At 67.7% G+C, this 56,055-nt stretch carries 54 protein-coding genes and 1 tRNA gene (1 of these 55 only partly in view); 31 read left to right on the top strand and 24 right to left on the bottom strand.

Annotated elements, in window-relative coordinates; genetic code table 11:
• From J2X21_RS22980 to J2X21_RS22955, 6 genes are all read right to left on the bottom strand, one after another.
• A protein-coding gene (locus J2X21_RS22980) for a winged helix-turn-helix domain-containing protein (protein WP_310332455.1) crosses the window boundary here: on the bottom strand, positions 1–397 show its 5' portion. It extends 869 nt beyond the left edge of the window; only the first 397 of its 1,266 coding nucleotides appear in the window; its start codon is at positions 395–397; the stop codon falls past the left edge of the window.
• A 95-nt stretch (positions 398–492) separates the two neighbouring features.
• Entirely contained in the window at positions 493–993 is a 501-nt protein-coding gene (locus J2X21_RS22975) for a chemotaxis protein CheW (RefSeq protein ID WP_310332454.1), read from the bottom strand.
• A gap of 7 nt (positions 994–1,000) precedes the next feature.
• On the bottom strand, positions 1,001–2,560 hold the full coding sequence (locus J2X21_RS22970) for a methyl-accepting chemotaxis protein (protein ID WP_310332453.1): 1,560 nt from the start codon (positions 2,558–2,560) through the stop codon (positions 1,001–1,003).
• A 144-nt stretch (positions 2,561–2,704) separates the two neighbouring features.
• Complete coding sequence (locus tag J2X21_RS22965; protein ID WP_310332452.1) at positions 2,705–3,526, bottom strand: substrate-binding periplasmic protein; 822 nt, start codon at positions 3,524–3,526, stop codon at positions 2,705–2,707.
• A 28-nt stretch (positions 3,527–3,554) separates the two neighbouring features.
• On the bottom strand, positions 3,555–4,568 hold the full coding sequence (locus J2X21_RS22960; protein ID WP_310332451.1) for an aldo/keto reductase: 1,014 nt from the start codon (positions 4,566–4,568) through the stop codon (positions 3,555–3,557).
• Between the two features lie 21 nt (positions 4,569–4,589).
• Positions 4,590–5,669, bottom strand: a complete 1,080-nt coding sequence (locus J2X21_RS22955; RefSeq protein WP_310332450.1) for an alkene reductase — start codon at positions 5,667–5,669, stop codon at positions 4,590–4,592.
• 110 nt (positions 5,670–5,779) lie between these two features.
• On the opposite strand from J2X21_RS22955, the gene J2X21_RS22950 reads away from it, so the two are divergent.
• Positions 5,780–6,682, top strand: coding sequence for a LysR family transcriptional regulator (locus J2X21_RS22950; protein ID WP_310332449.1), 903 nt, complete (start codon positions 5,780–5,782; stop codon positions 6,680–6,682).
• On the opposite strand, the gene J2X21_RS22945 is transcribed toward J2X21_RS22950, so the two are convergent.
• Together J2X21_RS22945 and J2X21_RS22940 are read right to left on the bottom strand one after the other, a co-directional pair.
• Positions 6,679–6,918: a DUF1653 domain-containing protein gene (locus J2X21_RS22945; protein ID WP_310332448.1), complete on the bottom strand. Its 240-nt coding sequence runs from the start codon at positions 6,916–6,918 to the stop codon at positions 6,679–6,681. The genes J2X21_RS22950 and J2X21_RS22945 overlap by 4 nt on opposite strands.
• Before the next feature lie 33 nt (positions 6,919–6,951).
• Positions 6,952–7,785: a hypothetical protein gene (locus J2X21_RS22940; protein ID WP_310332447.1), complete on the bottom strand. Its 834-nt coding sequence runs from the start codon at positions 7,783–7,785 to the stop codon at positions 6,952–6,954.
• A 49-nt stretch (positions 7,786–7,834) separates the two neighbouring features.
• Between J2X21_RS22940 and J2X21_RS22935 the strand changes: the two genes are divergently transcribed.
• Complete coding sequence (locus J2X21_RS22935) at positions 7,835–8,875, top strand: S66 peptidase family protein (RefSeq protein ID WP_310332446.1); 1,041 nt, start codon at positions 7,835–7,837, stop codon at positions 8,873–8,875.
• Here the strand turns inward: J2X21_RS22935 and J2X21_RS22930 are convergent.
• Genes J2X21_RS22930 through J2X21_RS22915 form a run of 4 tightly spaced genes read right to left on the bottom strand, consistent with a single transcriptional unit; the run spans position 8,868 to position 12,005 of the window.
• A complete protein-coding gene (locus J2X21_RS22930; RefSeq protein ID WP_310332445.1) occupies positions 8,868–9,068 on the bottom strand; it encodes a hypothetical protein in 201 nt (66 codons plus the stop codon). The two genes, J2X21_RS22935 and J2X21_RS22930, sit on opposite strands and share 8 nt — an antisense overlap.
• A 48-nt stretch (positions 9,069–9,116) precedes the next feature.
• Positions 9,117–9,629, bottom strand: coding sequence for a substrate-binding periplasmic protein (locus tag J2X21_RS22925; RefSeq protein ID WP_310332444.1), 513 nt, complete (start codon positions 9,627–9,629; stop codon positions 9,117–9,119).
• Positions 9,630–9,657: 28 nt separating this feature from the next.
• Positions 9,658–11,073 (bottom strand): D-alanyl-D-alanine carboxypeptidase/D-alanyl-D-alanine endopeptidase, encoded by a 1,416-nt coding sequence (gene dacB, locus J2X21_RS22920; RefSeq protein ID WP_310332443.1) that lies wholly within the window; start codon positions 11,071–11,073, stop codon positions 9,658–9,660.
• Positions 11,073–12,005, bottom strand: coding sequence for an ornithine cyclodeaminase family protein (locus tag J2X21_RS22915; protein ID WP_310332442.1), 933 nt, complete (start codon positions 12,003–12,005; stop codon positions 11,073–11,075). Before J2X21_RS22915 ends, dacB begins: the two co-directional genes overlap by 1 nt.
• Before the next feature lie 209 nt (positions 12,006–12,214).
• Here J2X21_RS22915 and J2X21_RS22910 point away from each other — a divergent pair, with 209 nt between their 5' ends.
• Entirely contained in the window at positions 12,215–15,133 is a 2,919-nt protein-coding gene (locus tag J2X21_RS22910) for a TonB-dependent receptor domain-containing protein (RefSeq protein WP_310332441.1), read from the top strand.
• A 212-nt stretch (positions 15,134–15,345) separates the two neighbouring features.
• Here J2X21_RS22910 and J2X21_RS22905 read toward each other — a convergent pair whose 3' ends face one another.
• The 6 genes from J2X21_RS22905 to J2X21_RS22880 form a co-directional block, all read right to left on the bottom strand.
• Positions 15,346–16,248: a S66 peptidase family protein gene (locus tag J2X21_RS22905; protein ID WP_310332440.1), complete on the bottom strand. Its 903-nt coding sequence runs from the start codon at positions 16,246–16,248 to the stop codon at positions 15,346–15,348.
• Positions 16,227–17,318 (bottom strand): serine hydrolase, encoded by a 1,092-nt coding sequence (locus J2X21_RS22900; RefSeq protein ID WP_310332439.1) that lies wholly within the window; start codon positions 17,316–17,318, stop codon positions 16,227–16,229. The genes J2X21_RS22905 and J2X21_RS22900 overlap by 22 nt, the downstream gene beginning before the upstream one ends.
• Positions 17,315–18,559 carry a D-amino acid dehydrogenase gene (locus tag J2X21_RS22895; protein ID WP_310332438.1) on the bottom strand — a complete coding sequence of 415 codons (1,245 nt, stop codon included), beginning with the start codon at positions 18,557–18,559 and terminating at the stop codon, positions 17,315–17,317. The genes J2X21_RS22900 and J2X21_RS22895 overlap by 4 nt, the downstream gene beginning before the upstream one ends.
• A gap of 96 nt (positions 18,560–18,655) precedes the next feature.
• The gene (locus tag J2X21_RS22890) at positions 18,656–19,528 is read right to left on the bottom strand and encodes a hypothetical protein (RefSeq protein WP_310332437.1); all 873 of its coding nucleotides are present in this window, start codon (positions 19,526–19,528) and stop codon (positions 18,656–18,658) included.
• A complete protein-coding gene (locus J2X21_RS22885; RefSeq protein WP_310332436.1) occupies positions 19,525–20,721 on the bottom strand; it encodes an amino acid aminotransferase in 1,197 nt (398 codons plus the stop codon). The genes J2X21_RS22890 and J2X21_RS22885 overlap by 4 nt, the downstream gene beginning before the upstream one ends.
• Before the next feature lie 25 nt (positions 20,722–20,746).
• Positions 20,747–21,829, bottom strand: coding sequence for a DUF2332 family protein (locus tag J2X21_RS22880; RefSeq protein ID WP_310332435.1), 1,083 nt, complete (start codon positions 21,827–21,829; stop codon positions 20,747–20,749).
• Positions 21,830–21,885: 56 nt separating this feature from the next.
• Between J2X21_RS22880 and J2X21_RS22875 the strand changes: the two genes are divergently transcribed.
• Entirely contained in the window at positions 21,886–22,530 is a 645-nt protein-coding gene (locus J2X21_RS22875; RefSeq protein WP_310332434.1) for a Crp/Fnr family transcriptional regulator, read from the top strand.
• A gap of 33 nt (positions 22,531–22,563) precedes the next feature.
• Here J2X21_RS22875 and J2X21_RS22870 read toward each other — a convergent pair whose 3' ends face one another.
• Positions 22,564–23,055, bottom strand: a complete 492-nt coding sequence (locus J2X21_RS22870) for a glutathione peroxidase (RefSeq protein ID WP_310332433.1) — start codon at positions 23,053–23,055, stop codon at positions 22,564–22,566.
• Between the two features lie 153 nt (positions 23,056–23,208).
• Between J2X21_RS22870 and J2X21_RS22865 the strand changes: the two genes are divergently transcribed.
• Positions 23,209–24,162, top strand: a complete 954-nt coding sequence (locus tag J2X21_RS22865; RefSeq protein WP_310332432.1) for a hypothetical protein — start codon at positions 23,209–23,211, stop codon at positions 24,160–24,162.
• A 34-nt stretch (positions 24,163–24,196) separates the two neighbouring features.
• On the opposite strand, the gene lplT is transcribed toward J2X21_RS22865, so the two are convergent.
• The gene (gene lplT / locus J2X21_RS22860) at positions 24,197–25,489 is read right to left on the bottom strand and encodes a lysophospholipid transporter LplT (RefSeq protein WP_310332431.1); all 1,293 of its coding nucleotides are present in this window, start codon (positions 25,487–25,489) and stop codon (positions 24,197–24,199) included.
• Positions 25,490–25,615: 126 nt separating this feature from the next.
• Here lplT and alr point away from each other — a divergent pair, with 126 nt between their 5' ends.
• Both alr and arfB read left to right on the top strand, forming a co-directional pair.
• Positions 25,616–26,716, top strand: coding sequence for an alanine racemase (gene alr / locus J2X21_RS22855; protein WP_310332430.1), 1,101 nt, complete (start codon positions 25,616–25,618; stop codon positions 26,714–26,716).
• On the top strand, positions 26,709–27,116 hold the full coding sequence (gene arfB, locus J2X21_RS22850) for an alternative ribosome rescue aminoacyl-tRNA hydrolase ArfB (protein WP_310332429.1): 408 nt from the start codon (positions 26,709–26,711) through the stop codon (positions 27,114–27,116). The genes alr and arfB overlap by 8 nt, the downstream gene beginning before the upstream one ends.
• Positions 27,117–27,119: 3 nt before the next feature.
• Here arfB and J2X21_RS22845 read toward each other — a convergent pair whose 3' ends face one another.
• The 3 genes from J2X21_RS22845 to J2X21_RS22835 all read right to left on the bottom strand — a co-directional run bounded on the left by J2X21_RS22845 (position 27,120) and on the right by J2X21_RS22835 (position 29,797).
• On the bottom strand, positions 27,120–28,160 hold the full coding sequence (locus tag J2X21_RS22845; RefSeq protein WP_310332428.1) for a hypothetical protein: 1,041 nt from the start codon (positions 28,158–28,160) through the stop codon (positions 27,120–27,122).
• A 105-nt stretch (positions 28,161–28,265) separates the two neighbouring features.
• The gene (locus J2X21_RS22840) at positions 28,266–29,168 is read right to left on the bottom strand and encodes a DMT family transporter (RefSeq protein ID WP_310332427.1); all 903 of its coding nucleotides are present in this window, start codon (positions 29,166–29,168) and stop codon (positions 28,266–28,268) included.
• Positions 29,168–29,797, bottom strand: coding sequence for a LysE family transporter (locus J2X21_RS22835; RefSeq protein ID WP_310332426.1), 630 nt, complete (start codon positions 29,795–29,797; stop codon positions 29,168–29,170). Before J2X21_RS22835 ends, J2X21_RS22840 begins: the two co-directional genes overlap by 1 nt.
• 129 nt (positions 29,798–29,926) lie before the next feature.
• On the opposite strand from J2X21_RS22835, the gene radA reads away from it, so the two are divergent.
• Genes radA through J2X21_RS22790 form a run of 9 tightly spaced genes read left to right on the top strand, consistent with a single transcriptional unit; the run spans position 29,927 to position 35,727 of the window.
• Entirely contained in the window at positions 29,927–31,291 is a 1,365-nt protein-coding gene (radA, locus tag J2X21_RS22830; RefSeq protein ID WP_310332425.1) for a DNA repair protein RadA, read from the top strand.
• Between the two features lie 55 nt (positions 31,292–31,346).
• A complete protein-coding gene (locus tag J2X21_RS22825) occupies positions 31,347–31,778 on the top strand; it encodes a hypothetical protein (protein WP_310332424.1) in 432 nt (143 codons plus the stop codon).
• A 58-nt stretch (positions 31,779–31,836) separates the two neighbouring features.
• Complete coding sequence (locus tag J2X21_RS22820) at positions 31,837–32,187, top strand: antibiotic biosynthesis monooxygenase family protein (RefSeq protein WP_310332423.1); 351 nt, start codon at positions 31,837–31,839, stop codon at positions 32,185–32,187.
• Positions 32,184–32,570: a hypothetical protein gene (locus J2X21_RS22815; protein WP_310332422.1), complete on the top strand. Its 387-nt coding sequence runs from the start codon at positions 32,184–32,186 to the stop codon at positions 32,568–32,570. The genes J2X21_RS22820 and J2X21_RS22815 overlap by 4 nt, the downstream gene beginning before the upstream one ends.
• A 36-nt stretch (positions 32,571–32,606) precedes the next feature.
• Positions 32,607–33,539, top strand: coding sequence for a branched-chain amino acid transaminase (locus J2X21_RS22810; RefSeq protein ID WP_310332421.1), 933 nt, complete (start codon positions 32,607–32,609; stop codon positions 33,537–33,539).
• 10 nt (positions 33,540–33,549) lie between these two features.
• Positions 33,550–33,765 carry a zinc-finger domain-containing protein gene (locus J2X21_RS22805; RefSeq protein WP_310332420.1) on the top strand — a complete coding sequence of 72 codons (216 nt, stop codon included), beginning with the start codon at positions 33,550–33,552 and terminating at the stop codon, positions 33,763–33,765.
• A 1-nt stretch (position 33,766) separates the two neighbouring features.
• A complete protein-coding gene (locus J2X21_RS22800; RefSeq protein WP_310332419.1) occupies positions 33,767–34,222 on the top strand; it encodes a YybH family protein in 456 nt (151 codons plus the stop codon).
• An 11-nt stretch (positions 34,223–34,233) separates the two neighbouring features.
• Positions 34,234–35,199, top strand: a complete 966-nt coding sequence (locus tag J2X21_RS22795) for a YheT family hydrolase (RefSeq protein ID WP_310332418.1) — start codon at positions 34,234–34,236, stop codon at positions 35,197–35,199.
• A gap of 12 nt (positions 35,200–35,211) precedes the next feature.
• Positions 35,212–35,727, top strand: a complete 516-nt coding sequence (locus tag J2X21_RS22790) for a DUF2946 family protein (protein WP_310332417.1) — start codon at positions 35,212–35,214, stop codon at positions 35,725–35,727.
• Positions 35,728–35,788: 61 nt separating this feature from the next.
• Here J2X21_RS22790 and J2X21_RS22785 read toward each other — a convergent pair whose 3' ends face one another.
• A complete protein-coding gene (locus J2X21_RS22785; protein WP_310332416.1) occupies positions 35,789–36,328 on the bottom strand; it encodes a c-type cytochrome in 540 nt (179 codons plus the stop codon).
• A 143-nt stretch (positions 36,329–36,471) separates the two neighbouring features.
• Here J2X21_RS22785 and J2X21_RS22780 point away from each other — a divergent pair.
• The 15 genes from J2X21_RS22780 to J2X21_RS22710 all read left to right on the top strand — a co-directional run bounded on the left by J2X21_RS22780 (position 36,472) and on the right by J2X21_RS22710 (position 55,929).
• Positions 36,472–36,547: transfer RNA gene (locus J2X21_RS22780), tRNA-Arg, on the top strand.
• A gap of 409 nt (positions 36,548–36,956) precedes the next feature.
• The gene (locus J2X21_RS22775) at positions 36,957–37,253 is read left to right on the top strand and encodes a hypothetical protein (RefSeq protein ID WP_310332415.1); all 297 of its coding nucleotides are present in this window, start codon (positions 36,957–36,959) and stop codon (positions 37,251–37,253) included.
• A gap of 6 nt (positions 37,254–37,259) precedes the next feature.
• Positions 37,260–37,502 carry a hypothetical protein gene (locus J2X21_RS22770; protein WP_310332414.1) on the top strand — a complete coding sequence of 81 codons (243 nt, stop codon included), beginning with the start codon at positions 37,260–37,262 and terminating at the stop codon, positions 37,500–37,502.
• A gap of 194 nt (positions 37,503–37,696) precedes the next feature.
• Entirely contained in the window at positions 37,697–41,128 is a 3,432-nt protein-coding gene (locus tag J2X21_RS22765) for a SpvB/TcaC N-terminal domain-containing protein (protein WP_310332413.1), read from the top strand.
• Positions 41,129–41,579: 451 nt separating this feature from the next.
• A complete protein-coding gene (locus tag J2X21_RS22760) occupies positions 41,580–44,693 on the top strand; it encodes an FG-GAP-like repeat-containing protein (protein ID WP_310332412.1) in 3,114 nt (1,037 codons plus the stop codon).
• Between the two features lie 83 nt (positions 44,694–44,776).
• Positions 44,777–48,874 (top strand): RHS repeat-associated core domain-containing protein, encoded by a 4,098-nt coding sequence (locus J2X21_RS22755; protein ID WP_310332411.1) that lies wholly within the window; start codon positions 44,777–44,779, stop codon positions 48,872–48,874.
• The gene (locus J2X21_RS22750; RefSeq protein WP_310332410.1) at positions 48,871–49,299 is read left to right on the top strand and encodes an SMI1/KNR4 family protein; all 429 of its coding nucleotides are present in this window, start codon (positions 48,871–48,873) and stop codon (positions 49,297–49,299) included. Before J2X21_RS22755 ends, J2X21_RS22750 begins: the two co-directional genes overlap by 4 nt.
• Before the next feature lie 94 nt (positions 49,300–49,393).
• Positions 49,394–49,966, top strand: coding sequence for a hypothetical protein (locus J2X21_RS22745; RefSeq protein ID WP_310332409.1), 573 nt, complete (start codon positions 49,394–49,396; stop codon positions 49,964–49,966).
• A gap of 338 nt (positions 49,967–50,304) precedes the next feature.
• Entirely contained in the window at positions 50,305–50,565 is a 261-nt protein-coding gene (locus J2X21_RS22740) for a hypothetical protein (RefSeq protein ID WP_310332408.1), read from the top strand.
• Positions 50,566–50,700: 135 nt separating this feature from the next.
• Positions 50,701–52,923, top strand: coding sequence for a cohesin domain-containing protein (locus J2X21_RS22735; RefSeq protein WP_310332407.1), 2,223 nt, complete (start codon positions 50,701–50,703; stop codon positions 52,921–52,923).
• Positions 52,920–53,408 carry a type II secretion system protein gene (locus J2X21_RS22730; RefSeq protein WP_310332406.1) on the top strand — a complete coding sequence of 163 codons (489 nt, stop codon included), beginning with the start codon at positions 52,920–52,922 and terminating at the stop codon, positions 53,406–53,408. Before J2X21_RS22735 ends, J2X21_RS22730 begins: the two co-directional genes overlap by 4 nt.
• Before the next feature lie 2 nt (positions 53,409–53,410).
• A complete protein-coding gene (locus tag J2X21_RS22725) occupies positions 53,411–53,797 on the top strand; it encodes a type II secretion system protein (protein WP_310332405.1) in 387 nt (128 codons plus the stop codon).
• A gap of 19 nt (positions 53,798–53,816) precedes the next feature.
• Complete coding sequence (locus J2X21_RS22720; protein WP_310332404.1) at positions 53,817–54,260, top strand: type II secretion system protein; 444 nt, start codon at positions 53,817–53,819, stop codon at positions 54,258–54,260.
• 5 nt (positions 54,261–54,265) lie between these two features.
• Positions 54,266–54,697: a type II secretion system major pseudopilin GspG gene (gene gspG / locus J2X21_RS22715; protein WP_310332403.1), complete on the top strand. Its 432-nt coding sequence runs from the start codon at positions 54,266–54,268 to the stop codon at positions 54,695–54,697.
• 8 nt (positions 54,698–54,705) lie between these two features.
• A complete protein-coding gene (locus tag J2X21_RS22710) occupies positions 54,706–55,929 on the top strand; it encodes a type II secretion system F family protein (protein ID WP_310332402.1) in 1,224 nt (407 codons plus the stop codon).
• The last annotated feature ends 126 nt before the right edge of the window (positions 55,930–56,055 follow it).

Genomic DNA, 56,055 nt, shown 5'->3' with positions numbered 1-56,055 from the left:
GCAGCACGGTCAGCGCCCGGCCCATGCCGCGCGGCGTGCCGTGCTGGGCCAGCTCCCACGCATGCAGGTAGGCCTCGACGACGTCGGGCGGCGCCTTCACGACGGCCTGCATGCGGCTGTGCACCGCGGGCTCGGGCTGCACCAACCGGTAGCCGAAGCCGTAGACGGCCTCGATCTTCACGTCGGGCAGCGCCCGGCGCAGCTGGCTGATGCAACGGCTCAGGCTGTCGTCGGACACGGCCGAGCCGCCCCAGGCGTGTTCGATGATGTCGGCCTTGCTGACCGCCTGCGGCTGCGCGCGGATCATCAGCGCCAGCACCGCGCTTTCCTTGGGGGGCAGGAACAGCGGCGAGTCCTGCCAGGTGGGCTGCCCGTCCAGCGTCAGATCCAGGGCCATGCGCGTCGATATCCCGAGTGTCGAGAGCTCCTCTCCAGCGGGAGCCTGGCCGGACTCTATCGGGACTGCCCCGCCGCGCGGCGAGCGGCCACGACTCAGGCCGCGGCGTGCAAGGCGCCGGACAGGCCCAGCGCGGGGTTGTCGAGCAGGCGCGCGATGTCCATCAGGATCAGCATGCGCTGCTCCACGGTGGCGATGCCGGTCACGAAGCTGGTGTCGAAGCCGGGGCTGCTCAGGCGCGGCGCCGGGCGGATGTGTTGCTCGCCCAGTTCCAGCACGTCGGACACGGCGTCCACGACGACGCCCACCAGGCGCTCGCCCAGGTTCAGCACGATGACGCCGGTCTGCGGCGTGCACGGCGCCGCCTGGCCGAAGGCCAGCCGCAGGTCCACGATGGGGGTGATGACGCCGCGCAGGTCCAGCATGCCGCGCAGCACCTCGGGCGCGTTGGGAATGCCCACCGGCACCTCGTAGGAGCGGATCTCCTGCACCTGGCGGATGCCGATGCCGTACTCCTCGTCGCCGAGGCGGAAGCTCAGGTACTCGGCCGATGCGGCGGGGGCAAGAGGCGTGGGCGCCGTGGTCAGTGCATGCATGTCGACCTCAGGCCAATGCGTGGTTGATGCGGAATACGGAGACGGCCTGCGTCAGCAACTGGGCCTGCTGGTTGAGGCTGTCGGCCGCGGCGGCGCTTTCCTCCACGAGGGCTGCGTTCTGCTGCGTGACCTGGTCCAGTTGCTGGACGGCATCGCCCACCTGGCCGATGCCCTGCGACTGCTCGTGGCTGGCCGCGCCGATCTCGCCCATCAGGTCGCTGACGCGGCGCACCTGGTCCTGGATCTCGGCCATCGTGCGGCCGGCGGCGTCCACCAGGCTGCTGCCCTCCTCCACGGTGTCGACGCTCTGGCCGATCAGCACCTTGATCTCCTTGGCCGCGTCGGCCGAGCGGCTGGCCAGCGCGCGCACCTCGGACGCCACCACCGCGAAGCCGCGGCCCTGCTCGCCGGCCCGCGCGGCTTCCACCGCCGCGTTCAGCGCCAGGATGTTGGTCTGGAAGGCGATGCCGTCGATGACGCCGATGATGTCGCCGATCTTCTTGGAGCTGGCCGACACGCGGCCCATCACCTCGACGACCTGGCCCACCACCTCGCCGCCGCGCGACGCGACGGCCGACGCCGTGGCCGACAGCTGCGTGGCCTGGCGCGCCGTGTCGGCGTTCTGCTGCACGGTGACGGTCAGCTGCTCCATCGAGGCCGCGGTCTGCTGCAGGTTGGACGCCTGCTCCTCGGTGCGCTGCGACAGGTCGGCGTTGCCGGTGGCGATCTGCGACGAGCCGGTGGCGATGGAGTCGGAGCTGGTGCGCACGCGGTCGATCAGCCGCGTCAGGCTGCCCGTCATGTCGCCCAGGGTCTGCATCAGCTGGCCGGTTTCGTCCTGGCTGCGCACCACGATGCGGTGCGTCAGGTCGCCGTCCGCCACGCTGCGGGCCACGGCCACCGCCTCCTGAAGCGAGCGCGAGATCAGGCGGGCCACGCCCAGCGCCAGCAGCATGCCCAGCGCGATGCACACCACCAGCAGGCCGATGACCCAGCCGCGTGCCGTGGCGTACAGCTCGTCGCCCAGGCGGTTGGCCTCGTCGGCGCCCGCCTCGTTGACCTGGATGATCTCCTCGATGCGCGCTTCCATGGCCCGGAAGCTGTCCTTGCCGACGCCGCGCATCAGCGCAAGGGCGTCGTCGTTCTTGTGCTCGCGGGACAAGGCCAGCAGCTGCTGGTGCGCGCCCAGATACGTGACCAGCAGCTCGGAGAACTCGGCATAGGCCTTCTTCTCTTCCGGCTCCGACAGCAACGCCTCGTAGGCCTTGCGGTCCTTGTCCAGTTTGCCGAGCAGGCCGGTCATGGTCTCTTCGTAGCCCTTCTTCAGGTCCGCGGTGTCGGCCAGCACATGCTGCTGCGAGAACGAGCGCAGGCGGGCCAGGCTGTAGCGGATGTCGCCGGCGGCCTTGACGGCCGGCATCCAGTTCTCCGCAAGGTCGGTGGCGGTCCGGTTCACGCGGGCCAGCTCGACGATGGCGAACACGCCCAGGCCGGCGGTCAGCACCAGCACGGCAACGAAGGACACCACCAGCTTGGTGGCGATCTTCAGGTCTTGGAACCACTTCATGAATCAGGTCTCCGATGTTGGTTTGGCCCGCCAAAACCCCCGCATTCAGGGGGTGCCGGCAATGGGAAACATCGTAGAAACCCTAATTCGTCAAATCCTGATGAAAGTCCGATGACAGCTCACTGTCAGCCAGCCCGTCGTGACTTATTGCCGGCGAGCCGGTGCAAGCAGCTGTCGCGCGTGCGACGCGGCCGCTGCCGGGCAGGCTGCGGCGGGCAACCCATGGGGGCGGAAGATCTCGGCCGCCACGCCGCTCGCGCAAAGCGCCTGCAGCGTCCGGGCAAAGACCAGTGCCTGAGCCGCATCGACCCGGGACGGCACGAGGGCATAGGCATAGGCCACGTCCTTGACCACCGCCACCGGCGTGGCGCCACCCAGGTCGGTGCTCAAGCGTTGGCGCTCGGCCACCGCCTCGTTGACCAGCGCCAGGCCGTCTTCGCCATAGCGGCCGGCACCCAGCTTGCGCAGCACCGTCGCATGGTCAGGCTCGATCTCGGTGCGCACCTGTGACACGCCGGCCACCAGTTGCTGCAGCGTCGCCGCTGCATCCGACGGGCCGTAGGCGGCCAACGTGCGGCCCGCCAGCGTGGGGTGGCCGGTGCCAAGCGCCACGGCCGGGCCGGAGCGCCCCAGCAGCACATAGCGCGCCGCGACGACCGGCGCGCTGACATGGAAGCTGGCGCGGCGACCGGGCGAGTCGACGACGGGGAACAGGCCATCCACCTCGCCGCGCTCGGCCTGGCCCAGCGCGCGCCGCCAGGGCAGTTGCTCGACGACGCAATGCCAGGCCAGCCGCGCGCAGGCGGCCTGCAGCAGTTCCACCAGCGGCCCGGCGGGCCGGCCATCGGGCCCGGCCTGCGTGTAGGGCGCGAAGGGCTTGGTGACGAACTTCAGCGTCGTCGGCGCGGCGGCGCAGTCGGCGCCGACCAGCAACGCCAGCAGCCATCGCCAGGAGAAGGCAGCCATGGGGTCTCCTCGCCTGGCCGTCCAGGGCTCAACGGTCGATGGGCAGCGGCGCAGCCGGGTTTACCAGGCCGCCCTCGCGCAGCTCGCGCCAGAAGCCGGCCGGCACGCGTTCGGCCAGCGCGGCACCGTCCTCGGCGATGCGCTCGGGCCGGCTCGCGCCCGGGATGACCGCAGCGACGGCCGGGTGGGCCAGCGCGAACTGCAGGCCGGCGGCCTTCATGCTGATGCCGTGGCGGTCGGCGACGGCCTTGATGCGGGCGATGCGGTCGCGCATCTCGGGCTTGAGCGGCGCGTACTCGAAGTTCGGGCCGCCCACCAGCGCGCCCGAGCTGTAGGGCCCGCCCACGACGATGCCCAGCCCGCGCGCAGCCACCTGGGGCATCACGCGCTGCAGCGCCTGGTCGTGGTCCAGCAGCGTGTAGCGGCCGGCCAGCAGGAAGCCGTCGGGCCGCGGGCCGTCCAGGTCCAGCAGCAGCTCGATGGGCTGCACACGGTTGACGCCCAGGCCCCAGGCCTTGATGACGCCTTCGTCGCGCAGCCGGTCCAGCATCTTGAATGCGCCTTGGCGCGCGCTTTCGAAGACGGACAGCCACTCGTCGCCATAGAAGTCCTGCGCGACGTCGTGCACCCAGACGATGTCCAGGCGGTCGGTCCTCAGGCGCTTCAGGCTGTCCTCTATGGAACGCAGCGTCGCGTCGGCCGAGTAGTCGTTGACGATGCGGTTGGGCCGGCCGTGCTTGAACACGTCGCCCTTCTCGCCCAGGTCGCGGGCGCTGACGTCTTCCACCTCGTCCAGCACCAGGCGGCCCACCTTGGTGCTGATGACGTAGTCGCCGCGCGCCTTGCCGGCCAGCGCGTCGCCCATGCGCAGTTCGGCCAGGCCGGCACCGTAGAAGGGAGCGTTGTCGAAGTAGCGGATGCCATCGTTCCAGGCCGCGTCCACCGTCGCGCGGGCCTCGGCCTCGGGGATGTCGCGGAACATGTTGCCCAGCGGCGCGGTGCCAAAGCCCAGCTTGCCGGGGAGGATGTCTTTCAATGCCATGGCGTGCTCCTTGAGAAGGGTTCAGGCCGCTTGGGCGAACTGCGTGTAGCCCTCGGCGCCACCACCAAAGTAGGCGGCCGCGGGCGCGTCGAACAGCGGCGTGTTGTCGCGCAGACGGGTGACGAGGTCGGGGTTGCCGATGAAGGCCCGACCGAAGGCGACCATGTCGGCATGGCCCGAGGCGGTGGCCTCCAGCGCGCGCTGGCGGTCGTAGCCGTTGTTGGCGATATAGGTGCCGCCGAAGGCCTGCTTCAGCACGGCAGTGTCCACGGCCGGCTGGCCGGTGTCGCCGTGCATCTGGCCCTCGACCAGGTGCAGCCAGGCCAGGCCGCGTGCGCTGAGCTGGCTCACCAGATAGGTGTGGGTGGGCATGGGCGTGCTGTCCAGCGGCGTGTCGCCGATGGCGGTGGACAGTGGCGACAGCCGCACGCCCACGCGGTCGGCGCCCCAGACGCCGGCGACGGCGTCCACCACCTCCAGCGCCAGCCGGGTGCGGTTCTCGATGGAGCCGCCATAGTGGTCGGTGCGCTGGTTGGTGCTGTCGCGCAGGAACTGCTCCAGCAGATATCCGTTGGCGGCGTGCACCTCCACGCCGTCGAAGCCGGCGGCCTGGGCGCGCAGCGCGGCCTGGCGGTAGTCCTCGACGATGGCGGCAATCTCGTCCAGCGTCAGCGCCCGCGGCGCGGATGGCGGCTGGTGGCCCGCCTCGGTGTAGACCTGGCCCCCGGCCTGCAGCGCCGATGGCGCGACCGGCGCGGCGCCGCCTTCCTGCAGGCTGGTGTGCGACATGCGGCCCACATGCCACAGCTGCACGACGATCTTGCCGCCCTCGGCATGCACCGCGTCGGTGACGCGCTTCCAGGCCCGGACCTGCTCGTCCGTGTACAGGCCCGGCGTGTACGCATAGCCACGGCCCTGGCGCGAGATGTTGGTGGCCTCGGCAATCAGCAGGCCGGCCGTGGCGCGCTGGCGGTAGTACTCGACGGCCAGCGGCGACGGCACGCCGTCCATGCCGGCGCGGGAGCGGGTCAGCGGGGCCATCGCGATGCGGTTGGTCACGTCGATGGCGCCGATGCGGGTGGGGGTGAAAAGGGTGTCCATGCAGATCTCCAGGGGGTTGGCGGCTTGCGGTGAAGCAATGATGGGCACCCGCACTACATTCATCCAATTTATCTGTTGAATTCCAGACATTCACAAATCAACATATCTGCATGCGCTACGACCTGAACCTGTTGCCCGTGTTCCTGGCTCTGGTGGAGGAACGCAGCGTCACGCGGGCGGCCGAGCGGCTGGGCATCACGCAGCCGGCGCTGTCCAACGCGCTGACCCGGCTGCGCACCCTGATGCAGGACCCGCTGTTCATCCGCGAGCGCTACGGCATGCAGCCCACGCCCAAGGCGCAGGAGCTGGCGCCCGTCATCGCCGCGGCGCTGGCCGGGCTGGACGAGGTCATCCACGGCCAGCAGGAATTCGACCCCGCCCAGGCCCGCCAGCTCGTCACGCTGGCGCCCAACAGCTATGTGGAGTTCGTGCTGATGCCGGCCATCGTCGCGCGGCTGCGCGAGCGCGCGCCGGGGCTGCGGCTGCGGCTGACGCCCTACGGCACCGATCTGGCTGAGACCGGTGTCATCTCAGGCTCCACCGCGCTGGCGCTAGGCCGCATCACCGACCCGCCGGACAACGTCGTCGTGCAGCCGCTGATGGACGACGGCCTCGCCTGCGTCGTACGGGCCGACCATCCGACGGTGGGCGACCGTCTGACGAAGAAGCAGTACGAGCAGCTGCGCCACGTCAACATGCTGCCGCCGGGGCGGCTGCGCGTGGGCCTGTTCCAGGCGCTGGAGCGCCAGGGGCTCAAGCGCGACGTGGCCGTGTCGGTCACGCATTTCCTGGCCATCCCCGACATGATCGCCGTGACCGACTACTGCGCCACGCTGCCGCGGCTGATCTGCGAGCGGCTGCGCAGCGACCCACGCCTCAAGGTGTTGCCGGCGCCGGTGGACCTGGGCCGCTTCCCCGTCGAGATGGCCTGGCATGTGCGCTACCGCGCCGATCCCGCCCACCGATGGCTGCGCGGGCTGATCGCGGAGGTGGCGCAGGAGATCGCGGCCTAGCCCGCGATGCGCTCGAAGCGCGCGCGCACGACGCCGTCCACGGCCAGCGTGCCGGTGAACATCTCGTAAGGCCGCACCCACCAGCCGCTGTCGTTGTAAAGCGGCCGGTAGACCACCACCGCCTCCAGCGTCTCGCTGTGGCGGGCGGTGGCCAGCACCTCGTACTCACCGCCCTTGTAGTGGCGATAGCGGCCAGGGGTGATGGGGGGCAGGGGCGGAAGGTCGGCGTCGCTCATGGGCGCATTGGAACCCAGCGCCGCGGTGCGCCTTCAGGGCGGGATCACGCAGGCGCCCGGGACCTGGCGGCCGCTGGCCGCGGATTCGCGGCACAGCTCGCGCCACAGCGCCTCCGCGAAAGCCGGCTCGCGCTGCGCCAGCGCGGGCAGCACGCCCACCTGCAGCCGCAGCGTCTCGATGACCGGGCCGAAGCGCTCGATCTCGCGGGCCAGTTGCGGGTCGCGGCGCAGCCGCTCGTCCAGCAAATGGCTGTGCGTCAGCAGCAGCGGCGTGCGTCCGGCGCGCAGCTTCTGCAGCGAACTTTCGTGGCTGGGTGCCGGGTCCACCGGCCAACCGCGCTCGCGCGCCAGCGCCTCGGCACGGCCGCCCGCCATCGCGCCGATGCGCGCGCCATCGGGCAGCACCGGCAGCGCGGTGGCATTGCCGCTGTCATTGGTCAGCAGGCCGCGGCGCGCATAAAGCACGTAGTCGACGCGCCCCAGGCTGAGATCGAACTCGCCACGCGCGCCGGTCACCGGCGGCAATGCCAGCAACGCCGCCACCGGCCCGCCGCGCGCAACACCCGCCACCAGATCGAGATCTCCGGTTTCGACGAGCGCCTTCACCCGTCGCGACGGCAGCCGCACGAACTCGGCGCGTTCCAGGCAGCCCAGCCGCTTCAGCGCGGCGCGCGTCCACGTCACCAGAAGGCCGGGTGACGCAGCGAATCCGGCGCCCTGCCCGCGCAGAAAGGGCTCAGCCGGCGACTCGCTGAAGGCCACGCGCAACCGCGCCGGACAGCTGCCGGTTTGCGCCAGGCCCGCGGCCGGCAGCAGGCACGCCGCGAGGGCGCACACAATGCCGCGCTTGAAACTGCTCAGGTCCACGCGACCGAGTATGCGGTTGCCCCCTCATTTCTGACCGAGCGACACCGACATGAACCCGTCCCGCCGTCAACTACTGCACTTCAGCGCCGCCGCATCCAGCCTGCTGGCCGGCAGCGCCCAGGCCGCGACCGCCACCACCGGCCCGCTGCGCCCCGCGCGTCTGCGCGCCGGCGACACGCTGGGCCTGATCAGCCCCGCCAACGCGACCTACGAGCGCGAACCGCTGAAGATCGCCATCGAGTCGCTGCAGGCGCTGGGCTTCAAGGTCAAGCTGGGCGAACACGTCGCCGCGCGCCGCGGCCCCTTTGCCGGCACCGACGCGCAGCGCGCCGCGGACGTCAACGCGATGTTCGCGGACGACGGCGTGGCCGGCATCCTCGCGATGACCGGCGGCTCGGGCTGCAACCGCATCGTCGACAAGCTGGACTACGAGCTGATCCGCCGCAAGCCGAAGTTCTTCGGCGGCTTCAGCGACCTGACCAGCCTGGTCAACGCGCTGCACCGCCAGACCGGCCTGGTCGCCTTCCACAGCCCGGTGGCCGTGTCGGAGTGGAACGACTACTCGGTGCAGAGCTTCAAGGCCGTCGCGATGAACGCCGAGGCCGCGCTGCTGCGCAACCCGGTCGTCAAGCCGGCCGATGACCTGCTCGCCCGCGAGGAGCGCATCACCACCGTGCGCGCCGGCAAGGCGCAGGGCCGGCTGGTGGGCGGCAACCTGACGGTGCTCGCGTCGCTCGCAGGCACCCCCTACTTCCCCGACTGCCGCGGCGCCATCCTGTTCCTGGAAGACATCAACGAGTACATCTACCGCATCGACCGCTGCCTCTCCACGCTGCGTCTGACCGGCGCCTTGGGCCAGCTGGCCGGTGTGGTGCTGGGCCGCTTCACCAAGTGCGAGCCGGGCGACGGCTACGGCAGCCTGACGCTGGAGGAGGTGTTCGACGACTACTTCCTGCCGCTGAACATCCCCGTCTACCGAGGCGCGGCCATCGGCCACATCAAACGCAAGCTGACGGTGCCGGTGGGGGCGGTGGCGGAGATGGATGCGGATGCAGGGACGATCCGGTTGCTGGGGCCGGCCGTCATCTGACGCACGCCGACGCCGGCAGCCCGTACGGCTTCAGCAGTTCTGCGACGCGGCCGCTGCGGCACAGCGCGGTCAGCGCGCTCGCGAAGTCGGCCGCGCTGGCCGCGTCCGTGCGCTCGCGGTTCAGCCCGAAGGCATAGCCGAAGCGCTTGACCTCGCCGGCCACGCGCAGGCCGGCCAGCGATTCATCGCGCATCAGCTGCTCCGCCACCGCCTCGTTGGCCAGCGCCAGGCCGCCGTTGCCCTAGCGTCCGGCGGCCAGCTTGCGCAGCACGGTGCGGTTGTCGGTCTCGACCTCGACCTGCGCATCGGCCACGCCGGCCAGCAGCGCGCGCAGTGCATCCTCGGCGGCCGACGGGCCGTAGACGCCCAGGCGGCGCCCGGCCAGCGGCCGCGTGTCGCCGTCGAACTGCAGGCTCTCGCCGGCGCGGGCGTACAACAGGTAGCGCGCGTCGATGACCGGTGGCGACACATGGAAGCGCGGCCGCGTGGTTGGCGGCGAGACGATGGCGAACAAGCCCTCCACCTCGCCTGCCTGCGCGATGCGCAGCGCGCGCCGCCACGGCAGGACCTGCACCGTGCAGCGCCAGTTCAGGCGCGCGCAGGTGGCCTGCAGCACGTCCACCATGGGGCCGGTGGCGCGGCCGTCGACCTGCTGGCTATAGGGCGGCAGTGCCTCGGTGACGAAGCGCAGCTCGCGTGGCGCGGCCTGCGCCACGCCCGCCGCCGCCAACATCACCGCCACTGCCCACCGCATGCCGCAACCTCCTGCGGCCGAGGATAGATCAGCGCTGCGTCGCCACCCAGTTCACCAGCGCATCCAGCACCGGCCGGCCCTTGGCCGCCGCCTGCGGATCGTTCAGCAGCGCGACGAAGACCCAGGGCTTGCCGTTCGCGTCCGGCACGAAGCCGGCCAGGCCCACGGCGTCGCGCAGCGTGCCAGTCTTGAGGCGCGCGGCACCGGTGGCCGGGCCGTCCTTCAGCCGGCGCGACAAGGTGCCGTCCAGTCCCGCGATGGGCAGCGTGGCCAGCAGCTCGGGCGCCTGCGCGCCGCGCTGGCCCGCGCGCAGCAGGCCGGCCAGCTGCGCGGGGCTGATGCGCTCGCTGCGCGACAGGCCCGAGCCGTTGTCCAGCACCAGGCCGCGGTCGTCCAGGCCTTGTGCCTGGAACCAGCCGCGCACGACGCGCTCGGACGCCGCCAGCGTGGGCTCGCCACCCTGCGCCGCCTGTGCGCCCAGCTGCAGATAGATCAGCCTCGTCAGCGCGTTGTCGCTGCTCTTCATGACGCCGCGCAACACCTCGGCCAGCGGCCGACCGCGGTGCGTGGCCAGCACGACGGCACCGGCCGGCGCGGCGGCTTCCACATCGCCCGCGCCCATCGTGCCGCCCAGCTCGGCCCAGAACTGCCGCACGGCGCGCGCGACCAACCATTGCCGGTCGACGATCTGCAGCGCCGCGCGCTGGCGGCAACCGGCGGGGAAAGCGCCCTGCAGCTTCAGCGCCCAGCCGTCGCCCACGGGCTGCATGGCGGCACGCTTCCAGTCCTCGTCCCAGTCCTTGCATAGCCGCGTGGACAGCGTCATCGCACTGGCATCCACCGTCAGGCCCGGCAGCGCCGGCAGCGTGCGCACCGACACGCCGGTGGGCGTGGCCTGCAGCTCGTAGTCCAGCAGGCTGCCGTTCAGGTGCAGTGCATCGGGGATGACGTTGTAGCCAAACTCGGGCGCGTCGTCGAAGGGCGGCAGGCCCACGTCGAAGCGGGTCGGGTTGAACAGCGCGCGGTCCACGACGAGGCCGCCGCGGATCTCGCGCACGCCGCTCTCGCGCAGCTGGCGCAGCAGCCACCACAGCGCGGGCCAGTCGAGGTCGGGATCGGCCACGCCGCGCAGGATCAGCGCACCGTCGATGACGCCGTTGACGGGGGCCGCAGCCGCCAGCAGCTCGGTGCGGCCGCGGTGGTTGATGCCCAGCTTGTCCAGCGCGACCGTCGCGGTGACCAGCTTCATCGTCGAGCCGGGCGACATCGCGTCGTCGGCGCGGCGGGTGACGGCCGGCCGCGAGCCATCCAGCGGCTGCAACACATAGCCCAGGCTCCGCGCCGGCAGGCCGGCCTTGTCCAGCGCGGCCTGCACCGGATCGGGCACGGAGGTGGTCGCGCAGCCGGCCAGCAGCAGCGCGGCGGCAAGGAGGGCGACCCGCATCAACAAGCTCCGAGCCGATGAGCCACCAGACGCGCCAGCGCCACGTCTTCCAGGCCTATGCCCACGCTCTTGTAGACGACGATGTCCTGCGGGCCGCGGGCGCGCGGCTGCACGACCAGCTCGCCCAGTTCCACCAGCCGGTCCGGCGCGATGACGCCCGGCGCGGCCTGCACGATGTCGCCGGCCTCCAGCTCGGCGGCGGTGCGCCATTCGACGACCACCAGCGACGCCCGGCCCAGCAGCGCGTCGTCCAGCTCGCGCGCGGCACGGGTAGAGGAACCCACCGCGGCGACGAAGGCGCCGGGCTTCACGAGCGCGCCGTCGAACAGCGGCGTGGGCGAGCGCGTGGCGGTGACGACGACGTCCGCCTCCGCAGCCGCCTCGGCCGCGTCGACCGCGCGCACGGTCAGGTTGAGCTGCTCGCCCAGTTCGCGGGCCAGGGCTTGCGCGCCCGTGCGCGCACAGACCAGCACGCGCTCGAAGCGGCGCACGCGGGCCAGCGCCTCGGCATGGGCGCGCGCCTGGATGCCGGCGCCGAAGATGGCCAGCGTGCGCGCGTTGGGCAGCGCCAGCAGATCGGCCGCCACGGCGCTGGCCGCGGCCGTGCGCAGCCGCGTGAACTCGTTGGCCTCCAGCGTCGCGATGGCCTGGCCGGTGGCGGCCGAGAACAGGCTGACGAGGAAGTTGTACTTGCCGTTGCGCGCCGAGTAGACCTTGGTGCCCAGCACGGCGGGCAGGTCGCCATCGGCGTCGAGGATGGCGCCCATCGCGCTGATGGCCAGCGCGGCGCCATCCTGCGTGGTGGTCGCGCGGTGGCGGGCCAGCACCTGGGCCTGGCCGCGGCCATGCTGGGCAAAGGCGGCACGCAGCGCGATAACGGCGCTCGCGGGGTCGAGTTGGGCCGCAACGTCGGCCTCGGTGATCAATCGCATGCAAGTCTCCACAACGGGGCTGTTCTCACTGTAGAGGGGCTGGCTTGCACCGTCGGCGTGCTTTCGCTCAACCACACATTCCCGCAGGTTATGCGCCGCGCACAAGCATTCATTGAACGGCACGCAACACCTGGGGTGCGGCCCCCTGGGCGGCCCCACGCGCGCCCGTCAACATCGCCGGCAGTCGAAAGTCATAACAAGGAGTCGTGATGAAGTTGAATCGTCTGGTGGGGCAGCTTGCAGTGATCGGCCTGGCGGCGCATGCCGGGATCGCGCTGGCGCAGACGCAGCCTGACGGCAAGCGGCTGGAGCGCGTCGAGGTGACCGGCTCCAGCATCAAGCGCATCCGCGACGAGGGCGCGCTGCCGGTGCAGGTCATCAGCCGCCGCGACATGGAGCGGGCCGGCATCGCGTCGGCCGAGCAGCTCATCATGGACCTCAACATCAACGGCAACGGGCTGGACAACCTGGCCGGCAATGCCGACGTGGTGGACGGCGCGGCGCGCGGCAACAACGGCGCGTCCAGCGCCAACCTGCGCGGCCAGGGCAGCAACGCGACGCTGATCCTGCTGAACGGCCGCCGCGTGGCGGCCCACGGCCTGAACGGCGGCACGGTGGACCTGAACCAGATCCCGTTCGCCGCCATCGACCGCGTCGAGATCCTGAAGGACGGCGCCTCGGCCATCTACGGCACCGACGCCATCGGCGGCGTCATCAACTTCATCCTGCGCCAGAACTACTCCGGCGTGACCATCAACGCGCTGGCCGACGTGCCGCAGCAAAAGGGCGGCGAGATCTACGGCGCCGCTGTCACGGCCGGCTTCGGCAACCTCGAGACACAGGGCTTCAACTTCCTGACCTCGCTGTCCGTGCGCGACAACAAGGTGCTGCGCGGCGACCAGCGCGACTTCGTCAACACCTTCCAGCCCGACCGGGGCCTCGCGCCCGACACGCGCGGCACGCCCATCGCGACACTGTTCGGCGTGGCCGGCACGCGCGAGAACGTGCTGACGGTGACCATGCCCAATGGCACGCGCAACAACACGGCCGGCCCGGTGGACTTCGCCAACCCGGCGCTGCGTGTCAACGGCATCAACGTGCTGGACCTGCCGGGCGGTGCCGGCTGCTCGTCGGTGGACGGCCAGAGCCCCTACCAGGAGCTGCTGTGGGCCACCGCCGCGTCCAAGTACGGCTGTGCCTGGGACACCGGCCGTGCCGCCGTCATCCAGCAGCCCATCCGCAGCACCAACCTCGTCAGCCGCCTGACCGGCCAGCTGGGCGACCACCGCGTGTTCGCAGAGGCGGTGCTGGGCCGCGCCGAGTCCACCAAGAGCTTCTCGCCCAACCAGATCACCAGCGGCACCGGCACGGCCAACACCTCGCTGCCCAACGGCACCTCGGTGCCCAGCCCGTTCCGCGACCTGCGCTACCCGAGCACGGGCGCAGGCTACAACGCGATCTTCGATGCGCTGGTGAAGTCCTTCCCCGAACTGGCCGGCAACCGCGGCCTGGGCATGGCCTTCCGCTGGCGCTGCATGCCCTGCGGCAACCGCGAGATCGACACGGTGGCCGACACCGCCCGCGTGCTCATCGGCGCCGACGGCCCGCTGCCCTTCCTCAGCGACTGGGATTACAAGGTCGGCTTCGCGCGCGCCGAGAGCAAGGGCAGCTCCACCGTGGGCACCGGCTACCACTACTGGCAGCCGTTCGCCAACCTCATCAACACCGGCGTGCTGAACCCCTTCTCGCTGACCCAGACGCCCGAGGCGATGAAGGCGCTGGACGCGATCTCGGCCGAGGGCGTGACGCTGTACGGCGGCAAGTTCGACATGCAGCAGGCCGACGCCACCGTGTCGGGCCCGCTGTTCAAGCTGCCGGCCGGCCAGGTCATGGCCGCCTTCGGCGTGGACGCGCGCACCGAGAAGTACAAGTTCGACGGCGACCAGCGCCCCGACGCCAACACCGTGGGCGCGCTGATCTTCAACGTGCCCTTCGACAACGCGCTGGCCACCGCCGGCACGCTCAAGCGCACCATCAAGGCCGTGTTCGCCGAAGTGGCCGTGCCGGTCATGAAGGACCTGGAGATCACCGGCGCGATCCGCCGCGACGACTACACCGGCTTCGGCGCGACGACCAATCCCAAGGTCTCGGTGCGCTACAACCCCATGGAGCAGCTGTTGTTCCGCGGCGCGTACAGCACGGGCTTCCGCGTGCCGACGTTCAAGCAGATGTTCGACCCGGTGACGCAGAGCCAGTTCGTCGGCGCCGACTTCACCGACCCCGCCACCTGCCCCAGCCGCGTGGTGTCGACGACGCCGGGCTGCGAGAGCGTGCGCGACTTCAGCGTGCTGTTCGGCGGCAAGTCTTCGCTGGGCCCCGAGGAGGCCAAGATGTACAGCGCCGGCGTCGTGTTCCAGCCGCACAAGGACCTGGTGGCCAACCTGGACTGGTGGTCGGTGGAGCGCACCGGCAGCATCCAGTCGTTCGGCCTGACCGTGCTGGCCAGCAACTACGAGTACTTCAAGGACAACTTCTTCCGCGACAGCGCCGGCAAGCTGGTGGGCGTGGACACGCGCTGGGTGAACTCCGGCGAGACCATCACCAAGGGCCTGGAGTTCGGCCTCAAGGGCGCGTTCAAGGCCTTCGGCGCCAGCTGGACGGCAGGCTACGACCTGTCCTACCTGCTGGACAAGAAGTCCCGCCTGGTGCCCAGCGCGCCGATGGGCGCCAGCGAGGTGGGCCGCTTCACGCGTTCGGGCGACCTGGGCATCCGCTACAAGCACACCGCCACGCTGAGCCGCACCGAAGGCGCCTGGACCGCCACCGTGGCCCACGTCTACCGCACCGGTTATCAGGACTTCGTGCTGCCGGGCGTGGCCAACGGCACGGTCAAGCCCGCCAACTGGACGCCGCTGGTCCCGGCCTACTCGGTGTTCAACGCCAGCCTGGCCTACAGCGGCATCAAGAACCTGACCATCACGGCCGGCATCAAGAACCTGCTGAACGAAGCCCCGCCGTTCAGCGTCACTTACGACACCAACACCGGCGCCGGCTCCAGCTGGGAGCCGCGCGTGGCCGACCCGCGCGGCCGCGCCTACACGCTGCGTATCGAGTACCGCATGTTCTAAAAGGTTGAGCGCCTTTCGGGCACGGCCGAAAGGCACCCAACCTCCAACTCGTTTGACTCCCGGCCGGTTCCGCACCGGCCTTCCCTGCCTCGCTTGCCGCGAGGCATTTTTTTATTCCGGCGTGAGCGGGCTGAGCGCAGGAGGACGGGCGGGCCTGCCGCTTCGTGTCCCGGCGCTATCCCTTCGCACGCACAGGCTACCGGAATGTCACTTCAGCGCAGGATCAGCGTGCCCGCCGCGGCGTCCATCTCGGCGATGACGCCCAGCGGCAGCGGCCGGTTGGGCTGGCCGTGGCCCGACGGCCAGCCGGCCAGCACGGGGCAGCGCAGCCGCGGGAGGTGGTCAGCCAGCACGGCATCGGAGCTCTCGGCACCGCTGAAGCTGCCCACCAGCAGGCCCGCGATGCGGTCCAGCGCGCCGGCCAGGCGCAGCTGGCTGAGCATGCGGTCCACGCGGTAGGGCTCCTCGCTGATGTCCTCGATGAACAGCAGCCCGCCGTCCAGGTCGGGCAGGTAGGGTGTGCCCAGCAGCGCACAGAACATCGCGAGGTTGCCGCCGATGAGGCGGCCTCGCGCGCTGCCACCGCGGGTCAGCGGATGGCGGTCGGCCCGGCCCACCACATCACCCGCGCGCCAGCCGGTGTCCAGGCGATGGAACAGCGCATCGGTGTCGGCCTGCGCGCCCGGCAGGCCCCAGTCACTGGCGGGCATGGGCGCATGCAGCGACGGGATGCCGGCGCGCGTGCGCAGCGCGTGCAGCACGGTCAGGTCGCTGTAGCCGATCAGCAGCTTGCGGCTGGCGGCCAGCAGGTCCAGATCGATGGCGTCCAGCAACCGGATGCAGCCCGAGCCACCGCGCAGCGCCAGCACGGCGTCGAAGTTCGGCGCGGAAAACGCGGTATGCACATCGGCCAGCCGCACCGCATCGGGCGCGGCCAGGAAATCCAGCGGTGGCGGCCCGAAGCAGCTGGGCAGCAGCGTGGCCTCGTAGCCGCGCTCGCGCAGCCAGCCGGGCACCGGCTCCAGCCGCCCCGGCTTGGGCGGGCCGGCCGGCGCGATGACGGCGATGTGCGCGCCCGGCCGCAGCGGCGGGATCAGGAATTCGCTTGCAGCCATGCGTGGACGGCAGCGCCCAGCGCCGGGATCTTCCAGGTCGTCGACGCGTCGGCATGCGGCGCGTAGCGGCTGCCGAGGCTGGTCGTGATCGCGATCACGTAGTGCAGCTCGCCGTCGTGCACGATGCCGGCATCGCTGGTGTAGTTCTGCGTGTTGCCGGTCTTGTGCGCAAAGCGCGACGGGATGCCCGCCACCCAGCCGGGCAGCGCGCGCAGCGACTCGCTGCTGAGGTTGTGGTGCAGCTTCTGCGCGTCCAGCGCACGGCGGATCACGTCGCGGCTGGCGGGGCTGACGAGCGCGCGTTGCGCCGGCGCATCGGCATCCAGCCGCCACATCAGCCGCAGCGCGTCCCAGGCGGTCATCTGGATCTGGCCCACACCCGAGCCGGCGCCGTTGCCCCAGCCGCCGTCGGGCTGCGTGTTGGCGATCATCAGCCCGGGCAGGCCAAGTGCTGCGAACAGCGTGTGCATCTCGTTGTGCACCTCGCGTCCCGCCTCGCGGCGGATGCCACCGCGTGCATGCAGGTGGGCCACCAGCGCCGAGGTCGCCTCGTTGCTGCTGACGATGATCATGTCGAACAGCCAGTCGCCCACGGGCCGGGTCTTGTCCTTGTACGCCAGCGGCAGCGCCCAGTCGCTGCGGCCACTGTCCACCAGCAGGCCCACGCCCACGGCCACCATCATCTTCAGCAGCGAGGCCGGGTAGGGCGCAACAAAGCGCGGGCCGCCGTTGCCGAACCAGGCGGGGAAGGCGATGCGCGACCAATCGGCGCCAGGCAGCCAGGCGTAGGAGTCGCCCTTGGCGTCGCGCACGTCGGCGTGGAAGGCGATGTTGTTGACGGGACCGAACCCGCCATCGAAGCGGGCAACCAGCCCCTGCGGATGCTCGCGCGAGAACAGAACGTTGGCCGCCACCGGCGCCGCACCGCCACGCGGGAACAGTGCCACGGCCAGATCGATGCTGGGCATGACGCCCAACGGCGCGCCATCCTGCAGCTTGTCGGGCGTGGTCTCGAAGCGCTGCGCCAGCACGGCAGCACGCAGCGCCTGGGCGAGATCGTCAGCGGTCATAAGCTGAGGCCATCCAGCGGCAGCGGGCTGGCACGCCCGGACACCAGCTCCGCCACGATGTTGGCCGTCGCGAACGAGAACGTGAAGCCCAGTGCGCCATGGCCCACATTGAGCCACAGGCCGGGCACGCCGCTGGCGCCCAGGATGGGTGCGCCGCTGGGCGTGGCGGGGCGCAGGCCGGCCCAGGGCGTGGCGCGGTCGTAGTCGGCCGCGCTCGGGAAGGTGGCGCGTACGGAGCGCTGCAGCGACGCCAGCCGGCCGGCGTCCAGGGTCAGGTCTTCACCGACCAGGTCCACCATCGCGGCGACGCGCAGTTCGCTGCCGATGCGGGCGTAGAGGATCTTCTTCTCGAAGTCGGTCACGCTGACCTCGGGGGCTCTATGGCCATCAGCTATGGGCGCCGTCAGGCTGTAGCCCTTCAGCGGGTACAGCGGCAGCTCCACGCCCACGGTCGCGGCCAGCGCGCGGCTGTGCAGGCCGGCGGCCAGCACGACGGCGTCGGCCGTCACGTCGCCGGCCGCCGTGCGCACGCCGATCACGTCGCCGCGCGTGGCCGTCAGCAGGCCGTCCACGCGCGCCTGCAGCCGGCCCTTGAAGCCGGCGTGCGCCTGCAGCCGCGTGAACAGTTCCTGGCAGAAGGCGTGGCAGTCCGCCACGGCCTCGCCGGGCGTGAAGATGCCGCCGGCCAGCGTGGCCTCGGTGTCGGCCAAGGCTGGCTCGAGCGTGACGCAGTCATCGTGCGACAGCGCCTGCTCGACGCCGCTGCCGTTCTTGCGGGCAGCGATGCGGGCGAACTCGGTGGGATTGCGGTAGACGACCAGCTTGCCGGGCGTGCGCAGCGCGATGCGGTCGCCCAGCTCGGCCTGCGCGACGAGCTGGCCGAAGCTGGTCTGGCTGTAGGCGCCCAGCGCCAGCAGGCGCTCGGTGGTGCGGCCGTTGACGGGCCCGCGGCAGTTGCGCAGGAAGGCCAGCAGCCAGCTCCATTGCGCCCAGCTCGCCTCGGGCTTGAAGCGCAGCGGGCCGTCAGGGTCCAGCAGCCAGCGCAGCGCCTTCAGCGGCACGCCGGCATCGGCCAGCGGCGACACGTAGCGGTAGCTGAGCTGGCCGCCATTGGCCCGGCTGGCGCCCTGGGCGACCGCGTCGTCGCGCTCCAACAGCGTCACCGCGTGGCCACGCTCCAGCAGCGCCCAGGCCGTGGTGAGGCCCACCACGCCGCCGCCGATCACCACGCAATGCTTCATCCTGCCCTGGACCATTTGTCTTGGCCGGCAGGGTAAAGAGGCTCAGGGCCTGCTGCCAATGAAAGCGGCGGCTTGGCCCATCACCGCGCGTTATGGTCAGAGCCCGGGCGTGGGCCGGCTGCGGCGCTGGAAGAAGCTGTCCAGCTGGCTGCGGTACTGGCGCTGCGTGTCGGCCGACATCTGCAGCATCAAGCCCTCGCGCAGCATGGCCGCACCTTCTGGGGTGCCCAGCGCGCGGTCGATCAGCCGCACCGCCGCCAGGCCCCAGGGCGTGCGCGGGCAGGCCACGCCGCTGGGCACGGGCTCGGCGGCGCCCTGGATGGGCAGCGTCGCCAGCCGGGCCACGTCGGGCTGCTGTCGGGCCAATGCGGCAAGGGCATTCGGGTACTCGATGGCGAAGTCGGCGTTGCCACGCAACAGCATGGGCAGGATGTTGCTGCCGAAGTCGCCGGAGGTGACACGCAGCAGCCGCTCCGAGCCCTCGACGCGCTCCAGCTGCGCGTCGATCTGCGTGCCGTAGCTGCGGCCGTCCACCAGCAGCCCGCGCCACTGCGGGTCGGCCAGCAGCGCAGCCAGGTCCACCTGGCCGGCACCGTCCACCGGCAGCTGTGCGCGCCGCGTCAGCGGCACCACCAGTTGCAGCGGCGGCATCAGCCAGGTGTTGCTGAAATGAGCCAGGCGCTCGCGCTCGGGCAGGCGCACCGCGCTGGCATGGCAGACCTGCTCGCCGGCCTCGATCAACATCCAGCTGCGCTTGGCATTGGCCACCACGCGCTGGTGCTGCACGCCGCCCAGGCGGCCGGACAGCCAGTTGATCATGCGGTCCGACGGCCGCTCGATGCGGCCGCCCTCACGCTGCACCAGCGTGTCGCCGCTGAGCCAGGTGATGCGCTCGACCGCAGGCTCGGCCAGCGCCATGGGCGCCAGCAACGCCAGCGCCCACGCCGCCAGGGCTTGCCTGAGTCTCAAGCGCCCAGCACCGCGGCCATGGCCTCGGCCGTGGCGTCGACGTTGCGCGTGTTCAGGCCGGCCACGCACATGCGGCCGGAGCGCAGGATGTAGACGCCGAACTCGGTCTTCAGCCGCTCCGCCTGGTCGGGGCTCAAACCGGTGTAGCTGAACATGCCGCGCTGGGTCAGGAAGTAGTCGAAGTTGCGGCCCGGCAGCTTGGCGACCAGCACGCCGTGCAGTTGGCGGCGCATGGCCTGGATGCGCTCGCGCATCTCGGTCACCTCGGCCTCCCACATCGCGCGCAGCTTGGGGTCGGTCAGCACCTTGGCCACCACCTGGCCGCCATGCATGGGCGGGTTGGAGTAGTTGCGGCGGATCATGAACTTCAGCTGGCCCAGCACCAGCGCCGCCTGGGCCGCATCGGGGCAGACCACGCTGAGCGCACCGCAGCGTTCGCCGTACAGGCTCATGCTCTTGGAGAAGCTGTTGGCGACCAGGAAGCTGATGCCCTCGTCGGCCAGCAGGCGCACCGCGAAGGCGTCTTCGGCGATGCCGTCGCCATAGCCCTGGTAGGCCAGGTCCAGGAAGGGCAGCAGCTCGCGCTCGCGCATGACCGGCACCAGCGCGCGCCACTGGTCGGGCGTCAGGTCCACACCGGTGGGGTTGTGGCAGCAGGCATGCATCAGCACGATGCTGCGCGCGGGCAGGCCCTTGAAGAAGGCCAGCAGGTCGTCGAAGCGCACGCCGCCGGTGGCGGCGTCGTAGTACGGATAGGTCTCGCAGACGTGGCCCGAGCCCTCGAACACGGCGCGGTGGTTGTCCCAGGTCGGGTCGGACAGGTAGATCTTGCTGTCGGGGAAGTAGCGCTTCAGCAGGTCGGCGCCCACCTTGAGGCCGCCGCTGGAGCCCACGCCCTGGATGGTGGCGATGCGGCCGGCGGCGATGGCCGGGTGGCCGGCACCGAACAGCAGCTCCTGCACGGCGCTGCGGAAGTTGGCGGCGCCTTCCATCGGCAGATAGGGCCGGGCACCGGCCGCCTCGACGACGGCCAGCTCGGCGGCGCGCACCGACGGCAGCATGGGGATGCGGCCGTCGTTGTCGAAATAGATGCCGATGGACAGATTGATCTTGCCGGCGCGGGGGTCCTTCTGGAAGGCCTCGTTGAGGCTGAGGATGGGATCGCCGGCGTAGGCGTCGACGTGCTGGAACATGGGTCGGTCTCCTTGGGAGACCGGATTATCCAAGCCAATGGACCCAACGACCGTGGGGGTGGCTCCAGGCGAGGTGCTGCTCCTGGCCGCGGTGGCACAGCGTCCACAGCGTGGCGGACGCTGCGGACTCATCCGCAGGCAGCCCGGGCAACGACGGCAGTGGCCCTCGCGCGCTCAGCGCCGGCAGTTCGCCGCACAGCCAGGGCAGGCCCAGCCGGTCCACCTCGGCGCGCAGCCGCGCGACGTCGGCCGCGCTGAAGTAGTACAGCACCCAGCTGGTCAACAGCACGGGTTGCCGCCCTGCAGGCACCGCCGCCAGCCACGGGGCGATGGCGGCGATGCAGTCGTCGGCACGGGTCAGAGTGACGGGCAAGGTCTGCAGTTGCGCTGCCGCGCGGGCCAGGCGTTCGCGGCGGCGCGCGTCATGCGGCCACAGGCAGGCCTGCAGCCAGCGCAGGCCGTCCGCGTCATCGACAGCGATGGGGGCGGGGTCCAGCCCGTCGCGCTGCGCGAGGCGCCAGGCCGGTTCGCCCGGCAGCGCGGCATCGCCCAGCCACAGCGCCTCGACTTCGGCCGCCTGTCCGTCGTGGGCGGCGCCGCGTTCGTGCCAGCTGCCGTCGTCGCGGCGGTAGCGCAGATGCAGACGGTCCACGCCCAGGTTCAGGCCGGCGCTGCAGCCCAGGTCCAGCAAGGCCAGATCCCGCGCACCGGTCGCGGCAGCCACCGTGCACAGCGCCGGCCAGATGGCGGCGCCGCGCGCGACCTCATTGGTTTGCGTGGCGCCGTGGCGCAGGTGTGCGAGCAGCGTGGGCCACTCGCGCCGCAGGCAGTCGTCCAGCGCAGCGGCCAGACCGGCATCGGGCGCCCGCGTGCCGCCAGCGCTGGCGTAGTACGCCGCCAATGCCGGCGCGACGCCGGCCAGCACGCGCTCGTGCAACGCCGCCAGCAGCAGGTTGACCTTGCGCTGCTCGGGCGGCGCCTCGGCCAACAGCGCGACGGCCCGGTCGTTCTCGGCCGCCACGGCGCACAGCGCGACATACAGCGGCTCCTGCGCGCAGCCGTCGCGGCCGAAGCGCAGCAGCAGTTCTCTCAGCTCGGTGTGATGCATGCGGCCAGCATAGGCAGACGCGGCAGCAGCTTGTGTCGGCCAACCGACAATGCCTCATGTCCTCCGACCCGGCCCTGCAACGCGTGTTCGACGCGCTTTTCCCCGGCATCGCGCTGCCGGCGGGCGTCACCCTCCCGCGCCGGCGGCTGTGCGACGGCCGCAGCCTGTTCGTGCAGGGACAGCGCACGGCGGCCTTCTATGCGGTCGCCAGCGGCGAAATCGAGGCCCGCTTCACCGGTGTGGACGGCAGCGTGTCGGCGCTCGAGAACATCGCCCCACCGCGGCTGTTCGGCCTGGCGGCGTTCGCGGCCGGACAGCCCGCGGGCTACGAGGCGGTGGCGCGCGGCGCCACCGAGGTGCTGGTCATCGCCCGCGACGCGTATGTGCGGCTGATGGACGAGGTGCCGGGTTTTGCCCGGGCGCTGCTGGCCGAGTTCGCGCACCGGCACGACGGCACGCTGCGGCTGCTGCAGGCGGCCCGCCACCAGGATGCCGCGGAGCGGTTCGCGCTGTCATTGGCCCAGATGACCCGCGAGCGCGGCCGGCGCGACGACGCGGGCTGGCTGGAGGTGCCGGCCACGCAGACCGAACTGGCGCGGCTGGCCCACCTGTCGCGCCAGACCGTCAACGAACTGCTGCAGGCCGCACAGGCCGAGGGTCGGCTGCGGCTGGGGCGCGGGCGGCTGTGGGTGCGGCCCTAGGGCCTATTCACACTACGGGAGCAGGCCCTAGTTTCAGGAAGCCTTCAGCGCCGCCTCGATGTCGCCGCGCAGCTTCTCCGGCGCATCGTTGGGCGCGTAGCGCTTGATGACCTGGCCGTCACGGCCGATCAGGAACTTCGTGAAGTTCCACTTGATGGCCTCGGTGCCCAGGAAGCCGGGCTTCTCGCTCTTCAGGAATTTCCACAGCGGGTGGGCCTCGCCGCCATTGACCTTGATCTTTTCCATCATCGGGAAGCTGACGCCGTAATTCAGCTCACAGAAGGACGCGATCTGGTCGTTGCTGCCGGGGTCCTGCCCGCCGAACTCGTTGCTGGGGAAGCCCACCACGACCAGCCCCTGGGGACCGTAGTCCTGCCACAGCTGCTCCAGGCCCTTGAACTGCGGCGTGAAGCCGCACTCGCTGGCCGTGTTGACGATGAGCAGCACCTTGCCCCGCTGGGAGGCCAGGTCGGCCGGTTCGCCGGTGATGGATGTGGCCTGGAAGTCGAAGACGCTGTCAGCCATGGTGCCTCCCTAGAAAGACGCCGCCGATGCTACCGCCCGGCGAGCGAGGGTTTGTAGCATGGCGCCCGTCATGCGGCTGGCCTTCCAATCGCGCGAAATTCGAGCCACCCCGCGGGGTGGCACCGGTCAAGCAAAACCCGATACCTCATGTTCATGGATCACCTGGCTTGCTTCACCCCGGCCGACCTGGCCGGCCGCACCCCGCCCGACCTCGGCGGCTTCCGCTGGAAGCTGCTGGCGCAGGGGGACTCCTGGTTCTCCAACGCCGCCGCCAAGCTGAACGCGCACGCCAACCTGCTGCAGGAGCTGGTGTTCAGGGAGAAGACGGCCGCCGTCAACTGCGCCGGCACGGGCAATGCGCTGTCGCACATGGTGGACCTGGAGTCCAGCCCCGACTTCGTCAAGCTGCTGACCGGCGCCGATGCACCGGTGTGGGACGGCGTGCTGCTGTCCGTCGGCGGCAACGACCTGATTGCCGCGGCGCGCACGCCGGCCATGAACTGGAACGGCGAGCCCATCCCGCTGGAACTGCGCCTGATGCGCCGGCAGACCGAATGGGGCCCGCCGTCGGCCGGCGTGGCGCGTTACTTCTCCGAGCCCGGCTGGGCCACCTACGCCGACTACCTGCGCGCCAACGTGAAGCACCTGCTGTCGCTGCGCGACCAGGGCCCGTCGGCCGGCAAGCCGGTGTTCATGCACTGCTACGCCGTGCCCATGCCGCGCCCGGCCGGCGCCGAGAGCAACGACGACCTGGGCGCCGCCAGCGGCCCCTGGCTGTACCCCGCAATGAAGGCCTACGGCGTGCCCGCGGCCGACTGGGCGGCGGTGAGCCGGCTGATGGTCTTCCATCTGGCCTTGCTGCTGAAGAGCATGGCAGCCGACAAGGAAGCCTTCCCGGGCCTGTACGTGTTCGACTCGACCACGGTGCCGCTGGCGCTGGCCGCGCCGGGCTCCACCGGCATCAGCGGCGACTGGCACAACGAGATCCACCTGAACCACAGCGGCTGCTTCAAGATCGCCCGCGCGTGGAGCGAGGCCATCGAGATGGTGCTGGAAGGCCGGCACCTGATCCAGCCGACCACGGGCCGCAAGGGCCGCAAGTCCTGACCTGACCGGCCGGCGAGCGCCCCTTGTGAGGGGCTTACCGGTCCACGGGCGTGACGTGGTCCGAGCGGGCCAGGTCCAGCAGGTGCTCGACCTCTTCCTTGTGCTCCACCAGGTTGCGCTGGTGCCAGCGCTTGATGAGCCACATCGTGCCCGCGACGACGATGCCGAAGATGGTGATGGCGCCGAAGGCCGACAGGCCGAAACGGGTCATGGCCGTGTAGAACGCGCCCAGCCCCAGGATGCAGGCCTGCTCGTTGAAATTCTGCACGGCGATGCTGCGGCCCGCGCCCATCAGGTTGTGGCCGCGGTGCTGCAGCAGCGCGTTCATCGGCACCACCAGGTAGCCACCGATGGCGCCCAGCATGATGAGGAACGGCGCCGCCACCCAGACGTTGCCGATGAAGTTCATGAAGATGACCAGCAGGCCCATCGCGATGCCCAGCGGGATCACGGAGGTGGCGCGGTCCAGCCGGCAGTACATGGATGCGACGACCGCGCCGGCCGCCGTGCCCACGGCGACAACGCCCACCAGCGACGAGGCCTGCTGCGTGCCGTAGCCCAGCGCCGCGGCGGCCCAGGCCAGCACGATGTAGCGCAGGTTGCCGCTGACGCCCCAGAACAGCGTGGTCGTGGCCAGCGAGATCTGGCCCAGCTTGTCCTGCCACAGGCGGCTGTTGCAGGCCGAGAAGTCGCGCACCAGGTCCACCGGGCTCAGCGTCAGCGGCTGCAGCGGCGCTTCGGTGCGCGGGATGCGCAGGTTGAACAGCGCCGCGATGACGTACAGCGCCACCAGGCTGGCAATGGCCGCCTCGGGGCCGGTGTCGATGCCGGTGTCGATGAACGGCAGGTCGATGCCCAGCAGCGCGCCGGCGATGCGGTCGCCGATCAGCTGGCCGCCCAGCAGCACGCCCAGGATGATGGAGGCGATGGTCAGCCCCTCGATCCAGCCGTTGGCCTTGACCAGTTGCGACGGCGGCAGCAGTTCAGTCAGGATGCCGTACTTGGCCGGCGAGTAGGCCGCGGCGCCCAGGCCCACGATGGCGTAGGCCGCCAGCGGGTGGGTACCGAACAGCATCATCAGGCAGCCCACGACCTTGATGGTGTTCGAATAGAACATCACCTTGCCTTTGGGCACCGAGTCGGCAAAAGCGCCCACGAAGGGCGCCAGCACGACATAGAAGAGGGCAAACATCGGCACCAGGGCGGCGCGTTGCCACTCCGGAGAACCGGAGGAACGCAGCAGCTCGACGGCGGCGACGAACAGCGCGTTGTCAGCCAGCGAGCTGAAGAACTGCGCCGACATGATGGTGTAAAAGCCGCGTTTCATCGGTCGTCGGGCGCGATCAGGACTGTCTCGAGGGCTTGTAACTGAGGCCGACCGATGGGCGGCGCGGGTTTATAGCATGCCCCCTGCGCAGCCTTCTTGCACCATCCAGGCGCGCAAAATGCTGGCATGCCCCGTCCCATCGAAGCCCTCATCCACACCGACGCGCTCGCGCACAACCTGGCCCGCGCCCGCGCGCAGGCGCCCAACGCCCGGGTCTGGGCCGTCGTCAAGGCCAACGCCTACGGCCACGGCATCGAGCGCGCCTTCGAGGGCCTGCGCGCCGCCGACGGCTTCGCGCTGCTGGACCTGGCCGAGGCCGAACGGCTGCGCGCGCTGGACTGGCGCGGCCCCATCCTGCTGCTGGAAGGCGTGTTCGAGCCGCGCGACCTGGAGCTGTGCTCGCGGCTGAAGCTCTGGCATGCCGTCCACTGCGAGGAGCAGATCGACTGGCTGGCCATGCACAAGACGCACGAGCCGCACCGCGTGTTCCTCAAACTGAATTCGGGCATGAACCGGCTGGGCTTCGCGCCCACCGCCTTCCGCGCTGCCTACGCGCGGCTGGACGCACTGCCGCAGGTGGACGAGATCGGCCTGATGACGCACTTCTCCGACGCTGACGCGCTGCGCCAGGGCGTGGACGGCATCGCCCACCAGCTGGCCGCGTTCGAGGCCGCCACGGAGGGCCTGGCCGGCGAGCTGAGCATCGCCAACAGCGCCGCGACGCTGCGCCACGCCAGCCGCACGGCGCTGGACTGGGTGCGCGCCGGCATCATGAGCTACGGCGGCGTGCCCGACTATCCCGAGCACGACGCCGCCCACTGGGACTTGAAGCCGGCGATGACGCTGCGCTCCAAGATCATCGGCGTGCAGCAGATGCAGCCGGGCGACACGGTGGGCTATGGCAGCGCCTACACGGCCGAGCGCGCCACACGCGTGGGCATTGTGGCCTGCGGCTATGCCGACGGCTACCCGCGCCATGCGCCCACCGGCACGCCGGTGCTGGTAGACGGCAAGCGCACCCGCACGCTGGGCCGCGTCAGCATGGACATGCTGGCGGTGGACCTGTCCGAGCTGCCGGCCAGCGGCTTCGGCAGCGAGGTGACGCTGTGGGGCGAAGGCCCGCACGACAGCCGGCTGCCCATCGACGAGGTGGCCCAGTCGGCCGGCACCATCGGCTACGAGCTGATGTGCGCCGTGGCACCGCGAGTGCCCGTTCGCAATGCCTGACCTGAACTGGTCGCCGCGGCCGGACGAGCTCGAGTTCGATGCCATCCGCGCCAGCGGCCCGGGCGGCCAGAACGTCAACAAGGTCAGCAACGCGGTCCACCTGCGCTTCGACATCCGCGCCTCCAGCCTGCCCGAGGCCGTCAAGGCGCGGCTGCTGAACTGGGCCGACCAGCGCATCACGGCGGACGGCGTCGTCGTCATCAAGGCGCAGGACTCGCGCAGCCTGGAGCGCAACCGCGCCGACGCCGTCGCCCGGCTGATCGAGCTGGTGCAGGCCGCGGCCCATGTGCCCAAGGCGCGGCGGGCGACCAAGCCCACCTATGGCTCGCAGCAGCGGCGGCTGGAGGGCAAGGCCAAGCGCAGCAGCGTCAAGGCGGGGCGGGGTCGTGTGCTGGATTGAGGCTCAGCCCAGGCACACGGCCGCCGCGGACGGCAGGCGCAAGCCCGGGCTCTCAAGCGCGTAGTGCAGGCTGAGCAGCTGCCAGCCTTGCGGCCCCAGTTGCCAGTGCATGCTGTTCACGCCGGTGTAGGACGGGCCCGCCTGGGCCGGATCGCGCCGGGTCTGCACGACGCTGTAGACCTGGGCATGGCCGCCGAAGCGCCGCTGCTGACGCTCGACCTCGCACTCGTACAACCCCTTGTCCGACGGCCGGCCCATCTCGGCCAGGAACTGTTCGGCGGACGCCACCCACAGCTGCAGACTGCTGGCCTTGATGGATTGACCGAACACCCGGGCATCGGGATGCAGCAGGCGCCGCAGTGCCTGGACGTCTGACGCCTGACCGGGCGCGTGACCGATGGCGTGCCACAGCGCGCTGACGGCCTGGTCCAGCGCCGCCTGGCTGTGGGCGCTGGCGGCGGCGCCCAGTTGCGCGAGCACCTGCGGCCATGAAACCCGATAGACATGCGACAGCCCCTGCGCGTCGCCACGCGTGGAGGCGAAGTACATCCACTCGCCGTCGGCACTGATGGAAGGCGTGAACTCGAACGCCGGCCCGTTGACCGGCGCCGGCAGTCGCAGCGCCGGGCCATGAGCATCGCCCAACCGCTCGGCGAGATACAGGTCGCCGCCATCGAGGTCTGCGTTGCCGCTCCACCACAACACGTAGCGACCGTCCGGGGTGAGCGTGAAGTCGTTGCTTCGCACGCCTTCGTTGACGGGCAGGCGCGCGGTCCACGCACCGTCCTGCCAGCGCGGATCGCCGGCCGGCAAGTCCTGCGCGGGCTGCCACTGCCCCGCGATGCGGCGCTGCAGCTGGAGGCGGACCTGCTGGAAGTTCGACGCCGAGCGGGCAAACACGCGCAGGTCGCCCTGCTCCTGCAGCTTGTAGACCTGCTCGCCCGGGCCTTCGCCCAGGTCCAGCCGTTCCACCACCAGCCCGGCTGCCCCCACCGGCGCGCCCCAACCGAGCAACGCCGCTCCTAGCAGTGCCATCCAGCGCATGTCCATCCTCCCTGAGGCGGCATGCTAGTCATGCATTCCGGGCGCCGGCGTGGCTCGCGACGGACGCCGGCACCGCGCGACGAAGCCGGCGTCGCGCCGGACGAGTCAGGGCCGCTGGGGCCGCGTCGCGACGAACAGGCTGACCAGGCACAGCGCCATGCCGCCGATCGCCAGCGGCGTCGCCTGCCAGCCCTCCAGCGCGGCCGACACCATCAGCGCGATGACCGGCACCATGACGCCGATCAAGGCGGCCTGCGCCGGTCCCTTGCGTTCGGCCAGCTGGAAGTACAGCGTGAAGGCGATGACCGAGCCGAACGCGGCGAGATAGACGAGGCTGGCGACATAGCTGGGCGTCCAGTCGAAGGGCAGGCCACGCCCGGTCGCCAGCGACAGCAGCAACAGGAACAACGCGCCATAGCCCATGCTCCAGGCCAGCACCGGCACGATGGGCAGGCCGCGACGCTGCAACGCCAGCGTGAAGAAGCCGCCCACGCAGGCCGCCACGACGGCGAAGAAGCTCAAGCCCAGGCCCAGCAGCGCGTCCGGGCGCTCGCCGGTGACGGCCAGCTCGGGCCAGAAGATCAGCGCCACGCCCAGCACGGCGCCGCTGCTGGCGGCCAGGAAGCGCCGGCTGACCGGCTGGCGCCACAACAGCCAGGCCGCCAGCGCGTTCATGAACACCAGCAGGCAGAACAGCACCGCCACCAGGCCGCTGGGCACATAGCGCTCGGCCTCGTAGACGGCCCAGTAGTTGCCGGCGTACTGGATGACACCGGTGGCCAGCATGTAGAGATGGGCATAGCCCGGCAGCCGCAGCGACTGGCCGCGCGCGAGCGCCATGCCGGCCAGCAGCAGCGCCGACAGCAGGAAGCGCCAGCCCACCGACGTCAGCACCGGCACCGTCGATGCCAGCTGGTACAGGATGATGTGCCAGGTGCTGGCCCAGATCAGCACCGGGGCCAGGAACAGCAGCCAGGTGGGGAGGCGGCTGGAGTTGCCGGCTGCCATCAGTTCGTGCGCTTGACGGTCGCGAGCAGAACGCCGGCGGCGACAAACAGCGAGCCGAACACGCGGTTCAGCGCGCGGATGTGGTTCTCGCTCTTCAGCGCCGCCAGCACCTGGGCGGCCAGCGCCGTGTAGCCGGCCATGACCACCAGGTCCGTGAACGCCAGCGTCGCGCCGATGACCAGGTACTGCGGCGCCAGCGGCGCGGAAAGATTCAGGAACTGCGGCACGATGGCCAGCAGGAACACCGTGCCCTTGGGGTTGACCGCGTTGATGCCCCAGCCGCGCAGCACCAGTTGCCGGCGCGTGACCTGCACGGCACCGTCATCGGCGGCCGCCAGCGGCCGGGCCGGCGCGCGCCATTGCTGCACGCCCAGATAGACCAGATAGGCCACACCGGCCCACTTGACGAGGGCAAAGCCCAGCGACGACGCGGCGATCAGCGCCCCCAGGCCGACACTGACAAGGATGACCTGCGTGACGATGCCCAGGATCAGGCCGAAGGTCATGAAATAGCCGCGCTTGAAGCCGTGGCTCAGCCCCGCGCTCATCGCCGCAACGGCGCCCGCGCCCGGCGAGATGCTGATGGCCCAGGACGCCGCGAAGAACGCCAACCACACCGAGAAATCCATGACCGGCTCCATCGCCAACTGCTGGGCACGCAGTGTCCCATGCAGGCCGGTGCGGTGCTGTCGCGGGCTTATTCACGCGGAGGGCGTAGGCACCGACGAGGCAGCGTTGGGGCCGCTGACAATGCCCGCATGGCCACAAGCAAAAGCATCTACACCTGCACCGAATGCGGCGGCACCAGCCCCAAGTGGCTGGGCAAATGCCCGCACTGCAGTGCCTGGAACACGCTGACCGAATCCGCCGCCGAACCGGCCGGCGGCGGCAAGAACCGCTACCAGGCGCTCGCCAAGAGCCAGCCGGTGGCCACGCTGAGCGAGATCGAGGCCAGCGACTACGACCGCACGCCCACGGGCCAGGAGGAACTGGACCGGGTTCTCGGCGGCGGCATCGTGGCCGGCGGCGTCGTGCTGATCGGCGGCGACCCTGGCATCGGCAAGTCCACGCTGCTGCTGCAGGCCGTCGAGTCACTGAGCCAGACCGTCAAGGTGCTGTACGTGACCGGTGAAGAGTCGGGCGCCCAGGTCGCGATGCGTTCGCGCCGGCTGGGTCTGGCGGGCGACAAGGTGCGCGTGCTGGCCGAAATCGGGCTGGAGAAGATCCTCGCGACCATCGAGGCCGAGGAGCCCGACTTCTGCGTCATCGACTCCATCCAGACGCTGTATTCCGAGCAACTGTCGTCGGCACCCGGCTCGGTGGCCCAGGTGCGCGAATGCGCGGCGCAGCTGACCCGCACGGCCAAGGCGCGCGGCTGCGCGATGGTGCTGGTGGGGCACGTGACCAAGGAGGGCGCGCTGGCCGGCCCGCGCGTGCTGGAGCACATCGTCGACACGGTGCTGTACTTCGAGGGCGACACACACAGCAGCTTCCGCCTCGTGCGCGCCATCAAGAACCGCTTCGGCGCCGTCAACGAGATCGGCGTGTTCGCGATGACGGAGAAGGGGCTGAAGGGCGTGGCCAACCCCAGCGCGATCTTCCTGTCCACGCACACGGAACCGGTGCCGGGCAGCTGCGTGCTGGTCACGTTGGAAGGCACGCGGCCGCTGCTCGTCGAGCTGCAGGCGCTGGTGGACAGCGGCGGCGTCAGCCCGCGGCGGCTGTCTGTCGGCCTGGACCGCGACCGGCTCGCCATGCTGCTGGCCGTGCTGCACCGGCATGCGGGCGTCGCCACCGGCGACCAGGACGTGTTCGTCAACGCGGTGGGCGGCGTGCGCATCACGGAGCCAGCGGCCGACCTGGCAGTGCTGCTGGCCATCCAGAGTTCGCTGCGCGGCCGCGCGCTGCCCAAGGGCTTCATCGCCTTCGGCGAGATCGGCCTGGCCGGCGAGGTGCGCCCCGCGCCGCGCGGCCAGGAGCGGCTGAAGGAGGCCGCCAAGCTCGGTTTCAGCGTGGCCGTGGTGCCCAAGGCCAACGCGCCGAAGAAGGCCATCGAGGGATTGACCATCCATGCGGTCGAGCGGGTGGAGCAGGCCATCGAGGTACTGCGGGGTTTGGCCTAGGGTGCCAGCCGACGCAAAGTCTGCTTAGGATGGGGCGTCCAAAGGAGGCGTCCCCATGACCGATCCCGCCGAGCTCAGGCAGTTCCCGCGCACCGACTTTCTCGCCGCCCAGCACGATGCCGATTCGCTGCCGGGCTGGGTGTTCAAGCCGGTGCAGTTCAGCCAGGGGCCGGCCGGCCTGGTGCTGAACCTGAGCGACGGCGGCCTGCAGGTGCTGACCAGCGCGATCGAGCCGCTGACCGACGACAAGTACGAGGTGGTGCTGCTGCTGGGCCGCTCCGACATGGACGCCGGCGACGAGCAGGTGTCGTGGTTCAACGGCGTCGTCGAGCGCAAGTGGTCGCGGCCCGTGCCGCGCATGGGCATCCTGCACGGCCTGTGCTTCACGGCCCGCAACTCGACGGCCGAGCAGTTCCTGAACGGCCATCTGGCGGCGCTGGAAGCCGGCCAGTGGGTGCGCTGCGTGCTGCTGAAGGTGCCCGCCTGACCTCCGGCCGGCGCCGCCGGTCATGGCAGGATGCGGGGCCCGCAAGCCGCCGCCAGCCATGAGCCCCCTGCCTGAACCACCCTACTACGCCGTCATCTTCACCAGCCAGCGCACGCCCGCCGACGAGAGCGGCTACGGCGGCGCGGCGGACCGCATGCTGGAACTGGCGGCCGAGCAGCCGGGTTATCTCGGTGTGGAAGGCGCCCGCGGCGACGACGGCCTCGGCATCACGGTGTCCTACTGGCGCAGCCCCGACGACATCGCCGCCTGGCGCCGCAACGCCGAGCACCGCATCGCCCGCGACCACGGCCGCAGCGACTGGTACAGCCGCTACACGCTGCGCGTGGCCAAGGTCGAGCGGGCCTACGCCTGGCAACGCGACGATGGCCTGAAGGATCCCCAAGCATGAACGCGCTGATCGGCACCGTGCTGGCCGTCGCCGCGCTGCTGGCCGGCGGCGCCTTCTTCGGCTGGAAGGGCATCGTCTTCGCGACGACCGGCATCGTGTTCTGGCTGCTGCTGCAGATGAGCCGGCTGATGCGGCTGATGCAGAAGGCCGGCGCCGCGCCCATGGGCTCGGTAACCAGCGCGGTGATGCTGAACAGCCAACTGCACGAAGGCATGAAGCTGGTGGAGCTGCTCAAGCTGACCGGCAGCCTGGGCCAGAAGCAGACCGCGGACACCTACGTCTGGCGCGACGCGGGCGGCGACGCGGTGGAAGTGGTGCTGAAGAAAGGCAAGCTCGCCGAGTGGCGGCTGCTGCGGGTGACCGCGGACGACGCGACTTCGTAAAATCGCCGTTTTTCTTCCCTGCACCTGGAGTTACCGATGGTTCCCGCCCCCCTGCACGACCGCGACGGCAAGATCTGGATGGACGGCGAACTCGTCGACTGGCGCGACGCCAAGATCCACGTGCTGACCCACACGCTGCACTACGGCTGCGGCGCCTTCGAGGGCGTGCGCGCTTATGACACGGTCAACGGCACGGCCATCTTCCGGCTGCAGGAGCACACGCAGCGCCTGCTCAACAGCGGCAAGATCCTGCGCATGAAAGTGCCGTTCTCGGCCGAGCAGATCAACGACGCGCAGCGCGAAGTCGTCAAGGCCAACGGCCTGAAGAGCGCCTACATCCGCCCGCTGATCTGGATCGGTTCCGAGAAGCTGGGCGTCAGCCCCAAGGGCAACCAGGTGCACCTGATGGTGGCCGCCTGGAGCTGGGGCGCCTACCTGGGCGAGGAGGGCCTGAAGCGCGGCATCCGCGTGAAGACCAGCAGCTACACCCGCCACCACGTCAACATCACGATGACGCAGGCCAAGACGGTGTCCAACTACACCAACTCCATCCTGGCCAACATGGAAGCCACCGACGACGGCTACGACGAGGCGCTGCTGCTGGACGCCTCGGGCTTCGTGTCGGAGGGCGCGGGCGAGAACCTCTTCGTCATCAAGAACGGCGTGGTCTACACGCCCGACCTGTCCGCCGGCGCGCTGAACGGCATCACCCGCAACACCATCTTCGCGATCTGCCAGGACCTGGGCCTGAAGCTGGTCGAGAAGCGCATCACCCGCGACGAGGTCTACATCTGCGACGAGGCCTTCTTCACCGGCACCGCCGCCGAAGTGACGCCCATCCGCGAGCTGGACCGCATCGAGATCGGCAGCGGCTCGCGCGGCCCCATCACCGAAAAGATCCAGTCGGCCTTCTTCGACATCGTCAATGGCCGCAACCCCAAATACGCCGAGTGGCTGACCGCCGTCTGAGAGCACAAAAATGAGCACCACCCAAGCCCCCGCAGCCACCGTCGAAGTGACCGCCAAGGACTGCAACGACAACGGCACCGTCTTCTGCCCCAACCCCAAGATGGCGCTGTGGAGCAACCATCCCAAGGTCTTCATCGACCTGACCCACGGCGGGCAGGGCCAATGTCCCTATTGCGGCACGGCCTACAAGCTGAAGGCCGGCGAGGTCGTCGGCGGTCACCACTGACATGCCGCGTTCGCGCGCCCAGCAGGCGGCGCTGCTCGCGTCGCCCGATGACACCGAGGCCCAGTTCTACGAGGCCTTGCAGCATGCCGACCTCGACCACCTGATGGCCTTGTGGGCCGAGGACGAGGAGATTGCCTGCGTACATCCAGGCGGCCCGCGCATCGTGGGCCTGGCTGCCATACGCGCTGCCTTCGAGGCCGTCTTCCAGCGCGGCACGGTCAACGTGCACCCCGAGCGCGTGCGGCGCCTGCACAGCGGCGACTGCGCCATCCACCACGTGCTGGAGCGCGTGCAACTGCATGCCGAGGCCGGCCAGGCGGCGCCCACGTCCTGGGTCATCGCGACCAACGTCTATCTGAAGACCGCACTGGGCTGGCGCCTGGTGCTGCACCATGCCAGCCCCGGCAGCGCGGGCGACGTGCAGGAGTTGGTGGCCGACGCTGGCACGCTTCACTGAGCCCCGGAGCCATGCAGTACCGCGCCCCCCGGTGGCTCCCCGGCGGCCACGCCCAGACCATCTGGCCCGCCCTCTTCAGCCGCCAGCACGATGGCCCCGCGCCGGCCTGGACCCGTGAGCGCTGGGACACGCCGGACGGCGACTTCATCGACGTCGATTTCCTGGCCGGTGCACCGCCCGGCGCGCCGCTGTTCGTGCTGTTCCACGGCCTGGAAGGCGACCGCACCAGCCACTCCAGCGTCGCCTTCGCCAGCGTGGCTCGCGCCAACGGCTGGGCGATGGCGCTGCCGCACTTCCGTGGCTGCTCGGGCGAGCTGAACCGCGCGCCACGCGCCTACCACTCGGGCGACTACGAAGAGATCGACTGGATCCTGCGCCGGCTGCGCGAGCGGCATGGCCACAAGCTGCTGGTGGCCGGCGTGTCGCTGGGCGGCAATGCGCTGATGCGCTGGGCCGAGGAGGCCGGCACTCAGGCCGCCCACATCGCCCACGCGGTGTGCTCCATCTGCTCGCCCATCGACATGAAGGCGGCGGGCATGGCCATAGACCGCGGCTTCAACAAGCAGGTCTACGCACGCCGCTTCCTGCGCACCATGATCCCCAAAGCGCTGCGCAAGCTGCAGCAGCATCCGGGCCTGTTCGACGGCGAGCGGCTGAGGCGCGCGTCCACGATCTACGAATTCGACGACCTCTTCACCGCGCCGCTGCACGGCTTCAAGAGCGCCGACGACTACTGGGCCCGCGGCTCGTCCAAGCCGCATCTGCATCACATCCGCATCCCGGCGCTGGTGCTGAACGCGCGCAACGATCCGTTCGTGCCGGGCCACAGCCTGCCGAACGCCGCTGAAGTGGGCGCTTATGTGACACTCTGGCAGCCCGGCCACGGCGGCCATGTCGGCTTCCCCGCCGGCCACCTGCCCGGTCATCTGCTGACCATGCCCCAGCAGGTCTGCGACTGGCTGGGGCGGCAACGCTGAAGGACGCGCTCGATGGATGACATCGTTCAGGCCGCGCTGAAGAAGTGGCCCAACGTGCCCCATTGCTACGGCTGGCTGGCGCTGGATGCGCGTGGCGACTGGTACATGCGCGACGAACGCATCCAACGCGCCGGCCCCTTCCCGCGCGTGAAGGGCAGCCGCATCGACCACGACAAGCTGCTGGGCTTCATCGCCCGCAACTACGACGTCGACGAGCGCGGCGCCTGGTTCTTCCAGAACGGCCCGCAGCGGGTCTACGTGGAGCTGGAGCTGACGCCGTGGGTCTGGCGCCTGCAGCCCGGCGGCGGCGTCACCAGCCACACGGGCCGGTCGGTGCAGGTCGAGTCCGCCTGGCTGGACGAGGCCGGTCACCTCTACCTGCTGACCGACCTGGGCTTCGGCCTCGTGCACACGCAGGACATGGCGCTGGCGGCCGAGGCCGTCGAGGCCGGCCGCTGGATGCCGCAGGACTGCATCGCCGCCAAGCTGCCGTCACTGCACGGCTACCAACGCCGCCCCCACCCCTGACCGCGCCGCAGACATGAAAAAGCCCGCTCGAAGCGGGCTTTTACTTGCGGGTGGCTGCGGGTCAGTTCGCTGCGGAGGCGGCCGGGGTCGGCGCCTTGGGCTCGTCGAACTTGGCGCCACCCTGGTTGGCCAGGTAGACCACCGCACGATGGATCTCGTAGTCGCTGAAGTCGCCGCCGCCCTGCGGACCCATGGCGCCCTTGCCCTTCAGGGCCGAGTTCAGCAGCGCCTCGACGCCGCTCTTGATGCGCGGCCCCCAGGCGGCTGCGTCACCCAGCTTGGGTGCACCGGCCGCGCCGGTGGCGTGGCAGGCGGCGCACTGCGCCTGATAGACCTTCTCGCCAGACGCCAGGGCCGCCACGTCGTTGACGTCCTTGACCTCCACCTTGGCTACCGGCGCGATGCGCGCGGCCACCGCCTGGCCTTCCAGCGCGCCGGTGCCGGCCGCAGGCTTGCTCGCCGTGCTGACGTAGTTGGCCAGCATGATGATGACGATCACGGGCACCACGAAGGAGAAGAACACGGCCCAGGCGAGTTGCTTGGGCGTCTTGATCGGGCCGGTGTGGGCGTCGTCGTGGTCGTGGTCGTGGCTGGCGCTCATGGATGGAAATCCTCGTCGGTCTTCTTGGGGCTCTTATCGTCACGTGCACGCCAGTCGACGCGACGCGAAAAACCGTCGAATTATAGGCAGGCGCCACTGAGGTCTCTGGGCGGTAGAACCCCGCTGTTAGAATCTGTGGCTTCGCGCCCGTAGCTCAATGGATAGAGTACTGCCCTCCGAAGGCAGGGGTTGTTGGTTCGATCCCAACCGGGCGCGCCAGACACAGGCCATGCAAGTCACTGACGTGCATGGCATTTTCTATTTGGCAACATACGCGCGGGCAGTGCAACGGATGCGAGGTGGGCCAAAAGTGGGCCAAAGAGGCTTTGCAGGAACCTCCTCAAACAGCCTCTGACATCACCCAGCGGGGCCGCCCCCTGACATTGCTCTCACACATTTGGCCCGCACTGCTGCGCACAGCGGCTGGTTCAACAGGTAGGGACGCCAAGTCACAACAGGCCGTTATGTAGATCTGCTCTTCAGCCAAACCGCGATACCTGGCCTCGTGGCCGTCGATTTGCGGCCACCGAAGCTAAGGCTCAGTACCCACCCCACGGATGCGACTTTCCTGGGTCCGAGACACCGGCAACCTAAACTCGCCGGGCAACATGGGAGAGGCTGGAAAAAGGTGGCTACCGGCGAGGTGCCCAAGACATTCCGCATTCCCGTTGCTGATGGCCGCAGGCGCGAGTTCGGCGCCAACTATTCGCGCCCCGGGAGCACCCTGCCGCCCCGCGATCAGCTGTTCTACCAAGCACTGGCAGACCAGGCTGCGCCGGCTATTGATCGGGCGACTGATCCCAAGCTCTCGTTCATCCACCAACTTGCCGGTGCCAAGTCACCGACGATGTTTCATTCCAGTCGCGCGTGCTGGAACGTACTGCAAGACGCCAACCGCGTGCACGCTCGGCAGCGCGGCATTTAGTACGCGGTGCGCGTCGACATCGCCAACTACTTCGGCTCCCTCAACCAGCACAAGCTCATCAACGCGCTCAGCGACGGCGGATATCAGTACTTCCCCGACGACATCCTCAACGACAACTGGACGGTGGGACGCGTCAAAGATGGCCACGACCACCAATGTCGTGCCCAACAGCTTGAGCGCCGTTCCCACCACGGCGGGCAGCCAGCCCAAGGCCAGCGCCACCACTGGCCAGTAGAAGCCCGGCGCTGAGCTCCAGGACTGTTCACGAAGAGTCTTCGACGATCAAGTTTTGAGGGTTTGCCTGGGTAATGCCGCCAGATGGTTATCAAGCGATCTGAATCACAATTTGTAGAACCAGCCAGGTGGCACACCAAGGTCATCAGCTGAAGTCACGCCAGCATCCGCGACGGATCGTTGGTCCGAATCTGCCTGGGGAGGCATTCATGCACGGATGGGCGGACGCTCGCGTCCAGGTTAAGAGTTTGCTTGTGATTGGCGCTGTACTGGTTGCCCTTCCGGGGCCGGCGACCGCAGGCGTCGAGGTCTCGCAGAGTGGCAACCCGAGCTACAGCTATGACGTAGCCATGCCACCCAGCGCAGCGGCCATGCAGCCCCCGTTGTCTTTACGTTACACCGGTGCACGCCAAGGCATTGCCGGCGTGGGTTGGAGTTTGGGTGGGCTGTCGACCATCGCTCGATGCGCAAGCACAAAGGCTGTTGATGGCTTGAGCAGGCATGTCCTGCACCACAACATCGACAAGCTGTGTCTAGACGGCCAACGGCTGATTCAGACAGACGCCAGCGGTGCGCCATTGCCCTTTCCGCAAACAAACGACGCAGCGGCGGTGGCCGCAAACGGTGTGCGGGAGTATCGGATCGAGGCAGATCACAGCATTCGAATCCGCGCCCATGGCAGCAACTCCACCGGCGGCCCAGCCTACTTCACGGTCAAGACGGCCAATGGCATTGTGCGAGAGTACGGCGCCGCTCCGACCAACCCGCAAACCGGCTTGGTGAATCCTGTCGTCAACAGTGACAACAGCGCTGCGGGTATGGGCTTCAGCATCGCTTGGCCGTTGGTCCGGGTCACCGACGCCGCAGGCAACTACATGCAGTACACCTACTCGGTGAACCAAGTGCCTGCAGTGACCTACACGGACTCGAATGGCTCCGTGGCTCCCGGGATGGGCTGGCCTACAGGCAGCGAATGGGTGCTGAGCCGAATCGACTACTCCGGGAACCAAGCGTCCACCGGTCCGACGAACAGCGTCGTGCTGACCTATAGCGATCGCACGCTATTCAATGGCGCGAGATCACTTTCTTTCGAGGCAGGCCATGTGCAGCTGTCGACGAAGCTGCTGAGCAAGGTCGAGACCTTCGCAGGAGGTACGGGTGGTGCCGCGCTCACGCGACGCGTCAAGCTGCAGTATGGCGCAGGCCCCTCGACGGGACGGGACATCCTGCAAGGAATCGCCGAGTGCATCGTCAACTCGTCAGCGACCGAGGTCTGTACACCTGCGACTTCTTTCGCCTATAGCCCAGGCGGCAGCGCCATGGACATTGACAACAGCCCGCTTGTGGATGCGTCGGGCAATCCAAACGGACTTGACACGATCGTCCTTGACGACAACCCGTGGACGCAGACGTACTCATCCGGCTGCAATTGTTCGTTCGCCGCCATCAGTCGCGGCACGATCATGGGGGACTTCAACAGCGATGGCCGAACCGATCTTCTGCGCTGGTCAAGCACGGCCTCTGACAACCGTCTGTTCCTGAGCGAGGGTGTCAAGAACTACAAGGCTGTTCCGATCGGCACTGGCGCTGGCCAGTTTAATTTGACGAGCGCCCGCCTTAAAGGCGTGTACGACCCGCTTCTCCGTGGGCCACAGACCCCTGACTCCTGCGTTCTGACCTCGGTGCTCGATCTCAACCGAGATGCGCGAGACGACCTGTTGGTGGTGCCGACTGCAAATGGCCCAGACGCTTATGGCAAATCGTTCTGCCCGGCAGCGAGTGCTGCCTACATGTATTTGTCCAACGGGGACGGATCGTTCAATCGCCAACTGATCCGTGACGCAGCCACCCAGCAAGCCATCCCTTTGAATCGCACGCCGGGGGTAGATCCGGTCGGCAATGGGCAATACATCAGTGACTACGCCAACTACATCGTTGGCGATTTTGATGACGATGGATTGCCTGACATCCTCGCGCTGACTGCCCAGTACGCGGCGCTGGTGACCGATTCGCCGTATCCAGGGTTGTGGTGCCTGACCAGTTACACCAATTGTTCCACCACGCTTTGGCTGGGCAATGGGGATGGGAGCTTCCGCAAGACACCGACGCCAGGGTTCGGTCCCATCGCGTCGATGGCCGACCATACGTTGAACGGCAACTGGGTGCCTTACATCGTTCCGAGCCTGAACAACAGCGCCACAGATTTCAGGGGCAACGGTATTCAGGGATTGGTTCTGCCAGCTTTCGTCGGCTGGCCTCGCGCGACAGCCCCGAGTACGCTGGCCTATGTCGGGGAAACGCGGCTGAATGGTCCCATCACCGGGGCCATCTTCACCTTGAACGGCGGCCAACCAGACCCCTGCAACGTCATCTGGGGATATTTCAGGGGTGACGTCGTGAATGATGGCATTTGTCGCGAAGACGGCACGCTGCTCATGCGAAAGGCTGTTGACGCCAATGGCTACGTCACGTGGGGCTACCGCCAAACCTACACGCCTGGGGCATCGCAGTTCTTTTCCCCTTCCACGACCGCCCAGTTTTTTACGGCGGACATTGACGGCGACGGGCGCACGGACCTGCTGATCAACGGCATCTATTTCCGTTCGCTTGGAAATGGTGGTTTCTCTCATTCGGCCGCGCCGTTCAGCGGACAGATGGGCAACAACTTCGGCAACTACTTCAAGAATTTCCTTGGGACCGGCGGCGCCGAGTACTTGGCGACGTACTGGTCACAGATGCAATGGGGCATCGTCACAGCCGGCCGCAACACCTTCTACAGCAAGGTAGATCCGCTGCCCCCAGACCAGTTGTTGTCGGTCACGACGCCCACGGGCATCAAGACCACGCTCACCTATACCAACCTGAGCAACCCGGCGGTGTATGCCAGCGACATGGGTACGGTCAACGCAGGCGCCTATCCAAGCTTTGACGTCACGCCGAGCATCAATGTCGTCACGAAGGTGAGCACGGACACGGGAGTGGGCACAGCCAAGGCGGCGTCGGAGTTCGGCTACGCGGGATTCAAGGTGGAGCCGCAGGGCCGGGGCTTCCTGGGATTCCGAGAGATCCGCCAGCAGGTGGACGCCCCGGATGGGGTGAGCAAGCTCACGAGCGTGAAGCAACTGGTTCAGAAGCACCCGCACATCGGTTCGGTGGCGGTGTCGGAGACTTACCTGGGTGCGCTGAGCGCGATGAACGCGCCGCAGACGGGCACGCGGGTGAGCCGGGTGGAGAACATCTACTGCGACACGTACGCGGCGGCCGGTGCGGAGAACAGCGCCACCGTCACAGCGCCGTGCCCGGTGAGCGGCAAGCTCAGCCGGCCGTACCTGTTCAAGAGCGTGCAAAGCGGCGTGGACCTGGCCGGTTATGCCACGCCCACCACCACCACGACCCAGCGCTACAGCGGGGGCTACCTCTCCAGCGTGGTGGTGCAGACGCAAGGCAGCGGGCCGGCGGGGACGGAGAGCTTCAGCAAGCAAACCGACTACCAGTACTTCCCCGACGACATCCTCAACGACAACTGGAAGGTGGGACGCGTCAAGAGGGCCACGACCAACAGCACCGTGCCCAACAGCCTCAGCGCCATTCCGACCACGCCGGGCAGCCAGCCCAAGGCGGGCGCCACCACGGGACAGTGAGCAGGTTTTGAACAGGGGGCCGGGCACAGAGCAGCGTCAGTTTGATCGACAAGTTCTTGCCCCGTGTGACGTTGGATGCCGGATTCGTTGGTGCGATCCCGATGGTTCGCCGTGTCAGCGTGCCGCACAATTTGCAATACGGGCGCGCGATGCGTGCCATGCCGAAGTAGAGCCAAATGCCATGGCGGGTGTTTGAGCCAGTTTGCCTAGGGAGGCATTCATGATTGAATGGGGGAGCGCATGTGCGCTGGGTAAGCGCTTGCGCGCAAATTTGCTGAGCTGCGCGAAGGGGGCATCCCACCGGGCCCCTCCCGCAATTGCAGCTGCAGGCGCAGCAGTGCTGATGGCCTCGGGTGCCGCATGGGCGCAAGTTGAGGTGTCTCAAGGCGGCAGCGCAAGCTATCGCTACCCCATCGCCGTTCCGCCGGGCCCGTTGGCGCCTCAGCTGAGCTTGGCCTACACCGCCGGAGGGCGCGGGGTGCTCGGACATGGCTGGGGGCTGCAGGGTCTGTCGGCGATCACGCGTTGTGGAGCAACGAAGGCCATCGACGGCGTCAGCGCCCTCGTGAGCAACGGCGCCAACGACAAGTTGTGCCTCGATGGACAACGGCTGATTCAGGTTGATGCTGCTGGTGTCGCGCTGGTGTTTCCGCAAACAAATGACGCGGCCTCGATGGCAGGTGGTGGTGTACGGGAGTTCCGGCTGGAGCAGGACCCGCATACGCGAGTGAGGGCTTACGGGGCCCATGGCTATGGGGGCCCTCTCTACTTCAAGGTGTGGTTCCGTTCGGGCCTGGTGCATGAGTACGGAAGCAGTCCTGGCGCTTTGAGTGATGGCAACACACTTGTCACTCGGGATGAGGGAAGTGGCCCCCCCGTCGTTTGGCCATTGGCTCGCGCGAGTGACGTGGACGGGAACTACGCCGACTTCTCCTATGAGCTGAGGTTTCTTGCGACCTGGGGATCGAACTCGTGGCCTGGCATCGAGTGGAGCGTCAAGCGCGTGCGCTATGGCGGCAATGCCCAGAGCGCGCCGACGAATAGCGTGGAGTTCATATACGAAGACAAATCCGATGCGACCGGGGATCGTTCCGAGGCCTACCAGGCCGGTAGAAACTTCGTCAGCATCCGCCGGCTTGCCAGCATCGCAAGCTATGTCAACTCGACGTTGAAAGTCCGCACGATCAAGCTGGGCTACGTGAATGCACCCACCACAGGTCGCAGCCTGCTGGAGTCGGTGACCGAGTGTGTGGGCACGGCCAATCCGCAGGCGAACTGTTCGCCGCCGACAAAGTTCGGCTATGCGCCCGGCGGCCTTGCGTTCGTTGACAAGCCGAGCGTCGGGCTGAATGACCAAGGGGTAAGCAACAGCTTGCGCAGTACGGTGCTCAAGGGTTACGTCATCACCGGCGATTTCAATGGGGATGGACGCACGGACATCCTGCGCTGGGGGGAGACGAACACACTGTTCCTCAGCTCGGGAAATGGCAATTTCAACAACGTCCCCGCTGGCACTTCGGCCGGTCAGTTCAATCTGGCCAATGAGGTGCTGCGTTTGGGATCGCCTTGCTTCCGTACCGTGGCGGCCGACTTCAACGGTGACGGACGCACCGACCTGCTGAGATCTGCAGTGCCTGCCGGCACCTACTACCAGAACAGCAGCCCCGTCACTTGTGCGGGCGGCACCCCCAGCTTGATCTACGTATCCAACGGCGATGGTTCGTTCACATCGACGCCACTGCGCGATGCTGCAACGCAGGCGACGTTGCCACTGCTTCATGCCAGTGGGCGCATTGAGAACGACGGCACGCTCTATCGCAACTACGGCAGCTATATCGCAGACGACTTTGATGGCGACGGCATCCTCGACATCCTGTCGATGGTTGCCGACAAGGCCGAGCCGCGTGGCGATCTGAACGGCCTTGGTCTTTGGTGCGTGACGGGCGCGGTAAATTGCGGCGTGACCTTGTGGTCTGGCAACGGGGATGGCTCGTTCCGGAAGTCGGTCCCTACGCTGTTTGCGCCGGGCGGTATCACGATGCCGAGCGGCTTTCCGTTCAACTCGTTGACAGGCTCCTGGGTGCCCTACGCCGGCGGCGCGCAGACTGTTCAAGTGCGTGATATCAACCAGGACGGCATGCCTGAGCTCGTGCTTTCGCCGCGTATGGCGCTCGTTGGCACCGATGGCAACGGTGAGTACGGCCGGGGCTATTGGACGCAAAAGAGCCAGCAAATTCTCGCGGGCGTGCAAGGCGGCCAATTCGCTCTTGGCAACTACACCGTCAGCGCGTGTCTGACCGATCCCATCTTTGCGGATGTCAATGGCGACGGGTTCGCCGATTCGCTCTGCCTCAACAGCACCCAGCGCACCATCGGTATGAGCAGCGGTAGCAGCAATGGCACCGTCGTTTCCCATGTGCTCAGCGACGTGCCTGCAAGCCACGTCTGGGCGCCACAGACGCTGGACATCGACGGCGACGGCCGCAGTGACCTCCTTCAGTTCCCGGCGCAAGGGGCACCGCGCGTCTACCGTTCGCTCGGTGAGCGCCACTTCACAGACCTTGGGACGATTGCGTCACTGCAGCACACAGGTTGGACCGGCGCGTCCGAATACATTCCCGGCAATTTCAGCGGCACCGGCGGGTTGGAGTTCCTGGTCGTAGACGATTTCCCGAGCCAGTTCCCGAACCAACTGTTCGTCAAGGTCAACCCGCTGTCGGCTGACCTGCTGGTTAAAGTGATCAGTGGGACCGGCCTCGTGACCGACATCAGCTACGAGATGTTGACCGCGAGCAACCGCTACGCGAGTGATGGTGGCGCAGCTCACGCGGCCGTGTTCCCTGCCGTGCGGGATGTGGTGTTTGCGCTGCCGGTGGTGACGCGACTGACGACCGATGCTGGCGTAGATGCGACCAAGGCCACAGTTGAGTTCGGCTACGCCGGGATGAAGGCAGAGGCCAACGGCCGAGGTTTCCTGGGATTCCGAGAGATCCGCCAGCAGGTGGACGCCCCGGATGGGGTGAGCAAGCTCACGAGCGTGAAGCAGCTGGTTCAAAAGCACCCGCACATCGGTTCGGTGGCGGTGTCGGAGACTTACCTGGGTGCGCTGAGCGCGATGAACGCGCCGCAGACGGGCACGCGGGTGAGCCGGGTGGAGAACATCTACTGCGACACGTACGCGGCGGCCGGTGCGGAGAACAGCGCCACCGTCACAGCGCCGTGCCCGGTGAGCGGCAAGCTCAGCCGGCCGTACCTGTTCAAGAGCGTGCAAAGCGGCGTGGACCTGGCCGGTTATGCCACGCCCACCACCACCACGACCCAGCGCTACAGCGGGGGCTACCTCTCCAGCGTGGTGGTGCAGACGCAAGGCAGCGGGCCGGCGGGGACGGAGAGCTTCAGCAAGCAAACCGACTACCAGTACTTCCCCGACGACATCCTCAACGACAACTGGAAGGTTGCTCGAGTCAAGAAGGCCACGACCACCAACGTCGTGCCCAACAGCTTGAGCGCCATCCCCACCACGGCGGGCAGCCAACCCAAGGCCAGCGCCACCACCGGCCAGTAGAAGCCCGGCGGTCCCGGAACAAGCAACAAACCAAGCCAGCCCGGGCAGGCCCGGGCTGAGACTGAAAGCAGGGAGTTCAGAGCATGCGCAACAAGACGCTGAAGCGCCAGGGATTCGCCACGAGCCGCGGGGCTCGCTGGCGGGCGGGACTGCTGGTCCCACTGGCCTCGCTCGGGGTGCTGGGCGGGCTGGCGCCGGCGAGTGCGCAAACCCCTGCCGACCCCTACAACTACAGCCGCAGCGTCGCCTACACCTACGACGCCGCGGACCGCGTGCTCACCGAGACCGTCGAGCCCGACAACCCGGCGCTGTGCGTGCGCACCACCTACGGCTACGACGCGTGGGGCAACAAGAACAGCACCACGGTGGCCAACTGCGCGGGCACCATTCCTGCGCGCCAGCAGTTCACAAGCCGCAACGCGGGCAGCAACTACGCGCCCGCCACCATGCCGGTGGCCACGATCAACGGTACGGCCATCACCCTGGCGCGGGGCCTGTTCCCCATCACCACCACCAACGCGCTGGGCCACACCGAGAACTTCGAGTACGACCCGCGCTTTGGGGCCGTCACCAAGCGCACCGACGCCAACGGCAAAGTCAGCAGCGTCACGCTGGACGACTTCGGGCGCAAGACCCGCGCGACCGCGGTAGACAACACCTCCACCATCTACCGCTACTGCTACATCGCGGGCCGCGTCAGCGACCTCACCAGCAACACCGCGGGCTGCGACAGCGGCGTGCCCGCGGAGGCGCCGGCGGATGCGGTGAGCTACGTGCACAGCGAGCCGCGCAACACGGCGGATGCCAAGATGGGCCCCTACGGGCGCGTCTACTTTGACCGCCTGGGCCGCGAGATCCGCAGCGTCACAGAAAGCTTTGACGGCACGGGCCAGCCCACGGGCCTGATCGCCAGCCTCATCGTCAAGGACACCGTCTACAGCGCCCAGGGCTCCAAGCTCATGGAGACCCAGCCCTACTTCCTGGCCAGCGGCTCCAGCACCGCCACGGGCACCCAGGACGTGGGCGTCACGCTCACCCGCTACGACGCGCTGGGCCGCCCCACGGCGCTGTTCACGGCCGACGCCAACGGCCTGAGCGGCAGCTACAGCTTCAGCCGCGACGGTGGCGCCGGCGTGAGCTATGCCAACTACGGCAGCCGCACCATCACCGCCACGCGCTACAACTACGCGGGCCTGAGCACCACCCTCATCAACGACAAGGGCCAGCAGCGCCTGGATGAGAGAAACGCCATCGGCCTGCTCGTGCGCGTGACCGACGAGGCTGGCGGCCAGTTGGCCCACCAGTACGACGCCTTCAACAACCTGCTGGCCAGCAAGGACGCGCTGCAAAACCTCACCACGCTGCAGTACGACCTGCGCGGGCGCAAGACCCAGCTCAACGACCCCGACAGCGGCATCTGGAAGTACGAGCACGACCCGCTGGGCCAGCTCGTCTGGCAGGAGAACCCCAACCAGCGCGCTGCCGCCACCGCCATCACCATGGCCTACGACAAGCTCGGCCGCATGACGAGCCGCAGCGAACCCGAAGGCACCGGCACCTGGACCTACGACACCGCGCTCAGCACCAAGCACGGCTGCTTCAAGGGCCTGCTGTGCGCCAGCAGCTACACCCGAGCCGGCACCGGTGACACCCGAACGAACCACAACGGCTACGACAGCGTCTACCGGGTCTTCAACAGCCTCACCACCGTCACCAACGGCCCCTCCATGGCCGGCTACAACACCTACGACGGCGCAACCGGCAGGCTGACCTACAAGACCTACCCCACCGGCGTGCAAGTCAACTACGACTACACCGCCCGCGGCTTCCTCAAGCAACTCAAGCTGGCCAACGCCGCCACCGTGAGCCCGCTGCCCGCCACCGCGGGCGGCACACCGGGCGCCAGCGTCAACCTCGCCGCCGGCAGCAGCCTGTGGCAGGCACAAATCGTCAACGCCTGGGGCCGCAGCGAGCAAAGCACGCTGGGCAACGGCGTCACCGGCCGCGCCGGCTACGAAGCCGCCACCGGCCGCACCGTGGCCCAAAGCGCCGGCCCCGGCGCCAGCAAGACCGTGCTGGACTACAACTACGCCTGGGACAGCCTCAACAACCTCGTCTACCGCGCAGACAACATCGGCGACCCCGTGGCCGGCGCCGTCACCGAGAACTTCGAGTACGGCGACGCCCTCGCGCGGCTGACCAAGTACACCGTCAACGCCCCCGGGGTGCCTGGCGGCAGCCGCACCGTCCACCTGCAATACAACGCGCTGGGCATGCTGCTCAGCAAGAGCGACGTCGGCATCTACACCTACCCGACGGCCGGCAGCGCGCGTCCCCACGCCCTGGCCACGCTCACCGCACTGGACAACAGCGTCACCACCTACGGCTACGACGACGCCGGCAACCTCACCAGTGCCAGCGACGGCAAGTACCGCAGCATCACCTACACCAGCTTCAACCTGCCCGACAGCCAGAACGGCATCACGGGCGCCCCAGGCGGCGCGCATGGCGGCACGGCCCAGCACACCTGGGTCTACGACGAGAACCGCGCCCGCATCAAGGAAGTGCGCACCATCACCGGCGGCACGCAGGCCGGCACAAGAACCCTGTGGTACCTGCACCCGGACAACGCAGGCGGCCTGGGCTTCGAGCACGAAGTCAACAGCCCCGTCACGCCGACCGCGGACAACCCCGCGCAAACCAGCAGCCGGCACTTCCTGAGCGTGGGCGGCCAAGCCATCGGCGTGCTCATCACGCACGGCAGCCTGCCCACGCTGACCGTGAACCAGCTACCGCCCAACCTGGCCAGCGCCACCATCAAGCGGCTGGAGTACTGGCACAAGGACCACCTGGGCAGCCTGGCCGCCACCACCGACCACGCCGGCGCCGTGACCCAGCGCTACGCCTACGACCCCTTCGGCAAGCGCCGCCAGGTCAACGGCAGCTACGACGCCTTCGGGGCCATCGTGATCGACTGGGGCGAGGCCACCAACGCCGGTACCAACCGCGGCTACACGGGCCACGAACACCTGGATGACGTCGGGCTCATCCACATGAACGGGCGGGTGTTTGATCCGCGGGTGGGGCTGTTCCTACAGCCCGACCAGAACATCCAAAATCCTGATGATCCACAAAATCGCAATAGATACTCATATTGCTTAAATAATCCGCTGACATGCACGGATCCCACGGGAATGGAGGGAACGTATACAAGTCCTGTAGTGCTTCCGTCGGTGTGCATTGGCAATGGATGTGGAGCAATTTACGACGCACAAGCCACGCATTATTCCAACGTGGCAAACACATACATTGAAGGAGCCGCCGGTCTGGCTCAGTATTCAAATCAGTATTTGAGCCAACTTAATACTTTGCAGTCGCAATTTAATGCGTGGTCGGCGGCAAGTTCCACTTCGCTGCATGCGTCTATTGCGGCATCCAATAATTCCATATTGCAGAATATGCAGGCTGGATTTTCGGCTGGCGCTGCGGATTTGCAATCTCAACTGGCCTATGCGACCGCTCTTAGTGGGATATTGGCGGCACAGAAGGCGCGAGACGAAGAGCAATTAAAGATCAATAAGGCCAAGGCGATCATTGATTCATTGGAGAAGACACGAGCGCAATATTTAAGCTGCGGCCAGGATGACAATGTATGCTGGAGCAGCAGCCTAGGGGCAATGAAAAGCCTCCAGCGGGAAATGCAAGACTCAGGGATCTCAATGGCTGACTCTGAGCGGGTTGCGTTAAATGCATTAATATCGCAGGTCAGCGTTCTGCTTGGGGATGCGCACTCGGCGTCTCAGTCTGGAGCGGCCGCACTAATTGGCGTCGGGCCGATTGTGGCGGGAAAATTACGAAATGCGCATTTGGCGGGACGTAATCATCCGCGTACTGGCGTCCCATTTGATCGCGATGGCTATCCTGATTTCTCTGGGTTTGCAGTAATTACTGTGCAAATTAAGCAGACTGGGTCTCGTGCAGGAGACTTTAGAGCTGCTAATGCAAAGGCAGGCTATACAACGACTCCAAAGGATTACAGTTGGCATCATCACCAGGACGGGGTCACAATGCAGTTGGTGCCTTCTGATATTCACGCAATAACCGGCCATCACGGTGGCTTCAACCCGGGCGCAGGCGGCGGCAGCGTTAAAACCCCTAGAGGACGAGGTCCTACTCCATGAAAATTCAGAATCAAGGCCCCGAAATTGATTTCGCCACTATTGATTCTCTTCAGCAATCATTGAAGGCAAAGCTTCCGGATGCGTATACCCTGTTTCTTTTACAAAACAATGGGGGCAGCCCAGAGCCAAACGTGATAGACATTCCGGGCATTTCCGATTCACCTACCGATGTCCAAGTGTTTTTTGGCTTGGGTAGCCCCACTTCATCTAGTGATCTATTGTGGAACATTTCATTGTATGAAAATAAGGTTGATGAGGGATATGTTCCAATTGGGCGGGATTCTGGAGGGAATTTGTTTCTTATTGATATTGGGCCTGGTCGGCCGGGCTCTATTTTCTATTGGGATGTAACGGGTGTAGGCGATTTCATTCGGGTTGCGGAAAATTTTGGGGATTTCTCAGAGAAGCTTCGAGCGTGGGTGTAGCTGGGTAGATTGGGGTGAGCCTGCGAACCCCAGCGTCCTACGCCGCAGAACTCGTTCGAATTCTGGTTCTGATATAGAGCTAAAGGTTGTGTTAATGGAGCTCACAGTCAAACGGATGTCCCGCTTATCGTTCGTAGCAGCAATCCTGACACTGGTCTATCAGCTGTGGGCGGCCGATGGCGCGCGCAGCGCAATTCAAACGTCCCAGAGCGCCGCGAGTGAGGTTGGCGCAGCGGTCGGTCAATCCGACCGAGGTTTCCAACCTATGACCGCCATGTCGCACGAACACTCATTCTTGTACGCCGACATCAAGGAGCTTGCATCGATTGCTGGCGTTTCGCTGTTGTCCTACGAGGCGGCGCGTCGCGACGAATCCATTCATCCTCCACTGCGTGCGCAGGGCATCGTTTTCCAGGTCGCATCAACCTACCCGAATCTCACACTCTTCCTGAGCAGTGTTCAGAAGGCTTATCCCCAGATGGCGCTACTGAGCGTCGTGATGGATCGCAAGGTTGCCGGTCTAGTTGGCGCTACGCAGCCCCAGAGCGCGTCGGCTGAGTTGTTGGTTTCCGTGCGGCTGCGTGCCTATGGGTTGGCTGAAGGCGGTCAAGTGGAGGGCGCTGCGGCAAGCGCAACTGCAACCGCTCCAGAAGTGGCTGGCCGGTGAACCTTCCTCGCACCAAGCCGGTATATCTGTGGGCATTGGGGATCACGGTGTTGCTTTCGATCTGGGCGCTGTTGTCTCCAGCGCCTGAGCCTCAGCCAGCCCTTGTCGATTTGCCGCAAGAGGCGCGATTGACGCCACGTGACGCCGCAACCACAAGGCGAACGGCCTTTGAGGCGTTGTCGCTTGATGCCGACGCTGCGCGAGTCACACCTTCTCAGGTCGACATTTTTGCGGATCGGCGCAGTCCACAGGCCACTGCCACGATCGCGGGGTCGACCATTTCGTCTACTGCACCAATCGAAGTTGTCGGACCATCGTTGCCCCCGCCTCCACCACCCTTGAATGTTCAGTTCGCGGGGCGTTTCCGGGCGCCGGAAGGGCGCCCTGTTGTGTACCTGCGCGACGGCGACCGCTTCTTGGTGGCTAAAGTGGGTGATGTGGTCTCCAGCGGCTACCAACTGACAGCCCTGCTCGGCGAGGGGAAACACCCACTGAAGCCCGACGACAATGCCAGCCGCATTGTGGCGCTGCGATTCTTTCACGCTCCTTCGCGCCATACCGAAACCCTGATGTTGCCGCCCGAAGTTGGGGCCCCTTGATCTACAACTGGCCCCGCCGTGCGTTTGCGTCTTTTCAACTCTTCGCCTCTGTACCAGCGCGCCCGCCAGCAGTGTTATCTGTTGCCGCTCACTCTTGCCCTAGCTCTGTTGCTATCTGGATGCGCAGCCGATCAGATGAACCGGCAAGCCCGGCAGCAGATGGCGGATGGTCGCTATGAAGAAGCGCTGCAGACCCTGACACAGGGGGTCAAACAACACCCCGACAACCTGGAGTTGCGCGGTGCCTGGCTGCGAGCCAAGAACGAGGCGTTGACCAAACTGATCACGGAAGCTGGCGCGGCACGAGCCCAAGGACAGGCGGAGGCTGCCGAGCAACTGCTGGTGCGGGCTTCGCAACTCGACCCTGACAACGCACGTGTCCGTGACTTGGCAACGGCGCTAGCCACCGAGAGGCGGCAGGATGCCGTCTTGGCCGAAGCTGATCAAAAGCTCGCCAAGGGGCAAGGCCACGCGGCTGCTCGCCTTGTGACAGAGGCGCTGAAGTCCGACCCACGCCATGCGGGCTTGGTGGCTTGGCAGCGGAAGTACGAACTAGGCCAACGCACGGCCCAGCTCGAAGCCGCACGCGGCAGCCTGGCTGAAGTTCGCCCGATCTCGCTGGACTTCCGGGACACGCCGCTCCGCACCGTGCTGGATGCGGTAACGCGGCACAGCGGCCTGAACTTTGTCTTTGACAAGGACATCCGCGCCGATCTGCGCGTGACGCTGTTCCTGAACAACGTGCGGGTGGAGGATGCGCTCGACCTCATCGTCAGCACCCACCAGATGGGCAAGAAGGTGCTGGACAGCCGGACCGTGCTGATCTACCCCAACACGCCGGACAAGCAACGGGAGTACCAGGAACTGGTGGTGCGCACTTTCTACCTTGCCAATGCGGATGTGCGCCAGGCCTCAGCGTTCATGAAGAGCATGCTGAAGGTCAGGGAGCCTTTCGTCGACGAGCGCAGCAACATGCTGGCATTGCGCGAGGCTCCCGAAACCATCCAGTTGGCCGAGCGTCTGCTGGCGTCGTTCGATGCCGCCGAGCCCGAGGTGACGCTGGAGCTGGAGGTGCTGGAGGTCAGCTCTACGCGGCTGACTGAGCTGGGCATCAAGTTCCCAGACACATTGGCGCTCACGCCTTTGAGCGCTGCAGGTGCGAGTGGCCTGACCGTATCCAGCCTGGAGAGCCTGAACCGCGATCGCATCGGCGTGTCGGTCTCGGGGCTGCTGCTGAACCTGAGGCGGCAGGTGGGCGACTTTGAAACCCTGGCCAGCCCGCGGGTGCGCATCAAGAACCGCGAGAAGGCCAAGGTGCTGGTGGGCAACAAGCTGCCGGTGGTGACAACGACGGCTGCGGCAACGGGCTTCGTGTCCGAGAACGTCAGCTATCTGGACGTGGGCCTGAAGCTGGATCTCGAGCCGATCATCAACGTCGAAGACGAAGTCACCATCAAGGTGGGGCTGGAGGTCAGTTCACTGCAGCAGCAGATCAAGACCAGCTCCGGCACGCTGGCCTACCAACTGGGTACGCGCAACGCCAGCACGGTGCTGCGCCTGCGTGATGGCGAAACTCAGGTCCTGGCTGGCCTGATCAGCAGGGAAGAGACGTCCAACGCCAGTCGAGTGCCTGGCCTGGGCGACCTGCCCGTGGTGGGGCGGCTGTTTTCCAGCCAGTTGAACAATGGCACGCGAACCGAGCTGGTGCTGGGCATCACGCCGCGGATCGTGCGCAATGTGCGCAGGCCCGACATCAGCGAAAGTGAGATGTGGGTGGGCACCGAAACCTACGGGCGGCTGCGCGCGGTGGGCGGGCGTGCCATCAGCGTCGCAGAGTCCGATGCCGAGAAACCCAAGGGGTCTCCAACGCCTGAGGCCCGGGCCGATGCCGCGCCTGCCGACGCCCCCGCTGTACCAGGGCGCCTTGCGGCCGTGACGGGAGGAGAATTGAGCTTGGGTTGGCGCAATCCACCTCGGGTGAAGGTGGGCGATGTGTTTGAGGTCGACCTGGTGGGGCAGTTCCCCAACCCCGTGCGCGGGCTCAACATGTCCATGCGCTTCGATCCCAAGCAGGTCGAGTTGATTGACATCCAGCAAGGCGGGTTCTGGGCGCAGGCAGGCGGCGAGGTGAGCTTCAGCCGCGCCGTCGATGCAGCGAACAACCAGCTGCAGTTCGGCATCATTCGCAAGCAGGCGCAGGGCGTCGAGGGTGAAGGCGAGGTGGTCAGGCTGCGTCTGAAGGCCCTTCGCGAAGGCAAGATCGATTGGCCCATCGTTCAGGTGGCGCCATTGGCTGCGGGGCCCAAGGTGCCGCAGGTCAAGCAAGGCCCCGCGCTCAAGCTTGAGGTACTCAAATGATTGCCTCTCGGCCAAGCTCAGAGGCGGGCTTCACTCTCATCGAGATGATGGTGGTGTGCGCGATGCTGTCTGTGCTGGCGTTCGCGGCGCTGCCAATGGCTGAGGTGGCGACCGCACGCTGGAAGGAGCGAGAGCTGCGCGCGGCCCTCCTTGAGATTCGTGCCGGCCTCGATGCCTACAAGCGCGCTTTCGACGAGATGAACCCGGTTCGCCAACCCGGTGTGTCGGGATACCCGCCCAGCCTTGACGCGCTGGAGCAGGGATTGCTGGATTCACGAGATGGCGGTGCACCGAGGCAGATCCGCTTCCTGCGGCAACTGCCTCGAGATCCCTTTGCGCCTGAAGGGCTGACGGCGCAGCAGAGCTGGGCGCTTCGGGCCTACGACTCCCCTGCACACGCACCCCGAGCAGGCGCGGATGTGTACGACGTGCACTCCAAGTCAGAGCGCGTCGGCACGAATGGCATCCCGCTGAAGCACTGGTGACCATGGTGGCAGGTACAGCGACTTCTCGCGCTGGCTTCAGCTTGATTGAGCTGCTGGTGGTGCTGGCTGCGATAGCGCTGCTCCTGGGCATCGTGGCGCCGCGCTATGTGAGCCATGTGGATCGCGCTCGCGAAGCGGCGCTGCGTAGCAACCTGGCAGCGCTGCGGGATGCCATCGACAAATTCCATGCGGATCGCGACAGCTACCCTGACAAGCTGGCTGACCTGGTCGAGGCCCGGTACCTGCGGGCCGTCCCCGTCGACCCGGTGACGGAGCGCGACGACACATGGCGCCTCAGCCCGCCGCGCGGCCAGGCCAAGGGGATTGGTGACGTGCGCAGCGGCGCGGCAGGTGCAGGACCTGATGGGCGGCCCTATGCAGACTGGTAGGCGTGCGCAGGGCGGCTACATGCTGATCGCCGCATTGGTGCTGCTGGCGGCGATGGCCGCGAGCGCGTCGGTCGTGGCTGCGCGCTGGGCGGACGAGGCTCAGCGTGAACGTGAGCAGGAATTGCTGCGCATCGGCAACGAGATCGCCGGCGCACTGGCTGCGTACGCCAAGGACTCCGCAGGAAGCACCTACAGCCGTCCTCGTGAACTGGAGGCGTTGCTTGAAGACCGACGGGCTTTCGGGATCAAGCGCTATCTGCGTCGCATCGAACCGGACCCCATGACGGGGCAACCGGCATGGGGCGTGATCCGCGCCGAAGATGGCGGCATTGCCGGCGTGTTCTCGCACGGGGAGAAGCGTCCCTTCCTGCGCGTACCGCGCGCGCTCAGCCATGTCGATCTGCCGGTCGTAGATCGGTACGCCGATTGGAAGTTCACGCCGCGCCAAGTCACCAAATCATGAGTCCAATGCCTCGCTCTCCTGTTCACCGCAACCTTGGCTTCACGCTGCTGGAGCTGTTAATCGTGCTGCTGATCATCGGCCTACTGACCGGCATCGTCGGGCCACGCTTCATGTCCCAGATGAACCGCTCTGAAACGACAACGGCACAAGCGCAGATCGATGCGCTGGGCAAGGCGGTTCAGGCCTACCGGATTGACATGGGCCGATATCCAGACAACGCCGTCGGGCTGAAGGCCCTGGTTCAACCGCCCTCCGACCCGCGTTGGCGCGGCCCCTATCTGAACAGCGTCACCAACGGCGAGATTCCCCGCGACCCCTGGGGCTCACCTTATGTCTACCGCTCCCCAGGCGTGCAGGGCAGGGATTTCGACATCCTGAGCTACGGCCGCGACCGTGCGATGGGCGGCGGCGGCGAAGACGCCGACGTCCGCAACTGAGCGCGCCTGTGTTCTTCCTCGCCCGTGTTCTGGATCCTGTGAGCCGTGAGGTCTCGACGCAGCGCGTCGAGGCCCGGGATGCCGTTCAGGCAGAAAGCGTGATCGCAGCTGCCGGGCACCGCGTGCTTGACCTGAAGCCAGCACCCGCCATGCGCTCGTGGTTGAAGGCAGGCTTGGGGCGAAGTGTGGAGCGGGAGGTTGTCCTGTTCTGCCGAGAACTCAGCTCCTTGCTGAAGGCGGGGCTTTCAGTGGTCGAGGCTCTTGAAGCCTTGGAAGCCAATCAGCAGCGCCAGGGCAGCGACAAGAGTGCGGCGACGGGGGGCAGCTTCTATTCAGCGTTGCTTCGGCATCTGCGCGATGGCAAGTCGCTTTCAACGGCCTTGGCTGAGATGCCTGGTGTCCCACCTCTTCTGGTCGCGTCCGTGCAGGCTAGCGAGCGCACCAGCAATCTGGTGTCCGCGCTGGATTCCTATCTCCGCTACGCGGATCTGACGGCCCGACTTCGCTCGCGGATCGTGAGTGCGGCGCTCTACCCCAGCATCGTGATAGCGCTGGGCATCGTCATCACCCTGTTCCTGTTGTCCGTCGTGGTGCCGAGGTTTGCGGCGCTCTACGCGCAGATGGGCCCGGCAGCGGGTGGAACGACACGTTTGCTGCTGGGGCTGAGCACGCTGCTCAAAGACCATCCGTGGCTGTTGCCTCTGGTCGGGCTGCTGCTGCTCGGGGGCGTTGCGGGGCTCATCGTGAACGGTCGTTGGAAGCGGGTGCTCGCCTGGGTGATTGATGCGGTGCCATGGCTGCGTCACCAAGCATTGCAGCTGGAGTTGACTCGCCTGTATGAAGCGCTGGCCATGCTCAGCCGCGGAGGCTTCAGCCTCCATGAGTCCCTGGATCTGTGCAAGACCATCGCCTCAGGGACATCACAGCGTGAGCGCCTGGGTCAGGCTCAGCACTTGATTGCTCAAGGGGTTTCAGTGTCCCGCGCCTTTGCAGCATCATCAATCACCAACGCCGTGACGGAGCGGCTCCTGCGCGCAGGAGAACGAGGGGGAGATTTCGGCGCCGTGCTGCACGCGGTCAGCCAACGGCATGCGGAGTCCTTCGAGACCTTTGTCGACCGCGCAACACGGGTCGTCGAGCCTCTGCTATTGCTTGTTGTCGCTGTGCTGGTAGGTGGCCTGGTCGTGACGCTGTACATGCCCATCTTCGACATCGCGTCATCCATTCGCTGAGCCGATCACACGTCATGATTTCGCCCCTGACGTGAATCGACCCGGGTTCAGTAGACATCTTCGAGCCTCAAACTGAGGCCCAATCGGAGGTGCCATGCAGAGCAAGCAACCCTACCCAGAAGAATT

This window comes from Roseateles asaccharophilus, from assembly GCF_031458115.1.
In the GTDB taxonomy this organism is placed as follows: domain Bacteria; phylum Pseudomonadota; class Gammaproteobacteria; order Burkholderiales; family Burkholderiaceae_C; genus Pelomonas; species Pelomonas asaccharophilus_A.
Note: the sequence above shows the minus strand (reverse complement) of the source record. Positions and strands in the feature narration are given on the sequence as shown.

Bases quoted from the DNA above. Each gene is read 5' to 3' on its own strand.
- J2X21_RS22810 (WP_310332421.1), top strand. From the start codon at position 32,607: ATGGTTCCCGCCCCCCTGCACGACCGCGACGGCAAGATCTGGATGGAC.
- J2X21_RS22735 (WP_310332407.1), top strand. From the start codon at position 50,701: ATGAACCGGCAAGCCCGGCAGCAGATGGCGGATGGTCGCTATGAAGAA.
- J2X21_RS22960 (WP_310332451.1), bottom strand. From the start codon at position 4,568: ATGGCATTGAAAGACATCCTCCCCGGCAAGCTGGGCTTTGGCACCGCG.
- J2X21_RS22945 (WP_310332448.1), bottom strand. From the start codon at position 6,918: ATGAGCGACGCCGACCTTCCGCCCCTGCCCCCCATCACCCCTGGCCGC.
- J2X21_RS22910 (WP_310332441.1), top strand. From the start codon at position 12,215: ATGAAGTTGAATCGTCTGGTGGGGCAGCTTGCAGTGATCGGCCTGGCG.
- J2X21_RS22755 (WP_310332411.1), top strand. From the start codon at position 44,777: ATGCGCAACAAGACGCTGAAGCGCCAGGGATTCGCCACGAGCCGCGGG.
- J2X21_RS22815 (WP_310332422.1), top strand. From the start codon at position 32,184: ATGAACGCGCTGATCGGCACCGTGCTGGCCGTCGCCGCGCTGCTGGCC.
- J2X21_RS22900 (WP_310332439.1), bottom strand. From the start codon at position 17,318: ATGACCGCTGACGATCTCGCCCAGGCGCTGCGTGCTGCCGTGCTGGCG.
- J2X21_RS22950 (WP_310332449.1), top strand. From the start codon at position 5,780: ATGCGCTACGACCTGAACCTGTTGCCCGTGTTCCTGGCTCTGGTGGAG.
- alr (WP_310332430.1), top strand. From the start codon at position 25,616: ATGCCCCGTCCCATCGAAGCCCTCATCCACACCGACGCGCTCGCGCAC.
- J2X21_RS22845 (WP_310332428.1), bottom strand. From the start codon at position 28,160: ATGCGCTGGATGGCACTGCTAGGAGCGGCGTTGCTCGGTTGGGGCGCG.
- J2X21_RS22865 (WP_310332432.1), top strand. From the start codon at position 23,209: ATGGATCACCTGGCTTGCTTCACCCCGGCCGACCTGGCCGGCCGCACC.
- J2X21_RS22880 (WP_310332435.1), bottom strand. From the start codon at position 21,829: ATGCATCACACCGAGCTGAGAGAACTGCTGCTGCGCTTCGGCCGCGAC.
- J2X21_RS22875 (WP_310332434.1), top strand. From the start codon at position 21,886: ATGTCCTCCGACCCGGCCCTGCAACGCGTGTTCGACGCGCTTTTCCCC.
- arfB (WP_310332429.1), top strand. From the start codon at position 26,709: ATGCCTGACCTGAACTGGTCGCCGCGGCCGGACGAGCTCGAGTTCGAT.
- gspG (WP_310332403.1), top strand. From the start codon at position 54,266: ATGCCTCGCTCTCCTGTTCACCGCAACCTTGGCTTCACGCTGCTGGAG.
- lplT (WP_310332431.1), bottom strand. From the start codon at position 25,489: ATGAAACGCGGCTTTTACACCATCATGTCGGCGCAGTTCTTCAGCTCG.
- J2X21_RS22870 (WP_310332433.1), bottom strand. From the start codon at position 23,055: ATGGCTGACAGCGTCTTCGACTTCCAGGCCACATCCATCACCGGCGAA.
- J2X21_RS22720 (WP_310332404.1), top strand. From the start codon at position 53,817: ATGCTGATCGCCGCATTGGTGCTGCTGGCGGCGATGGCCGCGAGCGCG.
- J2X21_RS22935 (WP_310332446.1), top strand. From the start codon at position 7,835: ATGAACCCGTCCCGCCGTCAACTACTGCACTTCAGCGCCGCCGCATCC.
- J2X21_RS22915 (WP_310332442.1), bottom strand. From the start codon at position 12,005: ATGCGATTGATCACCGAGGCCGACGTTGCGGCCCAACTCGACCCCGCG.
- J2X21_RS22930 (WP_310332445.1), bottom strand. From the start codon at position 9,068: ATGCGCGATGAATCGCTGGCCGGCCTGCGCGTGGCCGGCGAGGTCAAG.
- J2X21_RS22835 (WP_310332426.1), bottom strand. From the start codon at position 29,797: ATGGATTTCTCGGTGTGGTTGGCGTTCTTCGCGGCGTCCTGGGCCATC.
- J2X21_RS22905 (WP_310332440.1), bottom strand. From the start codon at position 16,248: ATGGCTGCAAGCGAATTCCTGATCCCGCCGCTGCGGCCGGGCGCGCAC.
- J2X21_RS22955 (WP_310332450.1), bottom strand. From the start codon at position 5,669: ATGGACACCCTTTTCACCCCCACCCGCATCGGCGCCATCGACGTGACC.
- radA (WP_310332425.1), top strand. From the start codon at position 29,927: ATGGCCACAAGCAAAAGCATCTACACCTGCACCGAATGCGGCGGCACC.
- J2X21_RS22965 (WP_310332452.1), bottom strand. From the start codon at position 3,526: ATGGCTGCCTTCTCCTGGCGATGGCTGCTGGCGTTGCTGGTCGGCGCC.
- J2X21_RS22765 (WP_310332413.1), top strand. From the start codon at position 37,697: ATGCACGGATGGGCGGACGCTCGCGTCCAGGTTAAGAGTTTGCTTGTG.
- J2X21_RS22750 (WP_310332410.1), top strand. From the start codon at position 48,871: ATGAAAATTCAGAATCAAGGCCCCGAAATTGATTTCGCCACTATTGAT.
- J2X21_RS22925 (WP_310332444.1), bottom strand. From the start codon at position 9,629: ATGCGGTGGGCAGTGGCGGTGATGTTGGCGGCGGCGGGCGTGGCGCAG.
- J2X21_RS22795 (WP_310332418.1), top strand. From the start codon at position 34,234: ATGCAGTACCGCGCCCCCCGGTGGCTCCCCGGCGGCCACGCCCAGACC.
- J2X21_RS22805 (WP_310332420.1), top strand. From the start codon at position 33,550: ATGAGCACCACCCAAGCCCCCGCAGCCACCGTCGAAGTGACCGCCAAG.
- J2X21_RS22840 (WP_310332427.1), bottom strand. From the start codon at position 29,168: ATGGCAGCCGGCAACTCCAGCCGCCTCCCCACCTGGCTGCTGTTCCTG.
- J2X21_RS22895 (WP_310332438.1), bottom strand. From the start codon at position 18,559: ATGAAGCATTGCGTGGTGATCGGCGGCGGCGTGGTGGGCCTCACCACG.
- dacB (WP_310332443.1), bottom strand. From the start codon at position 11,073: ATGCGGGTCGCCCTCCTTGCCGCCGCGCTGCTGCTGGCCGGCTGCGCG.
- J2X21_RS22725 (WP_310332405.1), top strand. From the start codon at position 53,411: ATGGTGGCAGGTACAGCGACTTCTCGCGCTGGCTTCAGCTTGATTGAG.
- J2X21_RS22800 (WP_310332419.1), top strand. From the start codon at position 33,767: ATGCCGCGTTCGCGCGCCCAGCAGGCGGCGCTGCTCGCGTCGCCCGAT.
- J2X21_RS22825 (WP_310332424.1), top strand. From the start codon at position 31,347: ATGACCGATCCCGCCGAGCTCAGGCAGTTCCCGCGCACCGACTTTCTC.
- J2X21_RS22730 (WP_310332406.1), top strand. From the start codon at position 52,920: ATGATTGCCTCTCGGCCAAGCTCAGAGGCGGGCTTCACTCTCATCGAG.
- J2X21_RS22975 (WP_310332454.1), bottom strand. From the start codon at position 993: ATGCATGCACTGACCACGGCGCCCACGCCTCTTGCCCCCGCCGCATCG.
- J2X21_RS22745 (WP_310332409.1), top strand. From the start codon at position 49,394: ATGGAGCTCACAGTCAAACGGATGTCCCGCTTATCGTTCGTAGCAGCA.
- J2X21_RS22970 (WP_310332453.1), bottom strand. From the start codon at position 2,560: ATGAAGTGGTTCCAAGACCTGAAGATCGCCACCAAGCTGGTGGTGTCC.
- J2X21_RS22785 (WP_310332416.1), bottom strand. From the start codon at position 36,328: ATGAGCGCCAGCCACGACCACGACCACGACGACGCCCACACCGGCCCG.
- J2X21_RS22820 (WP_310332423.1), top strand. From the start codon at position 31,837: ATGAGCCCCCTGCCTGAACCACCCTACTACGCCGTCATCTTCACCAGC.
- J2X21_RS22790 (WP_310332417.1), top strand. From the start codon at position 35,212: ATGGATGACATCGTTCAGGCCGCGCTGAAGAAGTGGCCCAACGTGCCC.
- J2X21_RS22885 (WP_310332436.1), bottom strand. From the start codon at position 20,721: ATGTTCCAGCACGTCGACGCCTACGCCGGCGATCCCATCCTCAGCCTC.